Raw genomic sequence first — 57,671 nt, 5'->3', positions numbered from 1 at the left:
GGTGCTGCTGTTGAGGCTACAGGGGTACTGGTGGCTTCCCTTGGTAAAGGACAACGGATTGAGTTAAAAGCCGAGTCTGTGAAAGTTTACGGCGAAGCTGATCCCGATACATATCCCCTGCAAAAGAAACGTCATTCCTTTGAGTTTCTGCGAACCATTGGACATTTGCGATCGCGGACTAATTCTTTTGGTGCAGTTTTCCGCGTCAGAAATGCTTGTTCGGCAGCAATTCACCAATTTTTCCAAGAAAGAGGCTTTTTATGGGTACACACCCCTATCATCACCGCTAGCGATTGTGAAGGCGCAGGTGAACTGTTTAGCGTTACCAGTTTAGATTTAAAGAATATTCCCCGCACAGAAAACCAAGCAGTAGATTACAGCCAAGACTTTTTTGCGAAACCCACATATTTAACAGTTAGCGGCCAGTTGGAAGCGGAAGTCATGGCAATGGCGTTTAGTAACGTCTACACCTTTGGCCCTACCTTCCGTGCAGAAAATTCCAACACCTCGCGCCACCTAGCAGAATTTTGGATGGTTGAGCCAGAAATGGCTTTTTGTGACTTAGAAGGCGATATGGATTTGGCTGAGGCGTTTCTCAAACACATTTTTAAATATGTGTTAGAAACCTGCCCAGAAGATATGGAATTTTGCAATGAACGCATTGATAAATCTGTGTTGGCGACAGCCGAAAATATTATTAATAATCAGTTTGAACGCTTAACTTATACAGAAGCCATCAAAGTTTTAGAAAAAGCTGATGTTAAATTTGAATATCCTGTGAGTTGGGGTTTAGATTTACAATCAGAACACGAACGCTACCTAGCTGAACAACAGTTTAAAAAGCCAGTAATTGTTACAGATTATCCAGCGCAAATCAAAGCTTTTTATATGCGCTTGAACGACGATGAAAAAACCGTCCGCGCAATGGATATTCTCGCACCCAAAATTGGCGAGATTGTCGGTGGCTCCCAACGTGAAGAACGCCTAGAGGTTTTAGAACGCCGCGTGTTAGCGCAAGGATTAAAGCCAGAAGATTTGTGGTGGTATCTTGATTTACGTCGTTATGGAACTGTTCCCCACGCTGGTTTCGGCCTGGGTTTTGAACGACTCGTGCAATTTATGACGGGTATGGGAAATATCCGCGATGTGATTCCTTTTCCGCGTACACCACAAAGTGCTGAATTTTAGTTTAAATTGTAAGCCTGGCCATTTATAATCCAATACAGTTCCGATAAGACCAAAATACTTGTAGAGACGTGGATTTATCGCGTCTCAAAACCCACGATTTTGTACAAGTAGCACTTAGAACCGTATTGATTTATAATCGCCAGGTTTTTAAATTTTGGGGCTCAACAAAAATCCAGTTAAAAACATTTATCATCAACCTACAAGACCAAACAATTGGTAAAATCCGGCAAAAGACCAGAATTTTAGGGAGAGTAGTTATTGGATGAAAAAGCCTCTACTGTAAAAGGTGAAGTTGTAGTGGAGAAAATTAAGCGATCGCTCCTAGTTTGGAGAGTTCCTCCATCTACAACTGGCAAAGTTATCTTAACTTTGCGGATTTACATTTAACTTGTAGAGACGGGCAATTTCGCCTCTCTATCAATTGTTAGACGTGTTAGGCGTTTTAACCTGACGTGCCATGTCTAGGTAAGCACTCATATTCGCACCTGGACGGCGACGACCATTAGAGCTAGTAGTCGAAGGAGCAAGATATTTAGGTGCAAAGGTGGTTTCAGCAGGTGTTTTTGGGCTAACGGTGGCGGCTGCTTTAGCGGGTTCAGCTTTGACAGCTTTACCATTCTGAGATGCTTCTACTTTGGTCTTTGTCGCAGTTGTGGTTGCTTTAGCAGTTTGAGGTTCAGGACTTTTTGCAGCCGGAGATACTGCTGGTGCCGCAGCCTTTTTACCGTTTGATGGTGCTGGTTTCGGTTGACTGGTTGCTTCGTCCAGTTCTAAAAAGTAACCATTGCTTTGTTTTTTACCAGGTAACAACCCAGTCACGAAACCAAGAATCCTAGTCACGAAACCGAGAATCCCTGAAATTAACTTTTTGATAAAATCCATTACAATTACTCCTGCCTTGTATATTTGGAACTCGACCGTAATTGTTAAAAATTACGAAAAAATGTAACATTTTCTGCTTTGGTGTCAACTCGTTCTGGTGACAACCCTTATAGATTTGTGCTTAATCAACATTGTAGTAAAACTATAGGGCAAATGTTCTTTATGCAAGCACTTGCGACCTTCATACACCGAGAACTAATTATTAAATTTTACTGTAACTAAGAGCAAGATTCTGAAAGCAAGCTTTATAAAAATTAACACTTCTTCGTTTGAAAATTATTGATTGGAAAAAAGCAAGCAGTTTACTTTTAACCAGTGGGAGGAGTGTCATAGATTGTTGGCAGATAGCAACGGCACTCAGTTACATTTTGTACAGACTTCATTCAGCCAGATTTTAGAGATGAATACTGAAAATCAGCAGCGCAATCCTGTGTTATTGGTACACGGCATTGACGATACGGGGGCAGTTTTTCATAAAATGGCAGGTTACTTAGGATTGCAGGGGTGGCCTGTATATTCTCTTGATCTGTTTCCTAATAATGGTGATGTGGGTCTTGATGAATTGGCAGGGCAGCTAACCGATTATGTTACAGCCACCTTTGCACCAGAACAAGGGCTAGATTTAGTAGGCTTCAGCATGGGAGGGATTGTCAGCCGTTACTATATCCAGCGACTGGGAGGAATTAACCGTATTCAGAGATTTATTACGATCTCTTCACCCCATAATGGAACTGTGGTTGCTTATGGTTCCCAGCGTCCTGGTTGCGTGCAAATGCGCCCCGACAGCATTTTTCTCAAGGATTTAAATTCTGATGCTGTAATATTGGAGCAATTAGATTTTACTTCGATCTGGACACCTTATGATTTGATGATTGTCCCAGCGAATAGTTCACAAATGCCCGTAGGAAGCGAAGTAATAGTACCAGTTGCCCTACACCCTTGGATGCTAACAGATCCAAGGAGTTTAGCAGCAGTAAAAGCAGCTTTAACAAAGCCTATTAAGCTGCCCTTCCTGAAAAAAGTATCCAATTAGTAGCCAAGATACTTACCACCCTGAATCTATTCATCTTTAATTACGAATTACGAATTACGAATTACGAATTACTTAAGTTCTATCCCCAATTTGCGTATGTTCGTAACTCCCAAAAATCGCTTCTGGGTGACGATAGTACTTGAATTCCATAAGGTTATAAAAAGGATCTTCTAAAAAGAAAGTGCGATGTTCAAGAAGAGAACCGACAAAGCGATTTTTGGTTTCTTCGCGAAAAAGTAGCTGTTGTTGTTGTGCCCTTTCTAGTAAGTCTTGCCAGTCACGTTCTTGGGTAAAAATTAGTCCAAAGTGTCTGGGATATATACTGTGTTGCGGTATTAAGGGTTCTTTTGTTACGTGAGCTACTAGTTGATGACCATAGAGATTTAGAATCAGCGCGTGATGGTTTTCACGACCAGGAATACAGCCCAATCCATCCACGTAATATGCTTTTGTTTGGGCAATGTCAGTCACAGGGAAAGCAAGATGGAATAAAGTTTGGCTCATAGCTTTTGGGAAAAATATTAGTAGTTGATGCTATCTAAAATTTATTATTTTGTTAAGTTTTGATTGTCGTCAAGTTGAACACAGTTTTAGCTGAAAATAATTTATATCCTTGATCCTTATAACTAAAACTAAGAGCTGAGTATAACTTGAGTCACTGCAACTTGTGGCTAAAGACTTCGCCCTACATTTACATAATTTACACTTAATTCTTTAGGTGACTCCTTTCTCTTGTGCAGGTATACTAATTTATGTTTGCCTGGGCAGACACTCAGTAACGGAGATTTCAAAGCTGACAACTTTATGAGAGATGGTGTGTTGAGAACTTAATGCACCATAATAAAGTGCTTTGGATCAGTTACTAGAAGAGTCCACCCAACTAAACAAAAATTTTGCATTTTGTTTAATCCACCTTCTTTAATAAATATTGCAGTGTATATATAAGACGTTGTTTGTAGTTTTACACTCAGCTTTGAGAGTGATCGGATGCAATTTAGTTAACAATACAAACATATTACTTTAACTGGAGAGGTTTCAGGAACTAAGCACTAAGCATGACAAATTCGTTATTCTGTTCATGTTAAGACAAAATTACTCATGATTAATTGCTGATGTCATCCTTAATTGATTCTGTTAATCCCTGGTTGGTGGCAGTAGTATTAAACACAATTCTATTGGGTTTAGCTTGGATTGCCCCGAAAAAGCTACTTACGCCTGCTGGATCATTTCATGCGTGGTTTCTGGCCATCCTAATTTGGGTAACTCTAGGCTGGCAAGGATATACAGTAGTAATGTTCTATTTTCTGGTTGGTTCTGGTGTTACCCGCATCGGTATGGCGCAGAAAGAGGCTGAAGGAATTGCCGAAAAGCGTTCTGGGGCAAGGGGCCCGGAGAATGTCTGGGGTTCAGCTTTGACCGGGGCGCTGTGTGCCTTGGGAGTAGGGATAATAAATTCGGGATTTTTTGTATCTAGTTCCCAATACTTCGACTTCGCTCAGTACAAGTTTCTAGTTCCCAATACTTCGGCTGCGCTCAGTACAAGTCTCCAGTCTCTATTATTACTAGGCTACGTAGCAAGTTTCAGTACTAAACTAGCTGACACTACTGCAAGTGAAGTTGGTAAAGCGTATGGCAAAAGCACCTTTCTAATTACCACACTCAAACCTGTGCCTCGCGGTACAGAAGGAGCGGTCAGCTTGGAGGGGACTTTAGCTGGTATTGTGGCTTCTGTAGCGATCGCATTTGTTGGTTGGGGAGTTGGTTTAATCGATCTATTAGGAGTCGCTTGGTGTGTACTGGCAGCATTTATTGCCACTAACTTAGAAAGTGTGATTGGGGCAACACTGCAATCTAAGTATACCTGGCTGACCAATGAAGTAGTAAATATTTTTAATACATTAATCGGTGCGATCGCGGCTGTGCTACTTTCCTGGACATGGATAAATATCATTAAGTAGATCGAGCATTGGGAATTGGGAATTGGGCATTAGGTAAAACGAAACGGTTCCTCTTGTGCGAGTTCTGAATAAAGAAGTGAGATTCTCCACTCAGCACTAAGAAAGGTCTAAACGCCCCGCTACTGCTAACAGCACTCAATACCCAATACTCATGAGGGACAGTGGTAGGAAATAAGCAATCTGCTTTACTACTGCACTACCTCTGAAATTTTCAATCCTGTTTTGTCCCCGCTAGACTGTAAACATAATCATGGAAAATTATTATATTGAGTAGCTATATAATTTTTTGACCGTTTAGATGTAATTAGTTCATGGAATCTTTATCATTGTTATTCATCAACGACCAGATGATCTCTATATGATTTAATTTAAAAGTCCTATAAGTGTTTAACCATTTTCACATAATTAATTCATGGAATCTTTATCATTTTTGACAATTAATGACCAAATAATTTCTATTGAGGAAGCTGTAAAGTACCTGCAAGCCTCTGGAAAATTGGGGCAGTTCATTGGGGATATTCTCCGCCAGCACGTAATTGAGCAAGAAATCCGAACACGAGACGATATTGAAATTGGTACAGCAATAACCGAACAGTCCATTATTGACTTTAGACTGAAAAATCAACTGACTGACCCCCAAAGTTTTCAAGAATGGTTAAAAACCAATAACACAGATTACGCCGCATTTCACACATCAGTTACTTTTGGTTACAAGTTAGAAAAGCTGAAAGCTGTAGTCACGGAACCAAAAATCCAAGAATATTTTATTGAACGCAAAATCTTTTTGGATCGGGTGGTACTTTCTCGGATAGTTGTTAATAATCGAGAATTGGCAGACGAACTACAAACCCAAATTGAAGAAGGAGGTAGTTTTGAGCAACTAGCTAAAGAGTATTCACTTTCAGATGACCGAATTGTGAACGGCATGATGGGAATAGTCAGCCGAGGAAGTATGCCGGATATATTACGGGCAGCTATTGATGTGGCAAGTCCTGGACAATTAATAGGACCAATAGAAATCGTTGGCAAAGACTCTCCCCAAGGAGAAGGACCTTATGGTTTGTTTCGAGTAGAACAATTTCTGCCAGCGTCTTTAGAAGATACTCAACTTAAGCAAGCACTACAAAATGAGTTATTTGAGAAATGGCTAGCAGAGAAAATTCAAAAACTGACAGTCAAGCTACAAGTGAGTTAAAAATTCTGGATAATGAATCTTTACGATTAAAAGTGCTAGCTTCTTTGCCTTGGAATCAGCCGCCGCTATGCTGGCTGACTCCCGAACAACAATCCCAATTGGAAAATGAGTGTCAAACTCGTCAGTATCGTTTGGGAGAAAAAATTTGGTCTAACGATGTGGGTCGTTACCAATTCTTAATTGTGGCTGGAAAAGTTCGCTTACGAGAAGAGGGAGTTGGCAAACCTTTGGCAGCCCTAGAAGTGGGGGATTGGTTTGGTGATTTACAAAAGTTGTCTGCGGATTTTAAAGCTGTAGCTGCTAGCAAAGAAGTAGTAGTAGTGTGTTGGGATACAGCCCTGTGGACAGAATTTTCTAACCCACAAATTCAGGAATTTTGGCAAGTCTTACCAGTGGATATGGAGGGAGAAAGAGAGACATTTTCCTTCTCTTCCACTCCTTCAGTAAGATCAGTCTCAGATGGAACTTCCAGCCCTCACAGCCTCCAACCCCAAAAACGACTCCCAGCCGCGAATTTAATCATCTCAAATTATCCATTTGTTGCTAGCTGGAACACTGCGGCTGCTTGTTTAACAATGGTGGCGCAACAGCTAGAAAACTCTGTGCAACTGGAATGGGTGCAACGTCAACTCAGAGGACAACGCCCAAAACAGGTTGTGGAAGCAGGAGAAAAGTTAGGGTTAGTGTTGCGGCGGTTACAAGTGAGTTGGGGTGAGTTGCGACAACTGTCATTTCCAGCTTTACTATTGTGGAATTCTGACTCACCCCAGAGTCCATCCTGGGTGGTAGCTTATGGAGTTAAGGGCGATCGCTTAATTATCGCTAACCCTCTAAATCCCGATCGCATTTGTGAAAGCTTACCGCAATCCATAGTTGAGGCATCGTGGGATGGACGATTGTGGCAAGTAGAACTGATATCTAAACAAGAAACATTTAATCTCAGTTGGTTTACCCCAGCAGTTTGGAAGTATAAGGGATTACTAACAGAAGTATTATTAGCATCTTTTACCTTGCAGCTTTTGGGGTTAACAACACCACTAATTACGCAAGTAGTTATTGATAAAGTGATGGTGCAGGGGAGTTTGCCGACTCTTGATGTTATGGCGATCGCACTTCTTTGTGTAGCCATATTTGAGTCCGTACTTGGCATTCTGCGCCTATTCATCTTTACCCATACAGCCCGTCGTCTGGATTTAAGTTTATCAGCACAGCTATTTCGCCATCTGATGCGCCTGCCTTTGGCTTATTTTGAGTCGCGGCGCGTCGGAGACACAGTAGCACGAGTCCAGGAACTCGAACAAATTCGTCAGTTTCTCACGGGTACAGCATTAACTGTGATTCTGGATAGCATCTTTGCTGTGGTGTACCTAGCATTGATGTTTTACTACAACGTCCCACTCACCTTTGTGGCTTTAGCAGTACTGCCACTGTTTGCAACTTTGACGATAGTTGCAACACCAATTCTGCGTAACTGGCTCAACGAAACTTTTAACCGGAGTGCCGATAGTCAATCCTTTCTAGTAGAGACAATCACGGGGATTCATTCCGTTAAAGCCCATGCAGCAGAACCAGTAGCCCGCGATCGCTGGGAAGGCTTATTTGCTCGCTTCATCCGCACAGGTTTTAAAGCCTCTACCACCTCCAATATCAGCAGCAACATTGGTGACTTCCTCACCAATTTTTCCACCATGCTGATTCTCTGGTTTGGAGCCAAATTAGTCATTGAACAAAAGCTCACAATTGGACAACTAGTTGCCTTTCAAATGCTATCTGGCAGAGTCACGGGTCCACTTTTGCGTTTAGTACAGTTATGGCAAACCCTCCAACAAGTGCTACTTTCTGTAGATCGCATTGGTGATATTCTCAACGTCTCCCCAGAAGCTGAACTAGGAACTGGTCTAGTGTTACCACCTCTGAAAGGACAAGTCACCTTCGAGCAAGTATTTTTCCGCTACCGACCGAACTTTGAAGCAATTCTGCGGGGAATCTCTTTCAATGCTGAACCAGGGCAATTTGTTGGCATTGTCGGACGTAGCGGTTCTGGTAAAAGTACCTTGTCTAAACTATTGCAACGCCTCTATCAAATTGAATCAGGACGCATCCTCATTGATGGTTTTGATATAAAAAGTGCCGATTTAGCCTCACTGCGGCAACAAGTTAGTGTAGTTCTCCAAGAAGACTTTTTATTCAACGGTTCCATTTTGGAAAATATCACTCTCGGTACTCCCGACATTACCGCAGAACAAGTGGTAGAGGCGGCAAGACTAGCAGTAGCACACGACTTCATCAGTCAATTACCCTACGGTTACGAAACCAATGTGGGTGAACGCGGTACAGCTTTATCTGGCGGACAAAGACAACGTATTGCCCTTGCAAGGTTATTTCTTTCCCAAGCGCCGATTTTAGTTTTGGATGAAGCTACCAGTGCTTTGGATAGTGAAACCGAACAACAAGTACTACAAAACCTGCAAAAAGTTTCCGCTAACCGCACTGTGTTTCTGATTGCTCACCGCTTTGCCCCTCTCAAACGCGCTGATTTGATTTTGGTATTAGAACAAGGCGTGATTGCCGAACGTGGTACTCACTCAGAGTTATTACAACAAAAGGGTTTGTATTGGTCACTATATCAACGGCAGCAAGCAAACATTTAGTAGCTTTAACAAGCTGTTAACTTGTGCTTATTTGATTCCTGAAAAGCAGCTTAAATATAGTCTTTGGCGAATGGAGTTATACTTCATTCGCCTTTTAAATTGCTTAAGTATGCAGAAAACTGTAATCTTACTTGCTAATTACGTAATTTTATAGTTAAGTGTATTTGTAGCACCTGTCTTACAAAGAAATATTTTCCGGCTCATTCCCTTATATATCAAGGATTTGAGTACTTTTCTTGGTGCAAATTTACTTGAATATACGAGGTGAAACTACTAATGTTTTTTACCAAAGACTCTAACTCTATTAATGAAAATTCTGGTATAAAAGCCAGCCTTCTATCATCAAAAAAATCTAATAGTTTTGATAATCAGAATAATGACTCTAGCTTCAGTCTGAGTGGTGTAAATAGTTTTAGATCGAGCGATCGCAGTAGTTATACTTCTACGGAAATCGACGCTTTCGGAGGTAAAAACAATTATGCCAAGAAGAGTAGTCTAAGCAACGGAAATTCTACTCAAGCGATCGCTGCTGCTGCTATTCAGCCAGACCTGATAGCACGTACCGTTTCAACTCCCAGTTATGCCGCAGGTGGCAGTACCATTCAACTGAGCTATGAAATTGAAAACCAAGGCAATGCCAGTGCTGGTTATAGCTATACCAAGTTTTATTTGTCTCAGGATCTCTCTTTAGGGAGTGAAGATATATTTTTAGGCGATGACTATGTTGATAACATCCTATCTGGTTACTATCGGTCAGAGTCAACCACACTCACCGTCGGCAATAGCGTCGCCGCAGGTAGCTATTATTTGGTGTATCAAGCCGATGGCTATAACTATGTTGCCGAAAGCAACGAAAACAACAACGCTGTTGCTAACGTAATTAATATTACTAAACCAGACCTGATAGTACAAAATACCTCAAATCCCAGTTCGGCGGCGGCTGGAAGTAGCATTCAACTAAACTATCAAATCAAAAACCAAGGCAATGCCAGTGCTGTTGCTAGTAACACCAAATTTTACCTCTCCCAAGATTTAAATATCGGAAACGAAGATGTGTACTTGGGCTATGACTACGTTAGCGGCATTGCTGCGGGTAGTTATAGTTCCGAGTCAACCACACTCAGTCTTAGCAGTAACATCACTGCTGGGAATTATTACTTAGCATACATCGCCGATGGTGATGGGAATGTTGCTGAAAGCAATGAAACTAACAACGGTATTGCCGGAGTAATCACCATTACTCCAACTCAAAAATCAGATTTGATAGTTCAAAATACCCCAGCCCCTAGTACAGCATCAGTTGGTAGCACTATTCAACTAAGCTATCAGGTCAAAAATCAAGGCGTTGGTGGTGCTGTTGCAACTACCACCAAGTTTTATATATCCAAAGATACCGCTTTTAGTAATGACGATGTATTGTTAGGCTCAGATGGCGTTAACACTATTGCCGCAGGTGCTACTAGCTCAGAGACTGCATCGCTGATCATTAACAATGCGATCGCTACAGGTAACTATTACTTGCTCTATCAAGCTGACGGCGCAGGAAATGCAGTTGAGAGCAATGAAACCAATAACTTTGCTAGCAAAGCGATCGCCATTACCCAAGCAGACTTAATAATACAAAACGCTGTAGCTCCCAGTACAACAGCCGTTGGTAGTACCATTCAACTGAGCTATCAGGTGAAAAACCAAGGTGTTGGTGGTGCTGTTGCAACTACCACCAAGTTTTATATATCCAAGGATAATGCTTTTAGTAATGATGATGTGTTGCTCGGCTCAGATGCCGTTAACGCCATTGCCGCAGGTGCTACTAGCTCAGAGACAGCATCGCTGATCATCAACAATGCGATCGCCGCAGGTAACTATTATTTGTTGTATAAAGCCGATGCTAATGGCAATGTTGGCGAAAGTAACGAAACTAATAATATTGTCAGCAAAGCGATCGCTATTAATGGCCCTAAACCAGACCTGGTAATACAAAATATTTCGGCTCCTAGTCTTATTAACCCCGGTAGCTTAATCACTGTCAATTATCAACTAGTCAATCAAGGTACTGCCAGTGCTGGTTCTAGTACAACGAAGTTTTATCTTTCTAAAGATGCGACCTTGAGCAGCGATGACACATACTTAAGCTATTCCCGAAGCTACTTATACTCTGGATTGGGCGCTAGTAAATATAGTTCAGAGTCTTACTCTTTAATACTCAGCAGTAATATGACTTTTGGAAATTACTACCTGCTATTACAAGCCGATGGCAATGGCGAGATTTTTGAAAGTAATGAAAACAACAACGTTACGGCCAAAGCAATTACGATTGCGGCACCAGACTTATTAATACAAAATCCTTCGGCTCCCGCTAGCGCCAACATTGGTACAACAATCCAACTAAGCTATCAGGTGAAAAATCAAGGTAATGGTAAAGCTGGTGTTAACACCACACGCTTTTATCTTTCTAAAGATACCAGCCTCAGTAGTGAGGACATTTCAGTCGGTTCGGATATTATCGGTATCTCTGACATTGCTCCCTCTGCTGTAATTTCCGAGTCTGCATCCCTATACCTTTCCAGCACTATCACTCCCGGTAGTTACTATTTCCTATACCAAGCTGATGGTTTTGGGTCATTGAGAGAAAGCAATGAAAATAACAACATCGTTGCCAAAGCGATCGCAATTACTGCACCAGATTTGGTCATCCAAAATGCTACATCTGCTAGTAGTGCTGCTATTGGTACTACACTCCTAGTTAATTATCAACTTAAAAACCAAGGTAATGGCAGTGCTGGAGGGAGTAAGACAAGTTTTTATCTTTCACGAGATACAACATTTGGTAACGATGATGATATCAGCTTAGGTACAGAAATTGAGGGTAGTTCTACTCTGACACCTTCTGCCGTTACTTCTCGCTCCACATCTATTACCCTTGCTCCTACTATTAGTGCTGGTAAATACTACCTGATATTTAAAGCCGATGGGCGAGGAAATGTCATTGAAAGCAACGAAGGTAACAACAGCGTTTACATCACCACACCAATTACCTTAAATCCTGTCAATGGTGGCGCATTTAACTCAACTACTGGCTATGGCTTAATTAATGCCGCAGCCGCAGTAGCGAAAGCTTTAGGTCAGAGTACGTTTGCTGATGTCCCTAACTTGGGTGGTGATAATTGGGGAGCCGATGCAATTAAAGCACCGGAAGTTTGGGCAAAGGGATACACTGGTCAAGGTGTGATCGTCGCTGTGATAGATAGTGGAGTAGATTACAATCACTCAGATTTGAGCGCTAATATCTGGAAGAATACCAAGGAAATCGCTGGCAACGGCAAAGATGATGATGGCAATGGTTACATTGATGATGTCAACGGCTGGAACTTCGTCAGCAACAACAATAATCCATTAGACGATAACGGTCATGGTACTCATGTTGCTGGCACTATTGCTGGGGTGAAAAATAACTTCGGTGTCACTGGTATTGCCTATAATGCCAAGATTATGCCGATGAAAGTTATGAATAGCAATGGTCAAGGAACTAATAGTGCGATCGCAAATGGTATTCGTTATGCAGTCAATAACGGAGCTAATGTCATTAACCTCAGCTTAGGTGGTTCTCCAAGTAGTGAGATACAGTCAGCTATTCAATATGCTGCCAGCAAAGGAGCAATTACCGTTATGGCAGCAGGTAATGATGGTAAATCAGAACCGGATTATCCCGCCCGCTATGCTACCCAGTGGGGACTTGCGGTTGGAGCAGTATTCTACGATCGGACACTTACCGACTTCTCTCACCGTAGTGGAACAACTCCACTCGCTTATGTTACAGCTCCCGGAGCATACTTTGAAGGTGATGCGGATCTAGGAATTGGTATTTATTCAACACTTCCGGGTAACAAGTATGGTTTTCAAAGGGGAACGTCTATGGCGACTCCTCACGTTGCTGGGGTAATAGCTTTGATGCTCAGTGCTAAGAAAGGTTTAACTGATGCCCAAGTGCGTCAGATTGTCACAACGACAGCAGCAAATAGTTTGGCATAGAAAAATCCCTTAAGTGTAGTTTATCAAAGGTAAAATGCAATTTCTATAAGCGGCAGAATGAGCAGCAAATGCCACTCATTCTGCCGCTTTTTTTATAATTAAGCGTATTCTAAATAGCTCTTCAAAAAAAGCATGATTCTCATAATATTTTTTTGGTAATAGAATTAGCATTTTATTATTAAATTTCATAGTAATTATTAGTAATACGGCTTATTCACATGTTAGAAATTTTGTTTAACAAAAATTCTAATGATTTTAGCTGTTAAAAAGCATTTCTATTTTTGAGAAAAAACAATTATGCTCAATGATAATACTAATAACAATTTATTTTCTACTAATAAAAGCTTAAATTTTAATTCAATCTCTTCATTAGATACATTTAATACTAAGAATGACATCAGCCTCAATCTAAGTGGACGTAGTAGCTACAACTCAGCCAATTCTCATGTGCAGTTACTAAATAATAGTAACTACAAAAATAGCAGTAATGCTACTACTCATACTTTTACCACGCAAAGTTATAACTCTACCAATGGCTATGGCTTAATTAATGCAGCAGCAGCAGTGGCTAAAGCTACTAATCAGAATACCTTCGCTGATGTTCCCGATCTTGGTGGTAATAATTGGGGAGCAGACTTTGTTAAAGCACCAGAAGTTTGGGCACAAGGATACACAGGTAAAGGCGTTGTTGTCGCTGTTATAGATACTGGGGTTGACTATAACCACGAGGATTTAAAAAATAATATCTGGACGAATACTAAGGAAATTGCAGGTAACGGTATAGATGATGATGGCAATGGCTATATTGATGATAATTACGGCTGGAACTTTGCGGATAAAAACAACAACACGCTAGATAACAATGGTCACGGTACTCATGTTTCTGGCACGATCGCAGGAGAAAATAATAACTACGGTGTCACTGGTATTGCATACAATGCCAAGATTATGCCTGTCAAAGTTTTAAATGAGTCTGGCTCTGGTTCCTATAGCTCGATATCTAAGGGTATTCGCTACGCTGTGGATAATGGAGCTAATGTGATTAACCTCAGTTTAGGAGGCACATCTTCCAATCGGACTCTGGAGTCAGCCATTAACTATGCCAGTAGCAAAGGAGTGATTGTTGTCATGGCAGCAGGTAATGATGGTGAATCAGAACCAGACTATCCCGCCCGCTATGCCTCCAAATCGGGAATTGCTGTTGGGGCAGTAGACAAAAATAATAATATGGCTGATTTTTCTAACCGCTCTGGAACAAATCAAATCTCTTATGTCACAGCTCCAGGAGTCAAGGTTTATTCATCAGTTCCGAATAATCAGTATGCCACTTATAGCGGCACATCTATGGCTGCTCCCCATGTGGCTGGTGTAGTTGCCCTGATGCTTAGTGCTAACCCCAGCCTGACTGATGCCCAAGTACGTCAGATTGTGGCAGAAACATCAGAAAACAGCACACAAAGTACAAACTCTAGTTTAAATATTTCTAATGTTAATTCTCTGGCAAAGCAACTGATGTCTACGACGGGCTACGCAGACACAGCAACAAATAGTTCACAAATTACAACCTCTAGTTTAAATATTTCTAATGTCAGTTCTCTGGCAAAGCAAGTGATGTCTGGCGACAACCTGCTACATATCGATGCACAAACCAAAAATTATCTCACACCAGAGACTATTGCTAGTTTTAATAATTCCGATGTCACTTCTCTAATCGGTCAGACTATTACAAAAACAGCAAAATATCTCACACCAGACAATATTACTAATCTTAACAATTCTGATGTCGCTTCTCTAATCGGTCAGACTATTACAGAAACGGCAAAATATCTCACACCAGAGACTATTGCTAGTTTGAATAATTCCGATGTCGGTTCTCTAATTGGTCAGACTGTTACAGAAACAGCAAAATATCTCACACCAGAGACTATTGCTAGTTTGAATAATTCTAGTGTCGGTTCTCTGATTGGTCAGACTATTATAGGGATGAATACGGATAGCAATGATGATAATAAAAATGAGAATAATCTTGATTTTTGGAAACTACTAGAGGGAATGCAAAAACAAATAGAACAGTATAAAAAATTCTTAGGTATCGCCTAAAAATTATAGCGATTTGTAGTTCAGTCAAATACTGTTCGGTTAGAAAATAAGCCAAACTGCTTGTCTGTTACAAATGAATTTAGGGGTTTAGCATTGCTAAACCCTTACGTTTTAGGTGTGGTTTGTGGAATGCGTAGGCATTACTTTTGAAATAGCTATAAGAACAAGAGAGGCTATCAATCTACCTAACAGAAAATGCTTCATTGAACCGCCGCGTTACAGGCTCAGTAATAAATGTCAAAATTGACTTTTTACGAGTGACAATTTCACCTGTAGCAGACATCCCTGGTGTAAATTCTACCTCTTGACCACGTACATTAACTGAATGTTTATTTAGCTTAATTCTTGTAGGAAAAACTAAGCCCAATTCTTTATCAATAATTGCATTTGGACTGACTTGCATAACTTCGCCCTCCACAATCCCAAATTCCTGGAAGGGGAAAGTCGCCATTTTCACTTTTGCCTTCATTCCTTGACGAATAAACCCAATATCCCGGTTAAGAACTTTCACCTCTAGAAGCATTTCTTCCCCTTCTGGCAAAATTGACAGCAATTCTTCACCAGATTGGACTGGCCCCTTGGTGGCTTTGACTCTGTAAATCGTACCTGCTACGGGAGCCTCAATCGTTTCTAAAGCTTGCTGCTTCCTCGCCTGTTCTAATTGACCTTGAACAGTTGTCAGTTCTTCTTTACGTTTGTTGAACTGTGTCAATATTTCACTTTGGCGTTCTGATGCGATGCGCTGGGCCTGACTGCGGGCAGCGTTGTAAGCTTGTTCTGCTTGGCGAATTTCTTGGGCTTGGGCAGCAATATCTTTTTCTAATGATGTGACTTTATCTTGAGCCTCTGTTATTCTATTCTGGGCGTTAGTCACTTCATCTTGCGATCTGGTAATTTCTGTCTTTGCACGAGTCAATCTTTCTTGAGCATCCAAGTAATCGACACGAGGTACAGCACCAGTAGTAATTAGGGTGCGTAAGCTTTTTTCCCTTTCTTGTGCAAGTGCCAAATTACTTTCAATTTTAATTCGGATGCTGTCTGCGTTGGCAAGGTTGGTTTTGGCATTAGCAAAGCTGCTTTTGGCATTAGCTAAGTTCTCTTGCAATCGAGTCAACCGGACTTTGGCTTGATTGATGAGTGCTATTTGGCGATTTGCTTCTGCTTCTGCTCCTGCTTGACGTGCTTGGTAGTCTTGCAAGCGGGAATTTAAAAGTTCATCTTGTAGTTTTGTCCCAGTTGTTTTGCCTCCAATACGTTCTGCATCCAAACGTTGCAAATCGTCTTGAATCAATCTAGTTGATTTGGCTAGGCGGGAAACATCAGTTATTTGTAAGTCAGGGTCTTTTTGAATCAGAATTTGACCTTTGGTGACGCGATCGCCTTCTTGAACTTTCACACCGACGATTGACCCCCCACCCAAGGATGTCACTGGCCTAACCTGTGTAGAAGCAATTAATTCTCCTGGTGCTGTTGCTACTTCATCTATTTGCGAGAAGTACGCCCAAGCGATCGCTCCAAATACAATTGCGCTCATCGTTCCCGCTAATAATCTCGTGTACAGGGGTGGTAATTCCTGTACCGCCTTCCCCAATTCATAAGTGAGTTGTTCCTCTGGTTGGGCGAATCGCTCTTTTGTCTGACGTGCTTGAGCAGCATTTACCATATATTCTTATCCTTTGTTATTTGTCATTAGTCATTTGTCATTTGTTCTAGGTTATTCACTAATGAGCAATGACTAATGACTTGTGTTTAATTCAAACTGTTAGATAACGCCGCAAAAAGTTTTCTAATGTCTCCAATTGGAAGTTAAAAATCGCTTCTAAATTGGCAATTTCATCTTTTGTACAGAAAAATTCATTTGCTAGCAATGTGCGATAAGTTCCCAAAGCTTTTTGGACTTGGGGATTAAATAAACCCAATGCACCTTGTAATCCATCAATAAAAAATAGTGGTGAATTAATTATTACTGGCTCTTTGGCGAAAATCCGACCAAAAATCCGGGGAATATCTTCTCGTAATAAAATCTCCGGGCCTCCCACTGGTAAAATCTGGTTACGAGCGCCTGCAACACTCACAGAATCGACTATTATCCTTGCCAAATCATCGGTACTGACAATTGAGCTACGGTTTTTGCGATCGCCAATCAGCAGATACAATCCCGTTTCCCGAAATCGTTCTACCAGTGGCAGCAAGTTAGATGCTAATCCAGATGGGCGTAAAATTGTGTAATTCAAGCCACTAGCTGACAAATATCGCTCTACGGCTCGTTTGGCTTTGAACACAGGCGCGTCTTCATATCCACGATCGGCTCCCAATACCGAAATGAAGACAAAATGCTCTACGCCATTGGCTTTTGCTTGGTCAATCAGTTCAATATTGGCGCGGTAATCTAAAGATAGGGCATCGCTATCAGAACCGTGAGCGCTGATAATATACTTGACACCCTGAGTAGCTTTTTGAATATCTTTTTCCCGCAGTAAATCACCGATAAAGATTTCTGCACCCCGGTGTTCTAACTCGCTGTAGCGCGAGGTAAGGCGGACAAATGCCCGCACAGACTGTTCTCGTTGCCGTAGCAGTCGCACAACTCTGCGACCAATTCCTCCCGTTGCTCCAGTTACTAGAAACATATAAATACCTAAATTGAATAGTTGTAGCGTTTATAGTTGTCAAAATGCTCGATATATGCTCAAGATATCCTCACGCCAACTAAGCCAATTGGTCACACCTTATTTATCTTAATCTCAAAAAATTATCCCCCACATCTTTGTTGATGCAGGGGATGGGGTAATGGGATTAGTTTTACTGGCTCAAGAAGTCGATAGCTTGTTCAATTGACATCTTAGCCTTGTGCAAGTTCAGCAGATTCTCTTGCTGATATCGGTCAGGATAGCTCATTTTTCTGCCTTCCAAAGTTATCCGAATCAGTGCTGTTTGTTCGTCTGTGGGTGAATTCATCTCCTCAATAGCGGAGCTGATTACCTGGATAGCGTTAAAGTTAGGAGATTTTAACCCTTTACCTAGCTTCATTTGTTGGAGCGCTAAAAGTGGAAATGCCATCAGAGTTACGATGTACGAGGTTTTGTATCCTGCATTCCCGGTAGGTTTTACACCGTATCTTCGACACAAATCGCGTAATTCTTTAATAGTCTTGATTTCAAGTTCGGAACGCGTGAACATAAAATAGTAGTGTCCATTTTTTGAATTGGATATTGGTGGTTGTACTTCCGGCAAGTTGTCACAACCACTAAAAAAAATCTATTGTTTTGGCACCAAGTAAATCAAGCTTGTTTATATTTCTCAATAATGCCTAATCCTAAAGGGAACCCACAAAATTTACAACCAATTAAATCAAATAGAGAAGAATCATTAACAGAAAGAATTAACCTACGCATTACCAAAACTATGAAGGAAGAACTATCTACCAAAGATGATCCTCCAGAATTTTGCCGTCGTGCTATCCAGGAAGCATTAGATAAAGATAGAGAAAAGTAATCTCAAAGGAATAGTTGTCACGAGTGCGTGAATTACTGCAATGAATCAGCAATCAAGCATATTGAGAAAGTAAAAGCTTCTTTTGCTTGCGGAAAACACCGAAATTAGAAAGCAAACCGGGGTTTGAGAAAGTAAAAGCTGCTTTTGCTTGCGGAAAACACCAAAATGAGAAAGCAAACTGGGGTTTGAGAAAGTAAAAGCTGCTTTTGCTTGTGGAAAACACTGAAATGAGAAAGCAAACTGGGGTTTGAGAAAGTAAAAGCTTCTTTTGAGTAAGTCAAATGTCATTTTGCTTATTAAATTCGACGTAACTTAAGTAATTATGTTAAGAAGATTTGTAGGTTGGGTTGAACGGAGTGAAACCCAACCTACATTAGAGTTATTTTTTAGGCAAAAACTCGCAGTATTTAGCTGAGTTAGAATCGTTGAAGAAGGATTTAAAGCAGTAAGTATAATGTGTTAGCAATTATTGCCGATATAAAGAAGTGGATGTGAGGAGACTTATAGATGAGTGACGAAGATCAGTTTGATGTCTTCCTTTGCCACAATAGCAAAGACAAGCCTGAAGTTATAGAAATTGCGAATGAATTAACAAGACAAGGAATTAAACCTTGGCTAGATAAGTGGGAACTTCGTCCTGGTTTAGCATGGCAGTCTTTACTAGAAGAACAAATAGAAAACATTAAATCAGCAGCAGTTTTTGTAGGTAGCAGTGGACTTGGCCCCTGGCAAAGTCAAGAGATGAGAGCTTTTTTAAACGAATTTGTAGAGAGAGGCTGTCCTGTGATTCCTGTTTTGCTTGGGAATACACCACAGCAGCCTAAACTCCCAATTTTTCTTAGAGTTAATACCTGGGTTGACTTTCGGACAGATATTGAGGCTATGGAGAACTTAATTTGGGGTATTACTGGACGAAAACCAAAGCTACAGCAAGTAATTCAAGTTGATTATCTCAGTTCTGAGAAGGGAGTAAACTACACGCGATTGCGAGATTTGCTAGCAGCAGGCAAGTGGAAAGAAGCGGATGAGGAAACTTTAGCTGTCATGCTCAAGGCATCTAGCAGGGAAGAGGAAGGCTGGTTTGATACTGAATCCATCAAGAATTTTCCCTGTACTGACTTACGCACCATTGACCAACTTTGGATACAACATAGCAATGGGCGCTTTGGCTTCAGCGTTCAGAAGAAAATTTATCTCGAATGTGGTGGGAAGGCTGACGGTGAATATGATGAAGAAGCATGGGGAAAATTTGGCGATCGCGTAGGGTGGAAAGTGAAAGGAAACTCGACAGAGAATATGGATGTTTTAGGCGACACTTCAGCATCAGAGGGAAACCTCCCATTCACCTTAAGGTGGGACTTGCCTCTCGATGGCAGTCGGTTAACAAGCTATACTGAAATATTCTTTTTTCGCATCAAGAATTGTGAAGTCTAACATATAAGCACTTCAGACTTTTATAAATATTTGTAATAAGGTTGTTTTCTACGAGTTAATCAACATTTCAGAGATCCGATACCTGGCACTGGCGGTTGATAGCAATTAGCTTGAATAAACTTTTCTGCTACCTCCTGCACTCCAGTACTTTCTGACACCCTCTGCTTGTCCTAAGGTAAACTCAACTGTCCCGGTGACTTTTTCCGCTTACCTTTAATCTTCATTTAAGACCAAAACACTTGTAGAGACAGCGATTTATCGCATTTCTGAACCGTATTTAGTCATAAACAATTCGTAATTAAAAGTTTTCCTAATTTAAAATCCCCCTATATCTTTGTAGATGCAGGGGGAGTATTGACAATTCAAAATTGTTTCACATGGATATTTAAACCCTTTGTGCAAACACTCCACTTCAAAACTATTCAGCAGGTTTGTTATTAGCTCTATTAGCACGCGCCTCAGCCGAAGCCATCACCTCATCCATATTCTCTAAAACTTCGCCAGGGAAGTTTTCCAAAACTCTGGTAGAAAGAGCAACCCGCCCTTTACCCTCATCCAAGTCAATAATTACAGCTTTAATTGGCTGACCAACTTTAAATACCTTTTCTAATGAGTCAATGAATTTTTGGCTTACCTGTTTGATATGAAGCAAAGCCCCCATACCATTTAAATCGACAAACACACCAAAAGGTTTGATGCCAGTAACTTTACCTTCCACCAGTTGACCTAGTTCTAATAAGCTGAAGTTGCTAGAACGAGTTGCTAATCGCTGAGAAAGGATGAGTTTGTTGGTGTTTTTATTAATTTCCAAAAAGCCCACAGTCAGATTTTGACCTTTGAGTGCGTCTAAGTTATCACGCTCTGCCAGGTGCGATCGCGGAATAAATCCCCGCAAGGAGAGAATATCGACGGTGACACCACCTTTATTAACGCCCATAACCTTTACTTGCACAGTCTGAGCATTTTCCTGCATTTCAGCCAATCGTTCCCAGATGTGCTGAATTTCCAACTGCTTTCGAGAAAGGGTGACTTGACCTTCTGCATCCTGATCTCGGATAATCAAAAACTGCATTTCCTCTTGCAATGGCAGCACTTCCGATAAATCGGTAACTGCTCTCAAAGAAGCCTCATCGCGCGGTAGAAAAGCTGACGACTTGCCACCAATATCCACATAAGCTCCATCATGGTCAAGTTGGAACACTTTGCCATGTACAACCTGTCCTTTTTGAAACTGGTAGTCGTGTTTTTCTAGCGCTTTGGCAAAATCGTCCATCGTAAATGACGAATTGGCTGTTTGAGAAAGTTTCGATTCGGAATTCATGACTTTTGAAGATTAATTGTTATTTGAGATGGTGCAACTGGAGTTTTGATTGTCATTAGTCACTTGTCATTTGTCATTTGTCAGTTGTCCTTTATCATTACTAATGACTAATGACTAATTCAGTTGACTAAAGAGCTGTTTGGCTTGCTCCCAAGCATCAGCAGCAGCTTTAGGATTATAACTGGCACGAAGGTCACAGAAAAATCCGTGATCAGCTCCATCGTAGCGAAACACACGATGAGGAATTTTATATTTTTCTAACTCTGCTTCAATCTCATCTACTTGTTCGGGTGGGATGCTAGCATCTTCCGTACCAAAGAAGGCATAGAGAGTGCCTGGAATCTCTCTGGTGCGGGTAACAGTGGGAGGACCACCTCCTGGCGTGCGGGTGGTAATTCCAGCACCATAAAAGGAAGCTGTAGCTTTAATATCTGGTAAAGTGGCTGCAAGATATGCGACATGACCGCCAAAGCAAAAGCCAATACAACCAAAACTATCTTTTTTGACTTGAGGCAGATTTTTGAGGTAGTCAATTGCTAACTGAATATCGCTCAATAACTCTGATGCTTGAGTTTGCATGGCATAGCCTCTGCCCGTTTCAATATCTTCAGGCGTGTATCCGGTTTCAAAGCCAGGAGCAGTGCGTTGAAAAAGTGCAGGTGCGATCGCTATATACCCAAGTTTGGCAATCCGTTCTGTAACATCCCGAATGTGAACGTTGACACCAAAAATCTCTTGTAACACCACGATTCCTGGGTAAGATCCAGGTTCTTTTGGTTCTGCCAGATATGCTGACACTTGAATATTATCTTGCAAAAGATTAACCGTTGTGGTAATTATTGCTTGCTCTGCCATAATAATTTTTACCCGTGTTATGTGATTAACGGTGTGTTTGTTTGATATAACTATGCCAGTATGCCGAGGTTATTTCCAATAGAATTACCAGATACCATAGTGAGCGCATTAAAAATTTCTACCAGAAAAATTTTATTTGTAAATCAAATATTTTGATATGTAGCAAATACAGCTGGTCAATAAAGGAGTGCTATGTATAGAAGTAACACTTAATACCCAAAACTCAGCACTTATCACTCAGCACTTAGTATTCAGGAGGTTTGGTGGTGATTCAATTCCGTATTCAGCCAGACAGCGAAATTCCCGCATCAACCCAGCTGTTTAATCAAATCCGCTTTGCGATCGCTTCGCGGCAATATCCCCCAGCGTACAAATTGCCAAGCACACGGGCGCTGGCAATGCAAACTGGATTGCACCGCAATACCATTAGCAAAGTTTACCGTCAACTGGAGGAAGATGGATTTGTTGAAAGTATGGCTGGTTCGGGAATTTATGTTCGTGCCCAAGGTCATGAGGGCGGTAGTCGGCTACAATCACCAATTCTCAAACAAAATCCTGACGCATATCAAGTTGTCCAGCAAGCACTTGACGATCTGCTCTCTCAAGGATGTTCGCTCAATCAAGCCAGAGAGCTATTTTTAGCGGAAATCGACTGGCGCTTGCGTTGTAGTGCGCGGGTACTGGTTGCAGTTCCATCCTATGACATGGGTGCTGGTGAATTGATGGTCTATGAACTAGAGCGATCGCTAAAAATCCCAGTCCAGTTGGTAGCAATGGAAGAATTAACAGCAGTGTTAGATAAAACTACCTCTGCGACAGTAGTCACAAGTCGGTATTTTATCAGTAATGTGGAAGCGATCGCAGCCCCTAAAGCTGCACGGGTAATTCCTCTGGATATCTACGACTACAGCAAAGAACTCAGCCTCTTGAAAACCCTACCAAAAGAAAACTGTGTAGGTATAGTTAGCCTCAGTTCCGGGATTGCACGAGCAGCAGAAGTCATCCTCCACGGTCTGCGGGGAGATGAACTACTAGTGATGACTTCGCAACCAAAAGATGCCTATAAACTTCAGGCTATGGTTAAACGGGCTGAGGTCATCATCAGCGATCAAGCCAGTTTTGCAGCAGTGCAAGCAGCCGTACAAGCATCTGATGAAGATATTATTCGTCCACCGAAGCTGATTAAGGTTGAAAATTATATCGGCACTAACTCGATTAACTTGCTAAAACGAGAATTGGGTTTGAGTTAATTACGACCTAACCAAAATATCTCTTAAACTCTCATTTCTCTGTGCCCTCTGCGCGGCAGTCGCTCATGGGGGAAACCCCCAAGACCGCGCTGCCTTGCCTCTGTGGTTGGTTCCCTATTCCGTAATTAATATCAAGATAATTCGACCAACATCTTTGAGAACGACTAATACAGGAGGGCTAAGGTAGTGCAGATTGTGATTGTAGGCGCAGGCCCAACAGGTGTAACCCTTGCCCTGCTCCTTACACAACGTGGTATTGCTGTAACCTTAATTGAAGCAGCAAAAGACTTTCATCGTGTTTTTCGCGGTGAAGGATTAATGCCCAGTGGGTTAGATGCACTAGAGCAAATGGGCTTATCCGCGTTGTTGGAGGATATTCCCCATCGACAACTCGACGCATGGGAATTCATTCTGGGGGACAAGCAATTGTTTCGAGTTGATGAACCAATGGGGGCAAGCCAACCTTGTACACTGGTTTCACAACCACCGCTACTTAATGCACTGATTTCGCAAGCTCAAACCAATAATGGGTTTGAATTTATCCAAGGTGTTCTAGTCAAAGATTTACGTTGGAGTAATCAACGTGTCGCAGGTGTAGTATTGAGCGATGGGAGAGAATTTGCTGCTGACCTAGTGATTGGGGCAGATGGTAGAAATTCTCTTGTACGGCAACGTATAGGATTGGAATTAATACGCCAGCCCAAAAATATTGATATTCTCTGGTTTAAACTTGCCGCCAGTCCTGAGTTTGCAGCCGACAATGTATTTCGTACTATTGTAAATGGCGATCGCGTATTTACCATCTTTCATGGAGCAGAATCAGGTAAACTGCATCTAGCTTGGGTGATGTCCGCAACCGAAAACAATGACTTCAAGCAAGCTAACTGGGCAGAGACTTTTGCTTCACTATCACCCTCATGGCTAGCAGAGCATTTCCGTAATCATGCAGACACCATTGAATCCCCCATTCGGCTTTCTGTTGTAGTTGGTTATTGTCCACAATGGCACGCACCAGGAGTATTGCTTATGGGTGACGCTGCACATCCAATGTCTCCTGTCCGCGCTCAAGGAATTAATCTAGCATTGCGTGATGTGATTGTCGCTGCTAATCACCTTATGCCGTTGTTGCACAAACAAGCCGAACACCAGGACATTGATATGGCACTATCGCGCATCCAAGCAGAACGTGAGCCAGAAATTATCCGCGCCCAGCAACTCCAGTTAGAGGAAGCTAAACAAGGCGAACTACTGCGAAAAAATGCACTGCTGCGATCGCTGTTAAGTCAACTTCCTCCCTTTCTCCGTAAAATAATTAAAAAGTCTTGGTTAAAGCGACAATATAAAATGCGTCAAGGTATCACACAGGTACACTTAACTGTCTAAAAAACCGCCATCAGTTATTTGGCTTGTGGTTGTGGGATATTAATTTGCAAAAACTCTTGCACCACTTGCATATAAGTTGGAGCATCTTCCAACATTGGGAAATGTGCTGTGTTAGGAATCATCACAAACTTAACTTTGTCATTTAGTGCAGCTGCTTTACGCCCCATCTCGGCTGGGATAATTTTGTCATACTCTCCGGCTATGAGCAGAGTTGGCACTGTCAACTTGGCAAACTCAAGCGGCATCACTTCAGATTGTGCCTTACTAACGGAAGTAAAAATTGTACCCAAAGCCGCATCGTAATCTGCTTCGAGAAAATCTTGTAAAAAAGCTTGGCGTTCAGAATGTGGTATTGAACTATATAAAAATCTCGCCATAAACATCCGGTCAACAAATGGAATTTTACTTAACCATTTGGGACGGAATTTCACTACATAGCCACCGAATTTATGAAAGGCACTAAAAGATTTTTCGTCGTACTCAAAAATGCCGCTACAGGTTAAAATTCCTCGTTCCACTCGTTGGGGGTAGCGGTTAAAAAATAAAGTCGCAACAGAAGCGCCCATCGAGTGAGCATTGATATAGACACGCTGAAGATGCAACCCATCTAACAAAGCTGCCAAATCATCAGCATATTCCTCTAATTCATAGGTTAAGTTTTTGATTGCCTGTGATTCTTCTTTGAGGGACTCAGATTCGGCAACAGCTTCACTTGCTTCGGCTATGGTTGGCTTCCCACCAGAACGGCCAAATCCCCGCATATCGTAGAGTAAGCAATCAAATTGCTCCGATAAAGCATTAGTGGTATTTTGCCAATACCTAGCTGAACCAGCCCAACCATGAATGAAAACCATCACCGGTTTTACCAAAGAACCAGATGGTTTTTTCACCCATTCGTAGTAATGGTCAACACCACGAACTTTAATATAAGGCATTAGTCATTAGTCCTTTGTCAGTTGTCATTAGTCATTTTCCCTTATTACACGGTTATTAGTCTTTAGTTTTTGACTAATAACCAATGACTAATGACTATTAAGCTGACTCTGGTTTCGGTAATGAAGATGGATGGATTATCAGTTCCGCAGTCGATCGCTTCTCAACCATCTCCCGTGTTACTGTACAACGTGTCACATCCTTACGGGACGGTAACTCGTACATTACATCCAGCATAAGTTCTTCGACAATGCCCCGTAGCGCTCTTGCACCAGTTTTACGGCGGTAGGCTTCTTGAGCGATCGCTCGTAAAGCATCTGGTTTAAAATCTAACTGGACATTATCCATCTTCAGCAGTTTTTGGTACTGCTTCACTAAGGCGCTGCGTGGCTGGGTGAGAATCGCCATTAGCGCTTCTTCATCTAGCGGATCTACTACTGCTACCATTGGCACGCGCCCAATAAATTCGGGAATCATACCAAATTTTACTAAATCATCTGGTGCTAAATGGCGGAGAGTATCTGCTGCCCGTTTTTCTTTCGTTTGGCCTTCTCCAGGTTGCACAAAGCCTATTGCTTTTTTGCCAACTCTCTGATCCACAACCTTTTCTAAGCCTACGAAAGCACCACCACAGACGAACAAAATATTACTTGTATCAATTTGGATACAGTCTTGATAGGGATGCTTGCGCCCTCCTTGAGGTGGTACATTGGCGATCGTTCCCTCTAACATTTTCAACAAGGCTTGCTGCACGCCTTCGCCAGAAACATCGCGGGTAATTGACGGGTTCTCACTCTTGCGAGCAATTTTGTCAATTTCATCAATGTAGATAATTCCTCGTTGCGCTTCCTCTATATCCAAATCTGCCACTTGCAACAGTCGCAGCAAAATATTTTCCACATCTTCTCCCACATACCCTGCTTCCGTCAGCGTCGTAGCATCGGCGACGGCAAAAGGTACATCCAGGATTTTCGCTAAGGTTTGCGCTAAGAGAGTTTTGCCGCAACCAGTTGGGCCGATTAACAAAATGTTGGACTTTTGCAGTTCTACAGCATCATCCGCCCCACCTTTGCCACTGGCTTTAGACTGAATAACTGCCAACCGCTTGTAGTGATTGTAAACGGCTACTGACAGGACTTTCTTGGCTTCGTCTTGACCAATAACGTGTTCGTCTAGATACTTTTTAATCTCTCTTGGCTTGGGTATTTGATTAAACGAAATACTAGAAGATTGAGTACGCCGTTTTTGAGGTGGTTCTGCTCTTGGTGCGGGTTGCGCTGCCGCACCATTGGTATCGAGTAACTCTTCGTCTAGTATTTCATTACACAAGTCAACGCATTCATCGCAGATGTAGACTCCCGGCCCTGCGATTAATTTACGCACCTGCTCCTGAGACTTGCCGCAAAACGAACATTTTAAATGGGAGTCGTACTTAGACATACCAGCCTCTTATTTCAGAATGGTGACGTTTTCCCCTGCTGTGGGAAGATTTTGCCTGGAAATGACCTGATCAATCAAACCGTAGTTTTTCGCCTCTTCTGCCGACATGAAAAAGTCGCGCTCAGTATCTGCTTCAATTCTTTCTAAGGGTTGACCAGTATGATGAGCCATTAACTGATTCAACTTAGCCTTAACGTAAAGAATTTCTCTGGCTTGAATTTCAATGTCAATAGCTTGACCTTGAGCGCCACCAAGTGGTTGGTGAATCATAATCCGGGAGTCAGGCAGAGACATTCGCTTACCGGCAGCCCCTGCTGTTAACAAAAATGCCCCCATACTCGCGGCTAATCCAAAACAGATGGTAACAACATCAGGGCGAATTTGCTGTATTGTATCATAGATTGCCATCCCTGCGTAGACCGAGCCACCAGGAGAATTAACATACATTTGAATGTCTTTCTCTGAGTCTTCGGAATCTAGGAATAACAATTGAGCCACAATTGAGTTGGCTACGGCATCGTCTATTGGCGTTCCCAAAAAGATAATCCGCTCTCGCAGCAGGCGGGAGTAGATGTCGAAAGCCCTTTCTCCCATGCCAGACTGTTCTACCACCATCGGTACGATGTTGCTAGGGCTGTTCAACTGGGAGTTAATGTTTATTCGACTTTGGTTGCTGATGGGGTAGTTTCCCGACTGCGATACAAACATACAGGCTTTCTGTGACGATAATTTAGGACAGATGTTTCAGCAGCAAATGCTGCCTTTTCGACGAATGGAATTTTTATAGCTACGTGTTAACCATTATGCCTCATATAACTTCCTCTCGTGTAACACAGTATCAAGCTCAGTCCATAACATGTGTCACAATTTGCCAAAAATTCATTAATTCTTTAAATTATTTTGACTTTATCTCAGTGGGAATTGGGAATTGGGCGTTGGGCAATAATTCATAGTTCTTCTCCCCCTGCTCCCTGCTCCCTGCTCCCCCGCTTCCTTATCTCTCTTACCTTACCCATTTCACCAGTACTTTAACTCAGGACTGGTGAACTTATGGCTTTGGGATTTTTTATTATCCTTCTGTGACTTCTGTTGTAGAAGGTTCGCTGTTTCCTTCCTCTGTTTGAGATACATCAGCATCAGCATCTGATTCTGCGGCTTCCGTTTCCTCAGAGGGACTCAAGGAGCCTTCGGGTACAAGTTCAACTGAGGAATGTTCTAAGAGCCAATCGATGGTTTTTTCGGTTAATAGTTCGTTTTCCACGATTGAGCGCAGTCTATCTTCATCAACCTCTTTTTCTTCTGGGTACTGTTCCAAAAGTTCTTTGACCCTGGCTGCGATTTCTTCTGGTGTTACCTCAATAGATTCGCGTTTACCGACTTCCCGCAAGGACAAAGAACGTTTTATGCGTTCGATGGCCTCAGTACGCGATCGCTCCCGCAATTGAGGAATAATATCTTGAGTAAACAATTTCCTCACATCTAATCCCTGCTGAGACAGGCGCATTGCTGTTTGCGTTAGCATTGCATCCACTTCTTGCTCAACCAAGGTTAGTGGTAAGTCAACTTCTACGTGCTTAAGCAGTTCCGTTAACAAGGCTTCCTGCTTATTTGTTTTTGTTTTGTCATCTGCCTCTTTTTGATATCGCTCTACCAAAGAAGCGCGTAACTCCTCTAAAGTTTCAAAATCACTGATTTCCTGGGCGAAATCGTCATTTATTTCTGGTAGTTCCTTTTCCTTCAGTTCTTTGAGCGTCACGGTGAAAGTTGCTGCTTTTCCAGCTAAATCCTCATTAGCATAGGGATCTGGGAACTGAGCCGCAATTTCTCTAGTTTCTTCAGGATTCATCCCGACTATTCCCGATATAAAGCCTGGGATAAACTTATCTTCCTGCAACTCAACTTGAAAATCAGTTGCTTCGGCTCCCGGAATAGGTTCTAGTTCGGCTGTTTCGTCTTCGCCCTCGGCTTTGGCAAATGAGCCTTTAAAATCGACTACGGCAATATCACCGATTTGGGCCGAACGTCCTTCCACGGGAATTAATGTCGCTAATTCTTGACGTTCCTTCTCAAGGGTACTATCCACTCGTTCTGGATCGTACTTGACTTCTTCGGCTTGGAAAAGCAAATCAGTGTACTGCACAAGATTTACTTCTGGTTCTACATCGACAGCGGCCGAAATCGTCAGAGGTTTTCCAGGTTCATAATTATTAATCAAATCCTCAAAGGAGGAGCGCAATTGCGGCTGACCGATTGCCGGGATAGCTTCTTGTTTAACTGCTTGCTCAATGCCGTCTTGAATTAGTTCTTCCAGCGCTGCTGCCTTGATACGAGTTGTACCCAGCCTTTGTAGTAATATCGGCCGAGGTACCTTGCCTTTACGAAACCCAGGAATATTGGCAGTACTCGCTAAGTTTTTAATGACCTGTTCGTAAGTTTGCTTGGTAATTTCCGGCGTAATCTCTATTTCCAGGCCAATTTGGCTGGCGGGAAGTTTTTCCTGGGTAACTTTCATGCTTCGTCTCTAGTTTTCTGGTATTTTAATCTCCGAGTACACACAAGACGCAATAATTTTTCGCGTTTATGGCTTGATGTCTCTTAGGGAGGAGGGGGAGTTTGTCACAAAGCTTTATGACATCCAAGGATGGATTGTGTGTCCTGGCACAGAGATCCAGTTTACTGCCAATGGCCAAGGACTTGACAATTTACCGTCATAACAATTATTGACACTCCCAGGGCTAAGAACGTCTGGGGTTTCTTGCCTAATATTTGTAATAAGTGCTGAATCATTGCGGATTGGGAAGATTTTTATCCCTATTCCCCAGTCCGTAATTTTCAGTTAGTCTGAATTTAGCACTGGAAAGTCAAGAATTCATTATTCGGTGGACTAAGACCGTGATATTCTGATTTTCAGCCAGTAGTTTATTACTTCAAAGTTATAGCATTGAGTCTAGCTATATTTTGGTACGGGATTAAACAGGCTGCCTAGCCGCATAGCTCGATTTTAGAGGTTGCGAATTTTATACCATTTGCATCATAGTACATTCATCGGGCTGGCAGCTCACTTTACAGCCAAGACGTTTATTTACCTTACAGGTCAAATGTCTAAGTGCAGATATATGTATGTATTTTTCTGCTAGATGGCGCTTTGTTGTACAATACTATAATATAGTTTAGATAAATGAATTGAAAGTTGGATGGCGAGTTGTTATAAAATGCAACATCATTTAACTTATTAAATAACCCAAGTAAATAAATTTATTAAATCTATTAAAGATAGACTAAATTAGAGAAAATCTCAATCTATTCAAAATTAATTTCAAGACTGCGATCGCTATTTAAATATAAATAAATTGTCAATTGTTCCAAAAAATTGCAGATAAGTCTTTTAAAGGAGGAAGCAAGTTTGTCGAAATCCTATCGTTTAGCTATTTTGGGAGCTACTGGTGCAGTTGGCACAGAGTTGCTGGAATTATTAGAAAGCCGTAATTTTCCGATTGCTGACTTGAAATTATTGGCATCAGAGCGCAGTGCTGGGCGATCGCTACGGTTTAAAGGGGAAAATATCCCAGTAGAGCCAGTGAGCGATCGCGCCTTTGAAAATGTCGATATAGTACTAGCTAGTGCGGGTGGTTCCACATCTAAGGCTTGGGCAGAAGTTGCCGTGGCAAAGGGTGCAGTGGTAATTGACAACTCCAGTGCCTTTCGGATGAACCCAGAAGTTCCCTTAATAGTGCCAGAAGTTAATCCACAAGCCGCAGCCAATCATCAAGGCATTATTGCTAACCCCAACTGCACAACGATTTTGATGACTGTGGCAGTATGGCCATTGCATAAAGTTAAACCAGTGCAACGTATCGTGGCTTCAACCTACCAATCTGCTAGTGGCGCAGGGGCTAGGGCAATGGCAGAAGTCAAAGCCCAAACAAGCGCTATACTACAAGGACAGCCGCCAGTAGCTGAGGTATTGCCTTACCCATTGGCATTTAATTTATTTCCCCACAACTCACCATTAAATGATTTGGGTTATTGTGAGGAAGAGATGAAAATGGTCAACGAAACCCAAAAAATATTTGGCACGCAGCAAATCAGAATCACTGCGACCTGTATACGGGTTCCCGTACTCCGCGCCCATTCAGAAGCCATTAATTTAGAATTTGAGACTCCCTTTAGTGCCGAGGAAGCCAGAGAAATTTTAAATTCCTCCCCTGGAGTGAAATTGGTAGAAGATTGGGAAACTAATCATTTTCCGATGCCAATTGAAGCAACAGGTAGAGATGAAGTTTTAGTGGGAAGAATCCGTCAGGACATTTCTCATCCTTGTGGCTTGGAATTATGGTTGTGCGGCGATCAAATCCGCAAAGGCGCAGCATTGAATGCAATACAAATCGCCGAGTTACTGGTAGAAAAAAATCTACTCAAACCATTAGCTATTAGTCATTAGTCATTGGTCATTGGTAAGTGACAAAGGACAAATGACAAATGACACTTGAAAGCAATTTGCAGATAGGTTATTACAATAGGAAACCACCAAGATACAAAAACATGGGCAATCAGGAGTGAAAACAGGGTGGGAGATTTTGGTAATGTTTTAACCGCTATGATTACACCGTTTAAAGCAGACGGTAGTGTAGATTATGGTGTAGCGGCAGAACTGGCAGTGCATCTAGCTAACAACGGTACAGATACATTGGTGATGTGCGGCACAACAGGAGAATCCCCTACCTTGAGTTGGGATGAAGAATACCAGCTGTTTGTCGAGGTATTGCAGTCCGTGGCAGGAAAAGCCAAGGTGATCGCAGGTTGTGGTTCAAATTCCACCAAAGAAGCGATCGCTGCCACCCAAAAAGCGTCTAAGATAGGAGTACATGGTTCCTTACAAGTTGTTCCTTATTACAACAAACCGCCGCAAGCGGGATTGGAAGCGCACTTTCAGGCAATAGCACAAGCCTGTCCCGACTTACCATTGTTGTTATACAATGTCCCAGGTCGTACCGGACAAAACCTTCAGCCAGAAACAGTTGCCCGGTTAGCTGAGGTTAGCAATATTGTCGGGATTAAAGAATCCACTGGTAGCATAGACCAGGCAAGCGAAATCCGTCGCTTGACACCAAAAGAATTCCACATCTATTCTGGTGATGATTACATGACTTTGCCCTTGTTAGCAATCGGGGCAAAGGGTGTGGTAAGTGTGGCTTCTCATCTGGTAGGAAACCAACTACAGCAGATGATCCAAGCTTTTAGTGCGGGAAAAATTGAGGTAGCAAGCGACATTCATCTCCAACTCTTCCCGTTGTTTAAAGCTTTATTTCTCACTTCAAATCCCATTCCAGTGAAAAAAGCGCTGAAACTCCAAGGTTGGGAGGTTGGTTCAACTCGTCCACCGCTATGTGAAGCTGATTTAGAAGTAAGTCAAAAGTTAGAAGCGGTTCTGAAAGAACTTAGTTTAATCTAGCCACCATCTAGTTAAACGTTGGTAGTCTGCTGCTTTCTAAAGATAGATATAAACAATGACCATAATTGTTCATAAGTTGCAATTTAAAAACCTGTGCTAGGACTGATAGATATACTATGAATCCTTAAGTGTACAGTCGATTTTATTGAATAAAAAATTGAAAATTTCAATTAAAACTTGATTGCTTTCAGACTGACTTAAGAAACAGATGATGTTGTCTTAAATACATGGAAAGTTAACTATCAACTTAATTAACTACAAGTAACAATCTAAGGAGAAAATGGCTAAAAACGAAGCTAATAATTCCGCCTTGAAAATTATTCCTTTGGGCGGTTTGCACGAAATTGGGAAAAATACCTGTCTTTTTGAGTATGACGATGAAATCATCCTGTTAGATGCAGGATTGGCTTTCCCCACAGAGGCGATGCATGGAGTAAATATTGTTTTACCAGATACGACCTATCTGCGGGAAAATCGCCACAAAATTAAGGGGATGATCGTTACTCACGGTCATGAAGACCATATCGGTGGGATTGCTTTCCATCTCAAGCAGTTTGATATCCCCGTGATTTATGGGCCTAGGCTAGCAATGGCGATGCTAGAGGGTAAATTGGAAGAAGCAGGAGTCCGCGATCGCACCGAAATCAGAACAGTTTTACCACGTGATGTAGTGCGGATTGGCAAAAACTTTTTAGTGGAATATATCCGTAACACCCACTCCATCGCTGATAGTTTCACTGTTGCCATTCATACTCCCCTTGGTGTAGTCATTCACACAGGGGATTTCAAAATTGACCATACCCCAGTAGATGGTGAGAAGTTTGATTTGCAACGATTAGCAGAACATGGTGAAAAAGGCGTTCTTTGTCTGCTAAGTGATTCCACTAACGCTGAGATACCAGGATTTACACCTTCAGAACGTTCGGTTTATCCAAACCTGGAGAGAGTATTTAGTCAAGCCACTGGGCGATTATTTGTCACAACCTTTGCTTCTAGCGTGCATCGCATCAATATGATTTTGGATATCGCCAAGAAGCAAAATCGCGTGGTGACGATTGTGGGGCGTTCCATGCTGAATTTGATTGCTCATGCCCGTAATCTAGGTTACATCAAGTGTGAAGATAATCTGCTGCAACCATTACACGCAGTCCGAAATCTGCCTGATGAAAGAGTACTAATTTTAACTACAGGTTCTCAGGGTGAGTCGATGGCAGCAATGACTCGCATTGCTAATAAAGAACATCCTCATATTAAAATCCGCCAAGGAGATACAGTAGTATTCTCTGCTAACCCCATTCCCGGAAATACGATCGCTGTAGTTAACACCATTGATAAATTAATGATTCAGGGTGCAAAAGTGGTCTATGGACGGGATAAAGGGATTCACGTCTCCGGTCACGGCTGTCAGGAAGAGCAAAAGCTGATGATTGCCTTAACTCGACCCAAGTTCTTTGTGCCATTTCACGGCGAACATCGGATGCTAGTGAAGCACGCAGAAACGGCTCAGAGTATGGGTATTCCCGCAGAAAACATGATCATTATTCAGAATGGTGATATTGTCGAACTGACTGAAGATGCTATTCGCGTTGCTGGTAAAGTGCCATCTGGTATTGAATTAGTGGATACTACCAGTTCGGGTATGGTAAGCGCCAAAGTGCTGCAAGAACGGCAACGCATGGCTTCAGAAGGCATTATCACGATCGCAGCTGCAATTGATTGGAATGGTAAACTGTTGGCGAAACCAGAAACTCACCTCCGGGGTGTAGTTACAACTGTAGAGCGATCGCTGCTACAAACCTGGGTAAAACAACGCATTGAAGAAATCCTCACTGTGCGCTGGACAGAATTTGCTCCTGGCGGTGAAGCAGCAGATATAGACTGGGGCGGATTGCAAGGAACTTTAGAACGAGAATTGCAACGTTCTATCCGTCGAGAATTGCAATGTCAGCCATCTGTGACTTTATTGATGCAAATCCCTGATGAGCCACCTGTAAAAGTTGCCGATGGTAGAAGACGACGGACTCGGACTGCTGCTCAAGTAGCATCATAGGGAATTTAAGGTAAAAATTTCATACAGAGAGAAGTTTGAGCAGTGGCTTTCACCGCTCAAACTTAGATTGGCGCAAAGACACAGAATTCTTCTGAACGTCTTTGCGCTTTCTTTTCTCATGGGTATAGAGCTTGCCTATAGTTAGTTGCTGTCACTGAAGGCGTGCGTACAGCGTACTGCCAGGATGGATTGCGCTGTAGAGTACAAAAACACCCATAAGCAAGTTCATCTGATTTTAATGCGTCAGACTATATGATTCTCAAATTGCCACTGCCAACGTAAGTTTTGTGAAATGCAATCGATTCTAATCGCTCAAAAATCACTACTTTTACGGTATTCAGCTTGCGATGAACAAGACACACTTACGTGAGAAAGTGGGAACACGGAAAGGAAAAATGCCTTCTAGGGTATTACTGATGTTTATACTTAGCAAAAATTCTTTTAGAAAGACCTTATATTAAGTTCTGTAAATGTTACACTAAAACCTATCCAATGACGGATGTCTTTACTAAAATCTAAACTATGTCAAGTTATGAACAAGATCGTAATATTACACTACCGATCCCCAAAAATTTGCGATTAACTTGACGTAGTAATAAATTAGGTTCTGACTTAAGTGGCTAATCAGGTATTACATTATATCGCAGTCAGAACGCGATTTTTCCGGGAAAGTTCGTTGCCACGTTGTATATATTCATCAAAAAGGTGAATAACCTCAATAACACAGAGGATTAACCATGAAGGTATTCGACAATACCACGAAAAAGATTTTTCTGGCGAGCTGGGTATCAATCAATCAAGCAGAGACTACTGACCATAAAGTAAGCCAGCTTAACCATTCTCCTTCCAAGCCTTACTGGGATATTCTCCAACCCCTACGGCAACGAGTAGAAAACATTCAAATCCGCGATCGCCAATTAGCTCATCGTTTGTGCAAACTAATCCCATCTCAATGTCCCTTTGAGCGCGATGTCAAAGTATTTGGGAAAACTTTGTTTCACATTCCACCCATGTGCAAGCTCAACCCCTTATATGAAGAAGTGGTCGGTTTGCGTTTCCGAGCGTTGTGCTATCTAGCCGACGACTGTGGCGAAGATGTATCGCAGTACTGCTAATACTGAGATATGACCGCTGAGTGAAAAGTTAGGAGTCAGGAGTAACATGTCGGGGATCAATAATATAACTCCTAACTCCTAACTCCTAACCATTTTTTATTATTTTTTTACTATTTCTTCTGCCATTTTTGAATGGCATCTTGAGCATCTTCGTAAGCGCCTGTCTCCTCTGGCACTAACGTAGCAGTTGCAATTGCGGCACTACGATCTCCTTCGGCAGCGCGACGCTTGGACAGGTCTAAAATTTTCTCACTCCATTTATTGATCGACTTTTGGGCACTATCAAAGCCTGGTTGACCTGCTGGTACTTTCTTGGCAACTTCGATCGCCCGATTGTAGGTAGATGCCTGTCCAGACTTAATTAAGGCATTAGCTGCATCTAAAAGAGTTTTGTTACTCACATACTGCTTTCCCTCTAGCCGCCACAGGTTAATTGCTGCTTGTGCTTTGGCATAGGGAGCTTCATCTTTGGTAATTAATCGAGCGGCGGCAATAGCGCTAGCATACTGTCTTTGTTTAGCACGACCCTCTGCTAAATCTAAAATCATTCGGCTCCAAATCTTAATATTTTCCTGAGCTTGTTCGTACAGTGGTTCACCAGGTTTAATTTTCCGGGCTGTGGCGATCGCCATACTCAAATCGCTAGCCTGAGTTTGTCTGAGCGACATTTTCGCCAAGTCTAATACTGCTTGATTCCGCTTTTTCGACTCGGAACTAGAGATGATTTGGGCGCTAGATTGGTTGTTAAGTCTAACTACTGAAGTGCGTAGGCGTAGCCCGTCGGAGACATCGCTTGGTAAATTCTCAATCACCTGGCGATCGCTAGCAGTAGCATTTGGCGATGCAGTTGATATTTGGTTAATTCTAAAAGTTTCTTGATTGCGAAGAAAAACTACAGCAATTAAACCTGCTACTAGCAAGCTGCCTCCGCCCCACAAGATAAACTGTTTCCAAAAAGGGAGACTTGGCTGATTTGATGGCAATCGAGAGACGTAACCTTTGGAGGAATTGGGGATAAATCTTCCTTTGGGATTTGCTCCTAAAGAAGTTTCCGCCATTGGCTGGGAAACTAAGCCAGTAGCTGACTCCTGGACTGGTTGAGCTTTAGGCTTCTCAACCTTATAAGCCTTCACCTGCTGGGAGGAGTTCATAGTAGCTTCTCCCCATCTGCCCCGTTCTGCTGAAGTTCTGGGGTAATTGTCAAGGGGAGGGGCTGCAAGAGCAACAGCAAAAGATTCTTCAGGATAAATCACCGGATTTGCTTCAAAGCCATTTTCTATTGCCAATTCTGGCAAGATTATCTGCGCCCTTGATGGGATGATAGTTGCAGGGTTTTGGACAGGCCGCCAGTGGTGGTGACATAATTTTGGCATGAGCAGACTTAGGTAACTTTCTAAATCTGACAGGTTACTGCCATTACCAGAACGCAAAGCTTCTAATAAAGCTGCTGTAAAGAATCCGTGACCTAATTCGCTACTTTCGTGAGAAAATTGTTCTGGTTGACAAGAAAGAATTGTCGCTAGTTGTAGTTCTTGGGCTAGTTCTATTGTTTCTTCACCAACGGGAGCATCCGCTTGAGTGCCAAAAGCACGGTTGATATCGAGTAGTAGCAATACATTCAAGTCAGCAAATTGGAGACTTTGCATTAGCGATCGCAATTCGATGCCAGTCTCTTGCACGAGTTCGGGGTTGCCCTCTGCTGGCATTAAGTAATCTTTGCCCTTGTAATTGACTCCATAACCGCTAAAGAATAACCACAGATAGTCTTCCGGTTGCCAACTTGTGGCTGCCAAATCCTCAAGCAGCAAGAGAATATTCTCTTTAGTTGGATAAGTTGATCGATCTCCAATTGGCGGCGAAGTATCCGTCATTAGCAGGCAATGTTTGGGGAGAAAGCCTGCCTCTGTCACCAAAAAATCCTCTAGTGCCTCAGCATCGGCTTGGGCACAACTTAAAGGTTGAAATAACTGATAGTGATTGATGCCAATCGCGATCGCCCAGTAATTTGCCATCCCGCTCTTTGTCAGTTATTGTTTGCTGGTCTTAAAATTGCGGTTGGCTTTGCCAAAAAAACAAAGCTAACCTATGTCTTATAGTCTAGGTGATTCTCATCGAATCTTAAGTTAGAATGTAGTTTTTATTACGTTACTCAGTCGGAAAATACCTTTTACCTAATTTCAATAACAGATCATCACTAAGGAGATAGAAGGTCATGAGCAAGATTGCTGCTCACCTACCATCATCGATCACTCCCTTTTCAGTTATTAGCCAAATTGCCAGAAGAATCCGGATAGTTCCTTTATTAATTTTGCTCATATCCACTGTTCCTGCGTGGTTTTTGACGGAAGCGATCGCACCCCAGGTTGTGCGAGCTTACACCGCTAGAGTCGATCTAGCTATTGACCGCCTGCCGGAAGAAAACTATGAAACCGTTCTACGGAGGGCGGAAGCGGCCGCTAGAGCAGCCGCCCAAAGGAGCTTCGACCAAGATATCTTGGTGACAGATGTTTCAATCATTGTATCCGTACAAAATTTTGGAGCGATCGCCCCAGTTCTGGCATTAGATGTGAGTCGTCCCCAATGGCGATCGCGTCCCGATGCCCAAAACTGGGCTACTTACTTCAAAACTGCGCGATCGCTACTTTTCTTTGACAATAGCTCTACAGCAGCTAACGGTGTATCAAGCAAAAAATGAAGGATTGAAGAAGAAAGAGGCAAGGGAGCAGGGAGCGGCGAGCAGGGGGGACAGTTCAGATGGAGATTCAACCCCAACTGTTGCGCCGCCTTCCCGTAGGGTTTGAGTTCCCACTTCTTATAAGTTGGGACTCAGAACCATGTTCTGCTCCGCTTCACGGTAGGAATAGAAGGGGTCATTCCCGCTCCCTGCCCCCTTTTTCCTGCTTATTCGTTGAGCTAGACACGGAGACGTAAAGAGTAGAATACTTAAATAATTCCCTCTGTTTCTGTGTCCTACTTCAATCTCAACTTATCAATTCAACTTAGCTGTTGTTCTTCGCGTCAGTGGATGGCCTAGAATAAGAAGGTTGTCAAGAATCACGATATCTGCTGACATGGCTGTTCCTAAGAAGAAAACTTCCAAATCAAAACGAGATAAACGTCGAGCTACCTGGAGGCACAAAGCCGTCGTCGAAGCTCAGAAAGCCCTCTCTCTGGGTAAGTCAATTTTGACTGGACGTTCTACATTTGTGTATCCAACGGCTGAAGAAGAGGAAGAAGAATCATAATTTCCCAGTCAGGCAAAGCATAAACAGCACCAATCTTCTTACTACTGGATCAACGCTTTTTATTAGCTTTCCTGATTGCATTTTGAATCATATATACTCTATACAAGCTCATTAGCTCGATAAAAATTGGTAGTGAGTAATTGGGAACATCCATTACCCATTACCTATCACTGATGAGTGATAATCAAATCATATAAAAGTAAAACATCTGGTAGTGTTGGCAATTCAGCAATAAAGCTTGTAAACACCTTGAGAAAACTTATTTTTCTCCAACTATGCTAGGAAAATTTTTTCACAAACCAGGGAAAGAAGAGGGGGAACGGGTTCCTCCTGGTCAACACTTAGCTAAAGGTTTCCCCGTACTAACTTACGGCGCAACTCCTCAAATCAGCATTGAGGAATGGGAGTTTCGAGTTTGGGGTTTGGCAAAATCTGCTACCTTTAGTTGGTCAGACTTTATGGCGCTACCTCAACACGAATTCACGGCAGACTTTCACTGTGTAACGCGCTGGTCTAAGCTTGATGTCAAATGGACTGGCATTAAAGTTACAGATTTCATGGAGCTGATTGAGCTAGATCCGAAAGTAGCCCACATTATGGAACACTGCTACGGCGGCTACACTACCAATATTTCTGTAGAAGATTTCATCAGAGAAGAAAACTTCTTTGCCTTTAAAGTCTTTGGTGAAGACCTTCCATCTGAACACGGTGGCCCAATGCGGCTAGTTGTTCCCCACCTCTATGCTTGGAAAAGTGCTAAGTGGATTAATGGTTTAGAGTTTTTAGCTGGTGAAGAACTTGGTTTTTGGGAGCGTAATGGCTACCATCGCCGTGGTGAACCTTGGGCTGAGGAGCGTTACAGCAACGCTTTTGGATTTTAGATTTTAAATTTCTTCTTTAATCCAAAATTCAAAATCTAAAATTGGCATAATTAGGAGTTGGGGATTTTTATCCTTAACTCCTAATTTTGTTAACCCAAAAGTTTCTTGATGAGTGGCAATTTGCCCTCATAAGGAGCGTATCGCCATTTTAAATCGAGCCAGAAAGAGTTTTGCAATACACTTTTGTTATGGGAAAAAGTGTCAAAACTAGCTTTGCCGTGATAGTTGCCAATACCGCTATCTCCGACCCCACCAAATGGTAAAGACGAGACACCAACCTGCATCACTGTGTCATTAATGCAAACCCCACCAGATGAAGTTTCCTGCAAAACTCGCTTTTGCAGGTTTTTGTTTTGAGAAAATAAGTATAACGCCAGAGGTTTAGGTCTAGAGTTAATCAATGCGATCGCTTCGGCAACGTCAGTATATTCAATAATTGGTAAAATTGGCCCAAAAATCTCTTCCTGCATTACAGAATCTTCCGAAGAGACATTATCAATCACTGTGGGAGCGATGTAACGCTCTGAAGATTGATTTTCTCCACCGATGATAACTTCACCGTCTTTGAGAAAATTTATCAATCTATCAAAGTGTTTTTGACTGATAATTCTGGCATAATCAGGACTACTTATAGGATTATCACCATAAAACTCTTTTAGGCATTTTTTCAGCCCATATATTAAATCTTTTTTGATTTTTTTATTAACTAAAATATAGTCAGGGGCGATACAAGTTTGTCCAGCATTAATAAATTTTCCCCAAGTGATTCGTCTGACAGTGTGTTCAAGATTAATATTAGTATCTACTATACAAGGACTTTTACCACCCAATTCTAAAGTCACTGGTGTGAGATATTTGGCTGCTGCTGCCATGATAATTTTGCCGATAGCTGTGCCACCCGTAAAAAAGATATGATCAAACTTTTCTGCAAGTAGTTTTTGACTTGCTTCCACATCTCCTTCTACGACTGCAATATAAGCTGGGTCGAAATGTTTGGCAATAATCTTAGCAATGACACCAGAGGTATGAGAAGCAATTTCTGAAGGTTTGATAATTGCACAATTCCCGGCTGCGATCGCACCTATTAACGGTGAGATAATTAACTGAAATGGATAGTTCCAAGGACCAATGATTAAAACAATCCCTAAAGGTTCTGGATAAATTTTTGCTGAGTAGGAAAAAAAATCAAAGGAAACTGCTGCTTTTTTGGGCTTAGTCCAGGTATTAATATGTTTTATAGCATAATCAATTTCCTTAGTAACGCCTATTTCTGTAATGTAAATCTCCAATTCTGGTTTATGTAAATCCGCTTTCAATGCCTCGACTATTGCTTGTTCATGCTCAATTATGGCTTGCTTGAGATTTTTAAGTTGTTCAATGCGAAAAGTAACATCTTTAGTTTTACCAGTTTTAAAAAACTCTCGCTGATTCTGGATAATCTCGCCAATCTTAGATAATTCAGTGGTAATCATTGTCTAGTATCCTAAAAAACTATGTTTTTAAAGTGGCGTTGCTATCTCAGCATATTTAACTCGTCATTTTTTAGCGTTTGACTTTCTAATTAGAATATTTACTTGAAATTCTTGGGAATATTAGCAAAGTTATAATTTATGAAATATCAGGATAGAATACCCCGTAATTCATAAATTATAATTGCTAATTTTCTCATCTTGTAGCGGGTAAAAGGACAATAAATACACTACCTTTCCCCAATTCAGAATTCAGCAAAATAATGCCTTGATGTGCCTCGACAATTCGACGAGCAAGGTAGAGTCCTAAGCCACTACCAGAACTCTTGTGACTACCTTGACGAAATCGTTCAAATATGGTGGCTTGTTCTTCGGTGGGAATCCCTGGGCCAGTATCCGCGATCGCAATGCTAATATATTCAACGGGATTGGATTTTCCAAATAACTGAGATTGACTACTTTTGTCTAACTGGCGTTGAGAAGTAAAACGAATAGTCACAGACCCAGAGTCGGTAAATTTGATCGCATTGCCGATCAGGTTTGTAAATAAACGATGCAATTCTAAGCGATCGCCCATAACTGTGTTTGACTCTTCAGTAAAATCCAAATTTAGCGACAGTGTTTTAGCTTGAGCTAGTGGTGCTAATTCTCCAGTCACCTCTTCTAGCAAACGTCCCAAATTAACTGGTTGAAATGCCAAACTTTTGCGACCTGCTTCAAAGCGATAAACTTCCAATAAGGTATTGACCATAGTAAGCAGGTTGATATTACTACGGGCCATAATGGTGATTACTTCCTGCATTTGTGGTGATAATGTTCCCAATGCACCTTGCTGAAATAGCATCAACATGCGATCGGCCGCCACTAAGGGAGTGCGTAAATCGTGGGTGAGACGAGAGACAAAATCTTCTCGCTGGCGGGCAATTTCATCACGTTCATCCATACTATGCTTCAAACGTAGGAGCGATCGCACTCGTGCCAGCAATTCATCTACAGTTACAGGTTTGCGGATAAAATCATCAGCACCCAAGTCTAATCCGTGAGCAACGTTGGGTGCATCGTGGGCAGTAATCAGCAGGATGGGGATATATTGTGACAATTTCATCTCTCCACGAATGTGCTTAGTCACTTCGTACCCATCCATATCTGGCATCATCAGATCCAGCAGAACCAAGTCACAAGGAGAAGCTTTCAATTCTGCTAAAGCCGAAATACCATTTTCTGCTGTGCTAATCGTGTAACCTTCTTCCTCCAAAATAGTTTTGATCAAAAACACGTTATCAGGAGAGTCATCAACTACCAGAATTTTGCCAGAACGAGAAGATTGTGAAGTCATATAGATGCAAGGTACGGGATAAAAGTAAATTTTTAGGGAAACTGGTTTATTGGTATAGTTCTCTTAAGTAAACTTCCTCCAAAGGAAATTGTTTACTAAGAAATTTATATAAATGTGTTTTAAAAACTACTTTACTTACCTTTTTAGCAGATAGCTACAAGCTAATTGAATTATGGCTCGTAATTTCTAGTAATAGAGTTCCCTAAAACTCTGAAAAAGTAACATATAATACTTAGGACACCTCCCTGCAATAATATTTTTTATACACAAATAAATTAGGGTTACAACAATTGTTGTAACCCTAAAAAATGCTATATTCAATCTGCTCGAAAACCACTATAGGATAACAATTAACCTCATAATTACCGAATTATGAGCAATTCTTTACATTTACTATATCTAGATTAATGGTTTGCAAAGGTAAATACTTTCTTGCTTGCCTACGTGGGATAAGTGACGCTAGTGTTAAAAGAAATCATGCAAATCAAAACCCTCATCCCAGAAGTCGAGTAGGAAGCTAGAATGGCAATTCCAAATAAAGAAGTAAAATCTAATACAGATATTTTAGATAATAGACGCACCCAAACTCGCATCCAGGTTCGTATTCCTAAAGACTTGCATGAGGAACCAGTCATTTCACGACTGGTTTCTCACTATGGGATCACAGTGATTATTGCTGATGCTCAGGTAAGCGCAAACGTGCCACAATATAGCTGCTTCGATCTGGAACTGCGAGGTACTGTTTCTCAGATTGAAAGTGCCCTAACTTACCTAGATGAACTGGATTTAGAAGTTTTGCACCAATCCAGCCCTGAAGAAGATGGTTGGTAAATTGAGTTCTCAGTCCTGAGTTATGAGTGCTGAGTCTAAAAACACCCAGCACTCAGCACTCAGCACTCGTTACTGATTTTAGGCCATTTGATTTTCAATCGCCCACCGCGCTAGTTCAGTGCGGTTATGGAGATTGGTTTTGCCCAACATATTGGACACATGGCTTTCAACCGTGCGCTGACTAACATTTAGTTCTTCAGCAATTTCCCGGTTAGCTAAACCCCTAGCGACAAACTGGACTACTTTCAGTTCTGTTGGGGTTAATTGCACATCGAAGGGAACCTGGATGCGGGAACCATTTTCGCCTCCTTTTGCTTGGTGTTCTTTCCAACGGATAGTTTGTTTCAGCGAGGATTCAACTTGGGCTACGAGTTCTTCTGGTTCAAAGGGCTTGACCATATAAACATCAGCACCTTTATTCAGACCCTTAACTCGGTCTGCGCTTTGTCCCTTAGCTGAAAGGAAAAGAACCGGAATCCAACTGGTGCGTTCGTTTTGCCGGACTTGTTCCACAAAAGTATATCCGTCCATTTCCGGCATCATCACGTCGCAGATAATCATGTCTGGAACATCTTGCTCTAAAATTTCCAGAGCTTCACGTCCATTCTCGGCGGTGATGACTTCGTATCCCCGGAATTCTAAGTAATCCTTCACCAGCAAGATGAGGTTAGGGTCATCATCAATCAATAGAAGTCGTTTGTGATCTTTCATGCTGGGCTCTTTCATAGCAGTGGCACTTGTCGCGCTTCGGTCCATCAAAGTCTTGAATATTTATCCTCTATGGTGGGTTATTTCGAGATGTTGTCCTTTTTCCTACTTAACTTGCCTTTGCTGTCTCGAAGTCTCAAAAATGCCGAGCATTTTCAAGAGACTAATAGCTCGATAGCAAAAGTCCAGCAAGGATACGTATAGCAGTAGTATCTATAATGCGCTATTATATATCGCATTGAAAGTGGCGGGCGAAAAAACACTGATTAAATAATAATCCTTCTGACTCACAAGTAAGTATTGGCTTAAAGATGACCCTACCTCAAAACCAACCCGCACTTTCTTAAAGCTTACTGCTGTTCCATATCCTTCGGTTGTTAAGCCTCTATGAGGTGTTCACAAGAAACTAGGGAAGTTTCTGGCAAAGGATGGTTGAAAAACGCATATTCTTTTACCACCTTATTGCCTATTAAGTGTTCTTGGATGATCCGCTCAATAACTTCTAGGTTTGCTTGGCGATACCAGGCACCATCAAGGTAAACCACCATTATGGGTCTAGAACAACAAACGCGCAAGCAGTTGGCTTTAGTTCTGTAGACGCATAAGGAATAATTCTGTTGCGACTCATCAAGTTTTAACTCTTTAAGTCGCTCTTTTAAGTATTCCCAGGATTCCAGACTAGCTCGTTTTGAGCAGCAATTAGCAATTGTCTGGTCAGCGCAAATAAAAATGTGTCGCTGAATTTTTGCAAGTCCGAAACTTTCTACACAATTACTTAGGGCTTTATATTCTACTAGAGATTTAGTGGCTTTGGGGATTTGATGGCTTGACTGGATCACTGTATTGTTACTTATCGAGCAGCTCCCTGATTACAGTTCTATAACAATTTCCAAGTTTTGCAAAAAAAGTTGACTGAGAAGAGAATGGGGCATTGGGCAACTTGTACTGAGCAGAGTCTCTCAAATATAAGCATTAGGCATTGGGAAAACTCTTCACTACTCCCGACTCCCTATGACCATATAAAAATATACGTAACTTACAGAGCAGAACCCGAAGGATATAAATAATTAGGCATTAATACTTAAGTACATCAACGAGCTTCTAGTTCGGGAACCCGTACTCAATGAATTCTTGCCATTGGATGCCAATTTTAGGTAGATTAGCACTCAGGGGTTGAGAGTGCTAATCTCTGGAGAAAATAATTATGGCAGCCTTATCTTTAAGCGTTTCTACAGTTAAACCTTTGAGCGATCGCGTTTTCGTAAAAGTGAACGCCTCAGAGGAAAAGACCGCAGGTGGTCTGTATTTGCCCGATACCGCCAAGGAAAAGCCCCAGGTAGGGGAAGTAGTTGCCCTTGGTCCTGGCAAGCGTAACGAAGACGGTAGCCGTCAGGAATTGGAAATTAAAGTCGGCGATAAAGTGTTGTACTCCAAGTACGCTGGCACTGACATCAAGCTCGGCACCGAAGAATATGTACTGCTTTCTGAAAAAGATATTTTAGCAGTCGTTATTTAGTGGTCATTAGTCATTAGTCATTAGTCATTAGCCAATGACAAAAGACAAATGACAAATGACGTAGACGCCCTCGGGCGGCTTCCCGAAGGGTAGAAAAAAAGACAAATGACAAAGGACAACTAAAACAATTATGGCAAAGCGCATTATCTACAACGAAAACGCCCGTCGCGCCTTAGAACGAGGCATTGACATCCTGGCTGAGGCTGTAGCTGTTACCCTTGGCCCCAAAGGTCGTAACGTAGTCCTAGAAAAGAAATTTGGCGCACCGCAAATTGTTAATGACGGTGTAACGATCGCTAAAGAAATAGAATTAGAAGACCACATCGAAAACACTGGCGTAGCTTTGATTCGTCAGGCTGCTTCTAAAACCAACGATGCTGCGGGCGATGGTACTACCACCGCTACCGTTTTAGCTCATGCGATCGTCAAAGAAGGCTTGCGGAACGTTGCAGCTGGTGCTAACGCGATTTCACTGAAGCGCGGGATTGACAAAGCTACTAGCTTCTTGGTAGACAAAATCAAAGAACACGCCCGTCCAGTGGAAGATTCCAAAGCTATTGCCCAAGTTGGTGCAATCTCGGCTGGTAATGACGAAGAAGTCGGTCAGATGATTGCCCAAGCAATGGACAAGGTAGGCAAGGAAGGCGTAATTTCCCTAGAAGAAGGGAAATCTATGTTTACCGAGTTGGAAATCACAGAAGGGATGCGCTTTGATAAAGGCTACATCTCTCCTTATTTCGCTACTGACCCTGAGCGGATGGAAGCAGTTTTTGATGAGCCTTTCATACTGCTGACCGATAAGAAAATCGCTTTGGTACAAGACCTCGTACCAGTGTTAGAGCAAGTAGCTCGTGCTGGTCGTCCTTTGGTAATTATCGCCGAAGATATCGAAAAAGAAGCTTTGGCAACTTTGGTAGTAAACCGTTTACGCGGTGTACTCAACGTTGCTGCTGTTAAGGCTCCTGGTTTTGGCGATCGCCGCAAAGCACTACTAGAAGACATTGCTGTTTTAACTGGTGGTCAACTAATTACCGAAGATGCTGGTTTGAAGCTAGACAACACCAAGCTGGATAGCCTGGGTAAAGCTCGCCGGATCACCATCACCAAGGACAGCACCACAATTGTTGCCGAAGGTAACGAAGCTGCTGTTAAGGCTCGTGTCGAACAGATTCGTCGTCAAATCGATGAAACCGAATCTTCTTACGACAAAGAGAAATTACAAGAGCGTCTTGCTAAACTCTCTGGTGGTGTCGCTGTCGTGAAAGTTGGTGCAGCGACCGAAACCGAAATGAAAGACAAGAAGTTGCGCCTAGAAGACGCTATCAACGCCACCAAAGCTGCTGTGGAAGAAGGTATTGTTCCTGGCGGTGGTACAACTCTGGCTCACCTTGCTCCTGAATTGGAAGTTTGGGCAAAGAGCAATCTTAAAGATGAAGAGTTGATTGGTGCTTTGATTGTTGTTCGCGCCTTACCTGCACCTCTGAAGCGGATTGCTGAAAACGCTGGTCAGAATGGTGCTGTGATCGCTGAACGCGTCAAAGAGAAAGAATTCAACGTTGGCTACAACGCTGCAACAAACGAATTCGTCGATTTGTTAGCTGCTGGTATTGTTGACCCTGCTAAAGTGACTCGTTCTGCTCTGCAAAACGCTGCATCCATCGCTGGTATGGTGTTGACAACCGAATGTATTATAGTTGACAAGCCTGAACCAAAAGATGGCGCTCCTGCTGGCGCTGGTGCTGGTGGCGGCGACTTCGATTACTAATACTTTGTAGTTAGATAATTTGTGAAAACGGCTGCTTCCCGCATGGAGGCGGCTGTTTTTTTGTTGGAACAGCGTTTGGTGAAACCGTTGCCGCAGGCTAGAACACAAAGGGTACAAAAAGAAATAGTAGTACAAATATTCTGCTAGTGAATAAAAAGTATAAAAATCACAGTTATAATATGGATAATTTAATGAAACTCACCATGAATTACATCTTAAAAACACAAGCAAGTTCTGCTAGGAAAATTATCGAGCAAAGACTAGAAGATTTTAGTGACGCAGTTGATAATGATAAAAACCTAAGTCCAGATATAAAAGATCAGCTTGTTTTTTTAAGATATGGTGATGCTTGTGAATTAACATCTATTACAAGTAAGTTTAGACAGCAATTGTCAAGAAGTCTCGATATACATCCCGAAGTGGAAAGAAAAATAAGATTGTTAGACATATCCATCCAACATTGTGCAAAATTCTTAGATATTAATACTTTATTTATGTGCAATTTTTATACGTTGAAATAGCTTCTTTATGATTATGTATTTTTATCATGATAATCAGCATTAAAAATATATTTTTATTTCACAACAATAGATCAAGGAGATGAACCCGACTTAGTTTCTTCTTCTAGACTAAGATATGCCTACGATTATTTTCCAGAGGTGAGATTATCCAAAACTTGCTGGAATTATACTGTGGAAGGAATTGCGATCGCACTTTTGTGAAGCATTTTGAGTACAGATGGTTCTTCTATCCTATTGATAACTTCCACAATTCGGCAAATTGGCTGTCATATTGCCCTTGGACTTCTACATGAACCAATACCCAAGCTTTCTCTCCATCCAGTAGCCAAACTTTTGCGACTTTATAGACCAAACGCCGCCCAATTTCTGCATACGTTTCTAGATGTTGAAATTCTGTGTCCAGAAATTCATAAGGTTGCGTCCAGTCGATTTCGGCATAGGCTTGGGTGAAAAAGAATTCCATAAAGCGGGGAAAATATAGCTCGATGACTTCTTTCCAAGGACTATCGTAATCAGTAAGTTGCTCGCTTATGAACTAAAACAAAAAGTATCTCTGTGCCATTGGTAAAACTGTCGCAGGTTCACAAATCAGCAACTCGCCATCTGCTCTGACTTGATATGTTTCTGGATCTACTTCAATGCGCGGTAGTGCATCATTCAGCTTCATATCACGCTTGCTCAATTGGCGTGTCCCAGAAACTGCTACTGCTGCCTTTTGTAAATCTAGCTGGCTAGGAATTTCGTTCTCTAAAGCTGCTTGGGAAACAAAAGTTAATGATGTGGCATTCTTCGCCCCTGCAAAACTACCAAACATTGGGCGCATATAAACTGGTTGCGGTGTGGGAATACTGGCGTTAGCATCGCCCATTTGCGACCATGCAATCATTCCGCCTTTAATCACTATCTCTGGCTTCACGCCAAAAAACGCGGGATGCCACAAACATAAATCTGCTAATTTCCCCTCTTCCACTGAACCTACATATTGAGCAATTCCGTGAGCGATCGCAGGGTTAATTGTATACTTAGCAACATATCTTTTTGCCCGAAAATTATCTGCTTTTTGCTCATCTCCCTGTGGGTTAAGAATTCCCCGTTGTACCTTCATTTTGTGAGATGTCTGCCAGGTGCGAATTATCACTTCGCCTACTCTTCCCATCGCCTGAGAGTCGGAGGAAATCATGCTAAATGCGCCTAAGTCGTGCAAAATATCTTCGGCGGCAATGGTTTCTCGGCGGATGCGAGACTCAGCAAAAGCCACATCTTCAGCGATCGCAGGATCAAGGTGATGACATACCATCAACATATCCAGGTGTTCGTCTAAGGTGTTGAGGGTGTAAGGGCGTGTGGGATTAGTGGAAGATGGCAGAACGTTGGCTTGGCTGCAAACTTTGATGATATCTGGTGCATGTCCGCCACCTGCGCCTTCGGTGTGGTAGGTGTGAATGACACGATTCTTGAAAGCAGTGATCGTGTCTTCAACAAATCCGGCTTCGTTCAGAGTATCAGTATGAATCGCTACTTGCACATCATATTCATCAGCAACGCTGAGGCAAGTATCAATTGCTGCGGGTGTGGTTCCCCAGTCTTCATGAAGTTTTAACCCCATTGCACCAGCAGCTACTTGTTCTACAAGTCCTTGGGGTTGACTGGCGTTACCTTTGCCCATAAATCCTAAGTTGACGGGAAAAGCATCAGCAGCTTGCAGCATTCGGTAAATATTCCAAGGGCCGGGGGTGCAGGTAGTGGCATTTGTACCCGTAGCCGGGCCAGTACCGCCGCCGATCATGGTGGTAATACCGGAAGCGATCGCAACTTCAATCTGTTGGGGGCAAATAAAATGAATATGGGCATCAATACCGCCAGCAGTGAGAATCATTCCTTCACCAGCTAAAGCTTCAGTTCCGGGGCCGATAATAATATCTACATTGTCTTGAATATAAGGATTTCCGGCTTTACCAATTTTGAAAATCTTGCCATCTTTAATGCCAATATCCGCTTTGACAATACCCCACCAATCGAGAATTAAGGCATTAGTAATTACTAAATCTACAGCACCATCGGCGTTAGAAATGGGGGATTGTCCCATTCCGTCTCTGATAACTTTTCCGCCGCCGAATTTCACTTCATCGCCGTAGGTGGTGAAATCTTGTTCAACTTCAATAAATAATTCTGTGTCTGCAAGTCGGATGCGATCGCCTACTGTTGGGCCGTAGGTTTCAGCGTAGGCGCGGCGATCCATTCTGTAAGGCATATAAAATCCTTTTTTTTGAACGCAAAGGGACGCGGAGGTAAGCGCAGAGGTACGCGGAGGTTTTTAGAGGTTTCCGTTAATTTTGGCGTTGAAGCCGTAGACTTGGCGAGTACCGACGAGGGGGATTAGAGTTATTTCTTTTTCATCGCCTGGTTCAAAGCGGACTGCTGTTCCGGCGGGAATATCGAGGCGCATTCCTCTAGCTTGTTCTCTGTCAAAGTTTAAGGCGGTGTTGACTTCATAAAAGTGATAGTGGGAACCTACTTGTATGGGGCGATCGCCTGTATTTGAAACTTGCAATTTTATAGTTGGACGACCAACATTTAGTTCAATTTCACCTGTTGGTGTGATAATTTCCCCAGGAATCATAATAAATTAAAACTTACAAAATTAACGAATTGGATTATGTACTGTCACTAACTTTGTGCCATCAGGAAAAGTAGCTTCAACTTGCACATCATGTACCATTTCTGATATCCCTTCCATGACATCATCCCGCGTCAATAGAGTTGTACCATAACTCATCAATTCAGCCACAGTTTGCCCATCCCTTGCACCTTCTAAAATAGCAGCAGAAATATAAGCGATCGCTTCGGGATAATTAAGTTTTAGCCCCCTTCCTTTCCGTCTTTCTGCTAATAAAGCAGCAGTAAAAATTAATAGCTTATCTTTTTCCTGCGGCGTAAGTTGCATTCTTATCTCCTCTGTGTTATCTGTGCCTCTGCGGTTCATTTAAACCTGCCAAACTCTTGGTATACAATTACCACGATTCAGAAAAGAAACTCGTAGCAACTGCCAAACATCAATAAACCAGTTTCTCACCTCAGAAGTAGAAGAACCGCGATATCGGCACAATAATCCATGTTGTAATCGGCTAGCACCCGCTTCCCCTTCCCCATTCCATAAACTTCGTGCTTTTTCGACAATTTCTGCTGAAACTGCACCACCAACCCAAACTAGACTACCTACTATTGGTTTTCCAGCCAAGCCGTGGGGACTGTGGAAAATGTCTTCGCTACCGTGTAAGCATTGCCGATCAATCCATAAAGGAACGCCTTGCTGCCAAATTTCTGTGTGCGATCGCCATTCTCCAAGGTAAAATTTTTCTCCTCTAGCACTGCGACCAAACCGGGTAATTTCCCAGCCTAACCAACTGGCCCCGGTTGCTAATTCTACCCGTAAATCTTGCCGATAAATCGCGTCGTTAAATAAAATTGTCTCCTGCGGCAACCACTCTAAACAAGCACCAGGATCAACTTGCATCTGAATGGTTTGCCTAGCTTGTAATCCATTGCTGCGATATATTTTGCTTGCAGCAGCTGTAGTAATTAAAGCTTGGGCTTGGGGTTGGAGGTGGATATTAGAGGATAAGCGATCGCCTCCCACCATTCCCCCAGCTGTATGTAAAATTACGCTATGACAAACTTTTTCCCCTTCTGGATAAAATGGGCGTTGTACCTTCAGGGGCGCTTGTTGGTGATTGTAAATTAACTGGGTTGCACCCTGGCGATCGGCATAGACTAAATTAAGTTTTCCATGCCAGCCTTCTGCTATTTGTGAGTTACAGGTCATTTATGAAGTAAACATTAAGTTTCAGGTGGATTACATTTCATTAATTCACTATGCCAGTGTTTGACCTGCAATTTATCATTTTATTTAAGAAACACCAGTCCACTATATAAATGAAAAGCTGAATCCCAATTAGTCTGTTCCCTGCGAAACAAATGAATATGTGACTTGATATGACCTAACATTTCTGTTTGATCTAATGTTGTATCTGCAAATGATGTGAAATCTGACCAAATTTTAACTTGAGGTAGTTGCTGGTCAATCCAACTTGATAAACTATTCCAATTAATTCTGATTGTATTTTGGCTAGCTTGGGGAATGATTTTTAAACCTTGCTGGAATTCATAGCCGTTATCATAGAATCGGAGAATACAACGTCTACCAGGTAAGTGTAAATCACAAAACTGAGCATAGTCTTGTGTTTGAGTTTTCCATTCCAGTTTACGGCGGGCATCAACATCTACAACTTGTTCAAAAATGGGCAATAGTCCCACTACTCTGGCTGTCACTTCTGACCAGTCAAAGGTGAGAGAACCGAGTTGATTTGTGTCATTACAGCAAACAACAGTAGCTTGTGGGGTAGATTCTTGAAAATGTTTGACTTGATAAACTTGAATTTGCTGAATTTGAGCTAGTGATGCCCAAAAGCAAGGAATACCAGCCTGCTGTAACTGTTTGCCGTAAAATTTTAGTTCTCCCACTTGTCCAGTACAATACAATCTCCAGCCACGACTTGGCATTAATAGCCTTGCGGTATAGGGATCTAGCTGCATAATCTGGGCGAATTTTCGAGATGCGTCCGTTTTCATCTCGTTACTGAGTGGCTCTAAAACTAGTACGCCAAGTTCAGTGTTATTAGGTTCAGATTTTGCTTGGGAAATGGCTCTTTGTCTTTGTTCAATCTCAATTTCTTGCAGTCGTTGCAAACCTTGACGTGCTAGCGACACTATTTTGGTATTTGTCGTATCTTGCAGCAATTGGCGATAAACTTTTTCCGCATCCTGATACTTTTTGGATACTTCATGCAAGCGACCAAGATAAAATTGCACCCAAGGATTGTCTGGTGATTCTTTTAGCAGCTGTTTGAGTAATTTGGCAGCTGTTTGATAGTCTTTATGGTCAAAGGCGATCGCAACTTGCTCAATCATCACTTACTTTAAATACAGGATGGAGTGATGTCTCGCGCAAAATCACTTTTGCGTGAGCTATAAATCATTTATACTTCACAACTTGCGGTAATTAAGGATAATGCTACTACTGGGGCTGTAACTGCTCTCAGGATGCGGCGACCAAGGGAAACAGGTTGAAATCCAGATGCGATCGCATTCTCAACTTCTTGTGTTGTCCATCCTCCCTCTGGGCCAGTAGCAATGACAATGGTTTCTTGTCCTTTGTCATTTGTCATTTGTCCTTTGTCATTTGTCATTTGTCCTTTGTGCTGTAAGCAATCTTTTAAATGGGGAAACTCACCACGCGCTTCACAGATATATTGCTGACTGTTGGCAAATGACAAATGACCAATGACTAATGACAAACCCGTATTAAAAGCAACAGGCTCTAAAATAGTTGGCACAAAAGAGCGCTCTGATTGTTCGGCGGCTTCCGCAGCGATGCGCCGCCAGCGTTCGAGCTTTTGAGGACTAGGATCAAGCAAAGTGCGATCGCTCAATACTGGTGCAATACAAGTTACTCCCAACTCTGTACAACACCGCACAACTTCATCAAATCCATTGCCTTTGGGTAATGCCACCATTAAGGTAATTGATACAGGTAATTCAGTTTCCACCAAAAGCGCTTCTAAAACCTGTGCTTGCTCCCCTGCTAGCTGCGCTAACCACCATTTTCCTTTACCATCCATTGCAATAAAGCGATCGCCTTCACGCAAGCGCAACACGCGCCCCAAATAATGTTGTTGTTCTTTGGTGAGTAAAATTTGCCCTTGTTGAAATTGGGAAGGTGCGATCGCAATTCTTTGCAGTTGAGACATGAGATTTGGAAATTTCAAGAATATCAAATCAAAGATGGACACAAATAAATCCATTTGTGTCCATTTATGGTTTAGTTATTTGTTCAGCTTACGAAAGATTCTGGAAGTAGGCCTCTAGCGCTTCAGTCACTAACTGAGTCATCGGCTTACCTTGGCTTTGGGCTACGTCCTTCAACTTGCCATAAACTTCTTCTTTTAAATTTACCCGATGGCGCGATTTGTTTGCACCATTGGCTGTTTGGGGATCGTAGCTAGCAGCAAACTCGCGGATGGCATCAAAACCAACGCGATCGCAAAAATCACCAAAGCTTTCCTTCGATTTCCGAGATTTCTTAAAGTAGACAAAAATCGGTTCTAAAAAACTGTCTAAATCATTATGGTGCAGCTTTTCTGTGTAAGGTTGTGCCAGTCGAGTCTGATTTGGCGAACCCCCTAACCATAATTGGTAAGATTCTGGAGCGCTACCGACAAAGCCCAATTCTGCTAAGTAGGGACGAGCGCAACCGTTGGGGCATCCGGTCATCCTTACCACAAAATGCTCATTTTGTAAACCAACTTTATCTAACAGAGCGCGAACTCTTTCCAAAATACCCGGTATTGCCCGTTCTGATTCCGTGATTGCCAAGCCACAAGTGGGCAAAGCAGGACAAGCCATTGCATACCGCACTAAAGGTTCGATTTTACTAGGGTCGTCTCCAACACCGTGAAGGCTAAGAATATCTTGAATAGCTTGCTTGCTATCTGGTTCGATATCGTAAAAAATCAGGTTTTGGTTGGGTGTCAAGCGGATAGGTAAGTTGAACTGCTCAACAATTTTCCGCAAGGCAGTTTTCAGTTGAAACGAACCTTCATCCTTGACTCGACCATTGTCAATGGAAATTCCTAAGAATAGCTTCCCATCACCTTGTTCATTCCAGCCGAGGAAGTCGTGGAATTTAAACTCTGGCAGTGGTTTGAAGGCTTCGATTGATTTACCGAAATATTCTTCAACTTGGGCACGGAATTTATCTAAACCCCAATCGTTGATTAGATATTTTAATCTGGCATGACGACGGTCGGTGCGATCGCCATAATCTCTCTGAGTAGCAACAATCGCTTTTACAATGTCGTAGACATCATCCTTCGCCACATAAGCAATGGGGTCTGCTAACCTAGCGAAAGTTTCTTCTTTACCGTGGGTTCTGCCTAAGCCACCACCAGCAAAAATATTAAATCCTTCTAATTGCTTCTTCTTATTGGTAATCACTACCAACGTCAGGTCTTGGGAATACAAATCAACAGAATTATCCCCTGGTACCGTCACGCAAATTTTAAACTTGCGGGGCATGTAATGCGTGCCATAAATCGGTTCTTCGTTGTCATGGATAATTGTGCCATTCCCATTGCGCTGTCTGGCTGCTTTCACCTCTGGAGCTTCTTCAGCACTAATTGCCTTTTCCCCATCTAGCCAAATTTCATAATAAGCACCCGTTTGTGCTGACAACAAATCAGCAATATTCTGGGCATACTCCCAAGCATACTGATACTCTGGGCGATTCTTAAAAGGGGCTGGTGGTGCCATGACGTTGCGGTTGATGTCGCCGCAAGCTCCCAAAGTTGAACCCAGATTGTTGACAATTGTAGCGATCGCTGATTTTAGATTCTTCTTTAAAATACCATGCAGTTGGAAACCTTGACGGGTAGTTGCTCGTAAGGTGTGGTTGCCATACTCATCGGCTATTTTATCTAAAGCCAGATACAGCTGCGGCGGTACTAAACCACCCGGATTTTTTGTCCGCAGCATAAACTGGTAATCTTTTTCCTGTCCCTTAGTGCGGTTGTCGCGGTTATCCTGCTGATAAGAACCGTGAAACTTCAAAAGCTGTACCGCATTTTCAGTAAAATGGGTAGTATCTTGAAGAATTTCAGTTGCTACAGGTTCACGCAAAAAATTACTATTTTCCTTGATTCCTTCTACTTTGGAAGGCTTACGGCTAGCGATTGGGGAAGGAGCAGATTTAACCATTAGACTTGTATAGTATTCTCAATAAAGCATTATGTAGACACCGAATCAGCACCCTTCGGCTACTTGATCCCCGGTAATCCGGCCGGAATAATGAGGAATGATTTAATTTTACCACGGCAAAAGCCGGCTTTGTCAGTGATGTAACACTTAACAAAACCAGCTTTTGGGAGTAGTGAGTTTTGTTAGCGGTAGCGGGGCGTTTAGCCCGTGCTAAGTCCTGAGTACTTAAGTAAAGTATAGAGTGACCGAGGACTCAATAATTTTTTATTTGAAGCGATAGCCAAGACCGCCATTGATGGTGACAGCAGAAGCATCGCTGTTTTGGTAGGCACCAAGTCCGACTTTAGCGTTAGTGTAGACAAGGAAATTGTTAGCAACTTCCGATTCAACACCAGCACCTAGCACTACTGAATCTTTGTTACCTATAGGAGTTGGTGAGCCATCTTTTTCTACAAAAGAATAACCGCCAGTTAAATAGGCGTTAGTTTTATTGGCGATAGGCACATCCACAGAAAGTTCTGGGATGATAGCACTTGTCTTATCACTCCAGAGAACATTACCGCGTGCAGAAAATGGCGTAGTTCCTAATTTCAGACGACCTGTAACATTACCACCAAATGTAGCAGCATCATTGATACCTTCTCCGCCGCTAGTAACGCCAGCTGCAACACCAGCACCAACATAACTAGCATCAGTACCCTTTTTGGTTTCAGCAAAAGCTTGACCAGATGATAGAAATAGAGGAGCAACTATTAAGGAAGATAATGCAGAAAATGTCACGAAAGACTTGAGTAAGCGTTTCATAATTTTTACCAAAATTTGTATTTTTTACTTGTATATTCCCAGTCGAAAATCATTTAACAATGTTCCAAATATTTCCCAGATTTTATTAAATAAATGTTGCTAATGATGCATAAGAGTTACAGGCTAAGTATCCCAGGCAATCATAAATAAGCTGTTATAATTACATTCAATGGCTTTTCATCTGGGTTCTTTGTTCCAAAAATAGACGCTTTTAAAACTGTCACAATATTTGGAACTCAAACTATGTCGGAATAGTGTAAATAAAATATCCGACTAACATTTTTTTGCCGAGCTTTTCACAGAGGATGAAAAACTCGGCTGTAGCATCTGTTGCAACAACCTATAAAGGGAATCTATAAAGTTAATTTTGAGCAGTTATTGTGGAGATTGAATAATGCTAACCGGTGCAAAAACGTTGTCTGGTTTGATGGGTTTATGTGTCGGTGATGCGTTGGGTGTGCCAGTGGAGTTTACTAGCCGTGCTGAACGAGTAAAATCTCCAGTAACAACGATGCAGGGTTATGGCACATGGAATCAACCACCAGGAACTTGGTCAGATGATAGTTCGTTAAGCTTTTGCCTAGCAGAATGCCTTTGTAGGGGGTATTCGTTGGATGCCATAGCCAATTCCTTCTGGCGGTGGTACAAGGAGGCTTACTGGACTCCCCGTGGCGATGTTTTTGATATTGGTCAAACTACCCATACAGCAATTATGCGCTTGAAACAGGGAGTTGTTCCCCATCAGGCGGGTGGGAAGGTTGAAAATAGTAATGGCAATGGTTCATTAATGAGAATCTTGCCAATGGCTTATTGTCACCGAAACTTAACTTTAGGCGAATTGCTAGCCCGGGTGCATGATGTTTCAGCGATTACCCATGCTCATGCGCGATCGCAAATGTCCTGTGGAATTTATATTAGTATTGCAGTGGCGCTCCTAGAAGGGGCTGACCCCCAAACAGCTTATTTACAAGCATTGCAAGATATCCAAACAATTTATTCTGTCCGAGAATTTTTGTTAG

General features: G+C 42.1%; 49 protein-coding genes (2 of these 49 cut by a window edge). 24 read left to right on the top strand and 25 right to left on the bottom strand.

Going from position 1 to position 57,671, the window contains the following annotated elements:
• Positions 1-1,188, top strand: partial view of an asparagine--tRNA ligase gene (gene asnS, locus IQ274_RS09900; RefSeq protein WP_194142133.1) — the 3' portion only. It extends 204 nt beyond the left edge of the window; only the last 1,188 of its 1,392 coding nucleotides appear in the window; its start codon lies off the left edge, out of view; the stop codon is at positions 1,186-1,188.
• 258 nt (positions 1,189-1,446) lie between these two features.
• Positions 1,447-1,575: a hypothetical protein gene (locus tag IQ274_RS09895; protein ID WP_163927725.1), complete on the top strand. Its 129-nt coding sequence runs from the start codon at positions 1,447-1,449 to the stop codon at positions 1,573-1,575.
• A gap of 30 nt (positions 1,576-1,605) precedes the next feature.
• Here the strand turns inward: IQ274_RS09895 and IQ274_RS09890 are convergent, their stop codons facing one another.
• Positions 1,606-2,070, bottom strand: a complete 465-nt coding sequence (locus tag IQ274_RS09890; RefSeq protein WP_194142132.1) for a hypothetical protein — start codon at positions 2,068-2,070, stop codon at positions 1,606-1,608.
• A 400-nt stretch (positions 2,071-2,470) separates the two neighbouring features.
• Here IQ274_RS09890 and IQ274_RS09885 point away from each other — a divergent pair, with 400 nt between their 5' ends.
• Positions 2,471-3,103, top strand: a complete 633-nt coding sequence (locus IQ274_RS09885; RefSeq protein WP_194142197.1) for an esterase/lipase family protein — start codon at positions 2,471-2,473, stop codon at positions 3,101-3,103.
• A gap of 72 nt (positions 3,104-3,175) precedes the next feature.
• On the opposite strand, the gene IQ274_RS09880 is transcribed toward IQ274_RS09885, so the two are convergent.
• Positions 3,176-3,607, bottom strand: coding sequence for a VOC family protein (locus IQ274_RS09880; protein ID WP_194142131.1), 432 nt, complete (start codon positions 3,605-3,607; stop codon positions 3,176-3,178).
• Between the two features lie 608 nt (positions 3,608-4,215).
• Here IQ274_RS09880 and IQ274_RS09875 point away from each other — a divergent pair.
• From IQ274_RS09875 to IQ274_RS09855, 5 genes are all read left to right on the top strand, one after another.
• On the top strand, positions 4,216-5,061 hold the full coding sequence (locus IQ274_RS09875) for a DUF92 domain-containing protein (protein ID WP_194142130.1): 846 nt from the start codon (positions 4,216-4,218) through the stop codon (positions 5,059-5,061).
• Between the two features lie 412 nt (positions 5,062-5,473).
• Positions 5,474-6,256, top strand: coding sequence for a peptidylprolyl isomerase (locus IQ274_RS09870; protein WP_163927729.1), 783 nt, complete (start codon positions 5,474-5,476; stop codon positions 6,254-6,256).
• On the top strand, positions 6,205-8,907 hold the full coding sequence (locus tag IQ274_RS09865) for a type I secretion system permease/ATPase (RefSeq protein ID WP_194142129.1): 2,703 nt from the start codon (positions 6,205-6,207) through the stop codon (positions 8,905-8,907). The genes IQ274_RS09870 and IQ274_RS09865 overlap by 52 nt, the downstream gene beginning before the upstream one ends.
• A gap of 276 nt (positions 8,908-9,183) precedes the next feature.
• Positions 9,184-12,936 (top strand): CARDB domain-containing protein, encoded by a 3,753-nt coding sequence (locus IQ274_RS09860; RefSeq protein ID WP_228058126.1) that lies wholly within the window; start codon positions 9,184-9,186, stop codon positions 12,934-12,936.
• Between the two features lie 297 nt (positions 12,937-13,233).
• The gene (locus tag IQ274_RS09855; RefSeq protein ID WP_194142128.1) at positions 13,234-15,036 is read left to right on the top strand and encodes a S8 family peptidase; all 1,803 of its coding nucleotides are present in this window, start codon (positions 13,234-13,236) and stop codon (positions 15,034-15,036) included.
• 181 nt (positions 15,037-15,217) lie between these two features.
• On the opposite strand, the gene IQ274_RS09850 is transcribed toward IQ274_RS09855, so the two are convergent.
• The 3 genes from IQ274_RS09850 to IQ274_RS09840 form a co-directional block, all read right to left on the bottom strand.
• A complete protein-coding gene (locus IQ274_RS09850) occupies positions 15,218-16,699 on the bottom strand; it encodes an HlyD family efflux transporter periplasmic adaptor subunit (protein WP_194142127.1) in 1,482 nt (493 codons plus the stop codon).
• Between the two features lie 91 nt (positions 16,700-16,790).
• Positions 16,791-17,666, bottom strand: coding sequence for an SDR family oxidoreductase (locus IQ274_RS09845; RefSeq protein ID WP_194142126.1), 876 nt, complete (start codon positions 17,664-17,666; stop codon positions 16,791-16,793).
• Between the two features lie 172 nt (positions 17,667-17,838).
• On the bottom strand, positions 17,839-18,216 hold the full coding sequence (locus IQ274_RS09840) for a hypothetical protein (RefSeq protein ID WP_194142125.1): 378 nt from the start codon (positions 18,214-18,216) through the stop codon (positions 17,839-17,841).
• 126 nt (positions 18,217-18,342) lie between these two features.
• Here IQ274_RS09840 and IQ274_RS09835 point away from each other — a divergent pair, with 126 nt between their 5' ends.
• Together IQ274_RS09835 and IQ274_RS09830 are read left to right on the top strand one after the other, a co-directional pair.
• On the top strand, positions 18,343-18,531 hold the full coding sequence (locus IQ274_RS09835) for a hypothetical protein (protein WP_179071541.1): 189 nt from the start codon (positions 18,343-18,345) through the stop codon (positions 18,529-18,531).
• Positions 18,532-19,038: 507 nt separating this feature from the next.
• Positions 19,039-19,965 (top strand): GUN4 domain-containing protein, encoded by a 927-nt coding sequence (locus IQ274_RS09830; RefSeq protein ID WP_163927733.1) that lies wholly within the window; start codon positions 19,039-19,041, stop codon positions 19,963-19,965.
• A 418-nt stretch (positions 19,966-20,383) separates the two neighbouring features.
• Here the strand turns inward: IQ274_RS09830 and IQ274_RS09825 are convergent, their stop codons facing one another.
• The gene (locus tag IQ274_RS09825) at positions 20,384-21,286 is read right to left on the bottom strand and encodes a S1 RNA-binding domain-containing protein (RefSeq protein ID WP_163927734.1); all 903 of its coding nucleotides are present in this window, start codon (positions 21,284-21,286) and stop codon (positions 20,384-20,386) included.
• 114 nt (positions 21,287-21,400) lie between these two features.
• Positions 21,401-22,141, bottom strand: a complete 741-nt coding sequence (locus tag IQ274_RS09820) for a dienelactone hydrolase family protein (protein ID WP_194142124.1) — start codon at positions 22,139-22,141, stop codon at positions 21,401-21,403.
• A gap of 266 nt (positions 22,142-22,407) precedes the next feature.
• Between IQ274_RS09820 and IQ274_RS09815 the strand changes: the two genes are divergently transcribed.
• Both IQ274_RS09815 and IQ274_RS09810 read left to right on the top strand, forming a co-directional pair.
• Positions 22,408-23,391 (top strand): GntR family transcriptional regulator, encoded by a 984-nt coding sequence (locus tag IQ274_RS09815; protein ID WP_114085559.1) that lies wholly within the window; start codon positions 22,408-22,410, stop codon positions 23,389-23,391.
• Positions 23,392-23,577: 186 nt separating this feature from the next.
• Positions 23,578-24,774 (top strand): FAD-dependent monooxygenase, encoded by a 1,197-nt coding sequence (locus IQ274_RS09810; RefSeq protein WP_194142123.1) that lies wholly within the window; start codon positions 23,578-23,580, stop codon positions 24,772-24,774.
• Positions 24,775-24,788: 14 nt separating this feature from the next.
• Here IQ274_RS09810 and IQ274_RS09805 read toward each other — a convergent pair whose 3' ends face one another.
• The 4 genes from IQ274_RS09805 to tig all read right to left on the bottom strand — a co-directional run bounded on the left by IQ274_RS09805 (position 24,789) and on the right by tig (position 29,659).
• Entirely contained in the window at positions 24,789-25,709 is a 921-nt protein-coding gene (locus tag IQ274_RS09805; protein WP_194142122.1) for an alpha/beta fold hydrolase, read from the bottom strand.
• A 97-nt stretch (positions 25,710-25,806) separates the two neighbouring features.
• A complete protein-coding gene (gene clpX, locus IQ274_RS09800) occupies positions 25,807-27,147 on the bottom strand; it encodes an ATP-dependent protease ATP-binding subunit ClpX (protein ID WP_114085547.1) in 1,341 nt (446 codons plus the stop codon).
• Between the two features lie 9 nt (positions 27,148-27,156).
• A complete protein-coding gene (gene clpP, locus IQ274_RS09795; protein ID WP_114085546.1) occupies positions 27,157-27,855 on the bottom strand; it encodes an ATP-dependent Clp endopeptidase proteolytic subunit ClpP in 699 nt (232 codons plus the stop codon).
• 361 nt (positions 27,856-28,216) lie between these two features.
• Positions 28,217-29,659, bottom strand: a complete 1,443-nt coding sequence (gene tig, locus IQ274_RS09790) for a trigger factor (protein WP_163927738.1) — start codon at positions 29,657-29,659, stop codon at positions 28,217-28,219.
• An 891-nt stretch (positions 29,660-30,550) separates the two neighbouring features.
• Here tig and IQ274_RS09785 point away from each other — a divergent pair.
• The 4 genes from IQ274_RS09785 (at position 30,551) to IQ274_RS09770 (ending at position 35,764) form a co-directional block, all read left to right on the top strand.
• Entirely contained in the window at positions 30,551-31,588 is a 1,038-nt protein-coding gene (locus IQ274_RS09785; RefSeq protein ID WP_163927739.1) for an aspartate-semialdehyde dehydrogenase, read from the top strand.
• 126 nt (positions 31,589-31,714) lie between these two features.
• The gene (gene dapA / locus IQ274_RS09780) at positions 31,715-32,599 is read left to right on the top strand and encodes a 4-hydroxy-tetrahydrodipicolinate synthase (protein WP_163927740.1); all 885 of its coding nucleotides are present in this window, start codon (positions 31,715-31,717) and stop codon (positions 32,597-32,599) included.
• 280 nt (positions 32,600-32,879) lie between these two features.
• Positions 32,880-34,649, top strand: a complete 1,770-nt coding sequence (locus IQ274_RS09775) for a ribonuclease J (RefSeq protein ID WP_163927741.1) — start codon at positions 32,880-32,882, stop codon at positions 34,647-34,649.
• A 737-nt stretch (positions 34,650-35,386) separates the two neighbouring features.
• Positions 35,387-35,764 (top strand): Mo-dependent nitrogenase C-terminal domain-containing protein, encoded by a 378-nt coding sequence (locus IQ274_RS09770; protein ID WP_163927742.1) that lies wholly within the window; start codon positions 35,387-35,389, stop codon positions 35,762-35,764.
• 110 nt (positions 35,765-35,874) lie between these two features.
• Here IQ274_RS09770 and IQ274_RS09765 read toward each other — a convergent pair whose 3' ends face one another.
• On the bottom strand, positions 35,875-37,776 hold the full coding sequence (locus tag IQ274_RS09765) for a caspase family protein (protein WP_194142121.1): 1,902 nt from the start codon (positions 37,774-37,776) through the stop codon (positions 35,875-35,877).
• Between the two features lie 200 nt (positions 37,777-37,976).
• Between IQ274_RS09765 and IQ274_RS09760 the strand changes: the two genes are divergently transcribed.
• The 3 genes from IQ274_RS09760 (at position 37,977) to IQ274_RS09750 (ending at position 39,890) form a co-directional block, all read left to right on the top strand.
• A complete protein-coding gene (locus IQ274_RS09760; protein WP_114085539.1) occupies positions 37,977-38,459 on the top strand; it encodes a hypothetical protein in 483 nt (160 codons plus the stop codon).
• 376 nt (positions 38,460-38,835) lie between these two features.
• The gene (gene rpmF, locus IQ274_RS09755; protein WP_012407602.1) at positions 38,836-39,009 is read left to right on the top strand and encodes a 50S ribosomal protein L32; all 174 of its coding nucleotides are present in this window, start codon (positions 38,836-38,838) and stop codon (positions 39,007-39,009) included.
• A gap of 275 nt (positions 39,010-39,284) precedes the next feature.
• Positions 39,285-39,890, top strand: a complete 606-nt coding sequence (locus tag IQ274_RS09750; protein WP_163927744.1) for a sulfite oxidase-like oxidoreductase — start codon at positions 39,285-39,287, stop codon at positions 39,888-39,890.
• Between the two features lie 89 nt (positions 39,891-39,979).
• Here IQ274_RS09750 and IQ274_RS09745 read toward each other — a convergent pair whose 3' ends face one another.
• Both IQ274_RS09745 and IQ274_RS09740 read right to left on the bottom strand, forming a co-directional pair.
• Positions 39,980-41,362, bottom strand: a complete 1,383-nt coding sequence (locus IQ274_RS09745) for an aldehyde dehydrogenase (protein ID WP_194142120.1) — start codon at positions 41,360-41,362, stop codon at positions 39,980-39,982.
• Positions 41,363-41,555: 193 nt separating this feature from the next.
• Positions 41,556-42,695: a hybrid sensor histidine kinase/response regulator gene (locus IQ274_RS09740; RefSeq protein WP_194142119.1), complete on the bottom strand. Its 1,140-nt coding sequence runs from the start codon at positions 42,693-42,695 to the stop codon at positions 41,556-41,558.
• A gap of 522 nt (positions 42,696-43,217) precedes the next feature.
• On the opposite strand from IQ274_RS09740, the gene IQ274_RS09735 reads away from it, so the two are divergent.
• A complete protein-coding gene (locus IQ274_RS09735; protein ID WP_114085535.1) occupies positions 43,218-43,526 on the top strand; it encodes an NIL domain-containing protein in 309 nt (102 codons plus the stop codon).
• Between the two features lie 78 nt (positions 43,527-43,604).
• On the opposite strand, the gene IQ274_RS09730 is transcribed toward IQ274_RS09735, so the two are convergent.
• Together IQ274_RS09730 and IQ274_RS09725 are read right to left on the bottom strand one after the other, a co-directional pair.
• The gene (locus tag IQ274_RS09730) at positions 43,605-44,282 is read right to left on the bottom strand and encodes a response regulator transcription factor (RefSeq protein WP_012407592.1); all 678 of its coding nucleotides are present in this window, start codon (positions 44,280-44,282) and stop codon (positions 43,605-43,607) included.
• Between the two features lie 329 nt (positions 44,283-44,611).
• Positions 44,612-45,073, bottom strand: a complete 462-nt coding sequence (locus IQ274_RS09725; RefSeq protein ID WP_194142118.1) for a (2Fe-2S) ferredoxin domain-containing protein — start codon at positions 45,071-45,073, stop codon at positions 44,612-44,614.
• A gap of 365 nt (positions 45,074-45,438) precedes the next feature.
• Between IQ274_RS09725 and groES the strand changes: the two genes are divergently transcribed.
• The 3 genes from groES to IQ274_RS09710 all read left to right on the top strand — a co-directional run bounded on the left by groES (position 45,439) and on the right by IQ274_RS09710 (position 48,036).
• Positions 45,439-45,750, top strand: a complete 312-nt coding sequence (gene groES / locus IQ274_RS09720) for a co-chaperone GroES (RefSeq protein WP_012407590.1) — start codon at positions 45,439-45,441, stop codon at positions 45,748-45,750.
• Positions 45,751-45,880: 130 nt separating this feature from the next.
• Positions 45,881-47,515 carry a chaperonin GroEL gene (gene groL / locus IQ274_RS09715; protein ID WP_163927748.1) on the top strand — a complete coding sequence of 545 codons (1,635 nt, stop codon included), beginning with the start codon at positions 45,881-45,883 and terminating at the stop codon, positions 47,513-47,515.
• A 179-nt stretch (positions 47,516-47,694) separates the two neighbouring features.
• On the top strand, positions 47,695-48,036 hold the full coding sequence (locus IQ274_RS09710; RefSeq protein WP_194142117.1) for a hypothetical protein: 342 nt from the start codon (positions 47,695-47,697) through the stop codon (positions 48,034-48,036).
• Positions 48,037-48,262: 226 nt separating this feature from the next.
• Here the strand turns inward: IQ274_RS09710 and IQ274_RS09705 are convergent, their stop codons facing one another.
• From IQ274_RS09705 to IQ274_RS09665, 9 genes are all read right to left on the bottom strand, one after another.
• A complete protein-coding gene (locus IQ274_RS09705; RefSeq protein ID WP_228058125.1) occupies positions 48,263-48,499 on the bottom strand; it encodes a hypothetical protein in 237 nt (78 codons plus the stop codon).
• A 72-nt stretch (positions 48,500-48,571) separates the two neighbouring features.
• Positions 48,572-50,287, bottom strand: a complete 1,716-nt coding sequence (gene ureC, locus IQ274_RS09700; RefSeq protein WP_194142116.1) for an urease subunit alpha — start codon at positions 50,285-50,287, stop codon at positions 48,572-48,574.
• Positions 50,288-50,350: 63 nt separating this feature from the next.
• On the bottom strand, positions 50,351-50,656 hold the full coding sequence (locus IQ274_RS09695) for an urease subunit beta (RefSeq protein ID WP_175586554.1): 306 nt from the start codon (positions 50,654-50,656) through the stop codon (positions 50,351-50,353).
• 21 nt (positions 50,657-50,677) lie between these two features.
• Entirely contained in the window at positions 50,678-50,980 is a 303-nt protein-coding gene (gene ureA, locus IQ274_RS09690) for an urease subunit gamma (protein ID WP_114081110.1), read from the bottom strand.
• Between the two features lie 39 nt (positions 50,981-51,019).
• A complete protein-coding gene (locus IQ274_RS09685; RefSeq protein ID WP_194142115.1) occupies positions 51,020-51,859 on the bottom strand; it encodes an urease accessory protein UreD in 840 nt (279 codons plus the stop codon).
• 80 nt (positions 51,860-51,939) lie between these two features.
• Entirely contained in the window at positions 51,940-53,004 is a 1,065-nt protein-coding gene (locus IQ274_RS09680; protein ID WP_194142114.1) for a tetratricopeptide repeat protein, read from the bottom strand.
• Positions 53,005-53,072: 68 nt separating this feature from the next.
• Positions 53,073-53,843: a 16S rRNA (uracil(1498)-N(3))-methyltransferase gene (locus tag IQ274_RS09675; RefSeq protein WP_194142113.1), complete on the bottom strand. Its 771-nt coding sequence runs from the start codon at positions 53,841-53,843 to the stop codon at positions 53,073-53,075.
• 88 nt (positions 53,844-53,931) lie between these two features.
• Positions 53,932-55,848, bottom strand: a complete 1,917-nt coding sequence (gene sir / locus IQ274_RS09670) for a sulfite reductase, ferredoxin dependent (protein ID WP_194142112.1) — start codon at positions 55,846-55,848, stop codon at positions 53,932-53,934.
• Positions 55,849-56,112: 264 nt separating this feature from the next.
• On the bottom strand, positions 56,113-56,652 hold the full coding sequence (locus tag IQ274_RS09665) for an outer membrane beta-barrel protein (protein ID WP_194142111.1): 540 nt from the start codon (positions 56,650-56,652) through the stop codon (positions 56,113-56,115).
• 394 nt (positions 56,653-57,046) lie between these two features.
• On the opposite strand from IQ274_RS09665, the gene IQ274_RS09660 reads away from it, so the two are divergent.
• Positions 57,047-57,671: the 5' portion of an ADP-ribosylglycohydrolase family protein gene (locus IQ274_RS09660; RefSeq protein ID WP_194142110.1), read on the top strand. 317 nt of this gene lie beyond the right edge of the window; 625 of the gene's 942 nt are visible here — the first part of the coding sequence; it begins with the start codon at positions 57,047-57,049; its stop codon lies beyond the right edge, outside the window.

The sequence above is a fragment of the Nostoc sp. LEGE 12447 genome, from assembly GCF_015206985.1.
Lineage (GTDB): Bacteria > Cyanobacteriota > Cyanobacteriia > Cyanobacteriales > Nostocaceae > Nostoc.
Note: the sequence above shows the minus strand (reverse complement) of the source record. Positions and strands in the feature narration are given on the sequence as shown.

Coding starts and splice junctions, on each gene's coding strand:
- IQ274_RS09890 (WP_194142132.1), bottom strand. CDS start 2,070: ATGGATTTTATCAAAAAGTTAATTTCAGGGATTCTCGGTTTCGTGACT.
- IQ274_RS09885 (WP_194142197.1), top strand. CDS start 2,471: ATGAATACTGAAAATCAGCAGCGCAATCCTGTGTTATTGGTACACGGC.
- IQ274_RS09880 (WP_194142131.1), bottom strand. CDS start 3,607: ATGAGCCAAACTTTATTCCATCTTGCTTTCCCTGTGACTGACATTGCC.
- IQ274_RS09875 (WP_194142130.1), top strand. CDS start 4,216: ATGTCATCCTTAATTGATTCTGTTAATCCCTGGTTGGTGGCAGTAGTA.
- IQ274_RS09870 (WP_163927729.1), top strand. CDS start 5,474: ATGGAATCTTTATCATTTTTGACAATTAATGACCAAATAATTTCTATT.
- IQ274_RS09865 (WP_194142129.1), top strand. CDS start 6,205: ATGGCTAGCAGAGAAAATTCAAAAACTGACAGTCAAGCTACAAGTGAG.
- IQ274_RS09860 (WP_228058126.1), top strand. CDS start 9,184: ATGTTTTTTACCAAAGACTCTAACTCTATTAATGAAAATTCTGGTATA.
- IQ274_RS09855 (WP_194142128.1), top strand. CDS start 13,234: ATGCTCAATGATAATACTAATAACAATTTATTTTCTACTAATAAAAGC.
- IQ274_RS09850 (WP_194142127.1), bottom strand. CDS start 16,699: ATGGTAAATGCTGCTCAAGCACGTCAGACAAAAGAGCGATTCGCCCAA.
- IQ274_RS09845 (WP_194142126.1), bottom strand. CDS start 17,666: ATGTTTCTAGTAACTGGAGCAACGGGAGGAATTGGTCGCAGAGTTGTG.
- IQ274_RS09840 (WP_194142125.1), bottom strand. CDS start 18,216: ATGTTCACGCGTTCCGAACTTGAAATCAAGACTATTAAAGAATTACGC.
- IQ274_RS09835 (WP_179071541.1), top strand. CDS start 18,343: ATGCCTAATCCTAAAGGGAACCCACAAAATTTACAACCAATTAAATCA.
- IQ274_RS09830 (WP_163927733.1), top strand. CDS start 19,039: ATGAGTGACGAAGATCAGTTTGATGTCTTCCTTTGCCACAATAGCAAA.
- IQ274_RS09825 (WP_163927734.1), bottom strand. CDS start 21,286: ATGAATTCCGAATCGAAACTTTCTCAAACAGCCAATTCGTCATTTACG.
- IQ274_RS09820 (WP_194142124.1), bottom strand. CDS start 22,141: ATGGCAGAGCAAGCAATAATTACCACAACGGTTAATCTTTTGCAAGAT.
- IQ274_RS09805 (WP_194142122.1), bottom strand. CDS start 25,709: ATGCCTTATATTAAAGTTCGTGGTGTTGACCATTACTACGAATGGGTG.
- clpX (WP_114085547.1), bottom strand. CDS start 27,147: ATGTCTAAGTACGACTCCCATTTAAAATGTTCGTTTTGCGGCAAGTCT.
- clpP (WP_114085546.1), bottom strand. CDS start 27,855: ATGTTTGTATCGCAGTCGGGAAACTACCCCATCAGCAACCAAAGTCGA.
- tig (WP_163927738.1), bottom strand. CDS start 29,659: ATGAAAGTTACCCAGGAAAAACTTCCCGCCAGCCAAATTGGCCTGGAA.
- IQ274_RS09775 (WP_163927741.1), top strand. CDS start 32,880: ATGGCTAAAAACGAAGCTAATAATTCCGCCTTGAAAATTATTCCTTTG.
- IQ274_RS09770 (WP_163927742.1), top strand. CDS start 35,387: ATGAAGGTATTCGACAATACCACGAAAAAGATTTTTCTGGCGAGCTGG.
- IQ274_RS09765 (WP_194142121.1), bottom strand. CDS start 37,776: ATGGCAAATTACTGGGCGATCGCGATTGGCATCAATCACTATCAGTTA.
- IQ274_RS09760 (WP_114085539.1), top strand. CDS start 37,977: ATGAGCAAGATTGCTGCTCACCTACCATCATCGATCACTCCCTTTTCA.
- rpmF (WP_012407602.1), top strand. CDS start 38,836: ATGGCTGTTCCTAAGAAGAAAACTTCCAAATCAAAACGAGATAAACGT.
- IQ274_RS09750 (WP_163927744.1), top strand. CDS start 39,285: ATGCTAGGAAAATTTTTTCACAAACCAGGGAAAGAAGAGGGGGAACGG.
- IQ274_RS09745 (WP_194142120.1), bottom strand. CDS start 41,362: ATGATTACCACTGAATTATCTAAGATTGGCGAGATTATCCAGAATCAG.
- IQ274_RS09740 (WP_194142119.1), bottom strand. CDS start 42,695: ATGACTTCACAATCTTCTCGTTCTGGCAAAATTCTGGTAGTTGATGAC.
- IQ274_RS09735 (WP_114085535.1), top strand. CDS start 43,218: ATGGCAATTCCAAATAAAGAAGTAAAATCTAATACAGATATTTTAGAT.
- IQ274_RS09730 (WP_012407592.1), bottom strand. CDS start 44,282: ATGGACCGAAGCGCGACAAGTGCCACTGCTATGAAAGAGCCCAGCATG.
- groES (WP_012407590.1), top strand. CDS start 45,439: ATGGCAGCCTTATCTTTAAGCGTTTCTACAGTTAAACCTTTGAGCGAT.
- groL (WP_163927748.1), top strand. CDS start 45,881: ATGGCAAAGCGCATTATCTACAACGAAAACGCCCGTCGCGCCTTAGAA.
- IQ274_RS09710 (WP_194142117.1), top strand. CDS start 47,695: ATGGATAATTTAATGAAACTCACCATGAATTACATCTTAAAAACACAA.
- IQ274_RS09705 (WP_228058125.1), bottom strand. CDS start 48,499: ATGGAATTCTTTTTCACCCAAGCCTATGCCGAAATCGACTGGACGCAA.
- ureC (WP_194142116.1), bottom strand. CDS start 50,287: ATGCCTTACAGAATGGATCGCCGCGCCTACGCTGAAACCTACGGCCCA.
- IQ274_RS09695 (WP_175586554.1), bottom strand. CDS start 50,656: ATGATTCCTGGGGAAATTATCACACCAACAGGTGAAATTGAACTAAAT.
- ureA (WP_114081110.1), bottom strand. CDS start 50,980: ATGCAACTTACGCCGCAGGAAAAAGATAAGCTATTAATTTTTACTGCT.
- IQ274_RS09685 (WP_194142115.1), bottom strand. CDS start 51,859: ATGACCTGTAACTCACAAATAGCAGAAGGCTGGCATGGAAAACTTAAT.
- IQ274_RS09680 (WP_194142114.1), bottom strand. CDS start 53,004: ATGATTGAGCAAGTTGCGATCGCCTTTGACCATAAAGACTATCAAACA.
- IQ274_RS09675 (WP_194142113.1), bottom strand. CDS start 53,843: ATGTCTCAACTGCAAAGAATTGCGATCGCACCTTCCCAATTTCAACAA.
- sir (WP_194142112.1), bottom strand. CDS start 55,848: ATGGTTAAATCTGCTCCTTCCCCAATCGCTAGCCGTAAGCCTTCCAAA.
- IQ274_RS09665 (WP_194142111.1), bottom strand. CDS start 56,652: ATGAAACGCTTACTCAAGTCTTTCGTGACATTTTCTGCATTATCTTCC.